This window comes from Arenibacter sp. F20364, assembly GCF_023015905.1.
Lineage (GTDB): Bacteria > Bacteroidota > Bacteroidia > Flavobacteriales > Flavobacteriaceae > Arenibacter.
Map to the genome: position 1 here is coordinate 1 of NZ_JALKBD010000006.1, position 57,671 is coordinate 57,671.

46 protein-coding genes (1 of these 46 running past the window's edge) are annotated in these 57,671 nt (G+C 40.4%); 12 read left to right on the forward strand and 34 right to left on the reverse strand.

Going from position 1 to position 57,671, the window contains the following annotated elements; translation table 11 throughout:
• Positions 1-520 precede the first annotated feature (520 nt).
• The 3 genes from MWU84_RS06240 to MWU84_RS24405 form a co-directional block, all read right to left on the reverse strand.
• Positions 521-1,891 (reverse strand): OmpA family protein, encoded by a 1,371-nt coding sequence (locus MWU84_RS06240; protein ID WP_246899542.1) that lies wholly within the window; start codon positions 1,889-1,891, stop codon positions 521-523.
• Between the two features lie 113 nt (positions 1,892-2,004).
• Complete coding sequence (locus MWU84_RS06245; RefSeq protein ID WP_246899544.1) at positions 2,005-2,178, reverse strand: hypothetical protein; 174 nt, start codon at positions 2,176-2,178, stop codon at positions 2,005-2,007.
• A 408-nt stretch (positions 2,179-2,586) separates the two neighbouring features.
• A complete protein-coding gene (locus MWU84_RS24405) occupies positions 2,587-5,706 on the reverse strand; it encodes a UvrD-helicase domain-containing protein (RefSeq protein ID WP_246899546.1) in 3,120 nt (1,039 codons plus the stop codon).
• Positions 5,707-5,825: 119 nt separating this feature from the next.
• Between MWU84_RS24405 and MWU84_RS06255 the strand changes: the two genes are divergently transcribed.
• Positions 5,826-6,434: a superoxide dismutase gene (locus MWU84_RS06255; RefSeq protein WP_246899548.1), complete on the forward strand. Its 609-nt coding sequence runs from the start codon at positions 5,826-5,828 to the stop codon at positions 6,432-6,434.
• 573 nt (positions 6,435-7,007) lie between these two features.
• Here the strand turns inward: MWU84_RS06255 and MWU84_RS06260 are convergent.
• The 3 genes from MWU84_RS06260 to MWU84_RS06270 form a co-directional block, all read right to left on the reverse strand.
• On the reverse strand, positions 7,008-7,583 hold the full coding sequence (locus MWU84_RS06260) for a uracil-DNA glycosylase family protein (protein WP_246899551.1): 576 nt from the start codon (positions 7,581-7,583) through the stop codon (positions 7,008-7,010).
• Entirely contained in the window at positions 7,583-8,254 is a 672-nt protein-coding gene (rsmI, locus tag MWU84_RS06265) for a 16S rRNA (cytidine(1402)-2'-O)-methyltransferase (RefSeq protein WP_246899553.1), read from the reverse strand. The genes MWU84_RS06260 and rsmI overlap by 1 nt, the downstream gene beginning before the upstream one ends.
• Positions 8,255-8,341: 87 nt before the next feature.
• Entirely contained in the window at positions 8,342-9,019 is a 678-nt protein-coding gene (locus MWU84_RS06270) for a hypothetical protein (RefSeq protein WP_246899555.1), read from the reverse strand.
• A 206-nt stretch (positions 9,020-9,225) separates the two neighbouring features.
• Here MWU84_RS06270 and MWU84_RS06275 point away from each other — a divergent pair, with 206 nt between their 5' ends.
• From MWU84_RS06275 to arfB, 7 genes are all read left to right on the forward strand, one after another.
• Positions 9,226-9,870 carry a thymidine kinase gene (locus MWU84_RS06275; RefSeq protein WP_246899557.1) on the forward strand — a complete coding sequence of 215 codons (645 nt, stop codon included), beginning with the start codon at positions 9,226-9,228 and terminating at the stop codon, positions 9,868-9,870.
• Positions 9,863-10,969: an alanine racemase gene (alr, locus tag MWU84_RS06280; RefSeq protein WP_246899559.1), complete on the forward strand. Its 1,107-nt coding sequence runs from the start codon at positions 9,863-9,865 to the stop codon at positions 10,967-10,969. Before MWU84_RS06275 ends, alr begins: the two co-directional genes overlap by 8 nt.
• Before the next feature lie 138 nt (positions 10,970-11,107).
• Complete coding sequence (gene mscL, locus MWU84_RS06285; protein ID WP_246899562.1) at positions 11,108-11,515, forward strand: large-conductance mechanosensitive channel protein MscL; 408 nt, start codon at positions 11,108-11,110, stop codon at positions 11,513-11,515.
• A 230-nt stretch (positions 11,516-11,745) separates the two neighbouring features.
• Positions 11,746-12,735 (forward strand): aspartate-semialdehyde dehydrogenase, encoded by a 990-nt coding sequence (locus tag MWU84_RS06290; RefSeq protein WP_246899565.1) that lies wholly within the window; start codon positions 11,746-11,748, stop codon positions 12,733-12,735.
• A 143-nt stretch (positions 12,736-12,878) separates the two neighbouring features.
• Positions 12,879-15,035, forward strand: coding sequence for a prolyl oligopeptidase family serine peptidase (locus MWU84_RS06295; RefSeq protein WP_246899567.1), 2,157 nt, complete (start codon positions 12,879-12,881; stop codon positions 15,033-15,035).
• A gap of 91 nt (positions 15,036-15,126) precedes the next feature.
• Positions 15,127-16,104 (forward strand): ABC transporter ATP-binding protein, encoded by a 978-nt coding sequence (locus tag MWU84_RS06300; RefSeq protein WP_246899570.1) that lies wholly within the window; start codon positions 15,127-15,129, stop codon positions 16,102-16,104.
• Between the two features lie 4 nt (positions 16,105-16,108).
• On the forward strand, positions 16,109-16,513 hold the full coding sequence (gene arfB, locus MWU84_RS06305; RefSeq protein ID WP_246899574.1) for an alternative ribosome rescue aminoacyl-tRNA hydrolase ArfB: 405 nt from the start codon (positions 16,109-16,111) through the stop codon (positions 16,511-16,513).
• Positions 16,514-16,528: 15 nt separating this feature from the next.
• Here arfB and MWU84_RS06310 read toward each other — a convergent pair whose 3' ends face one another.
• The 9 genes from MWU84_RS06310 to pdxA all read right to left on the reverse strand — a co-directional run bounded on the left by MWU84_RS06310 (position 16,529) and on the right by pdxA (position 24,194).
• Complete coding sequence (locus tag MWU84_RS06310; protein WP_246899577.1) at positions 16,529-17,233, reverse strand: cyclase family protein; 705 nt, start codon at positions 17,231-17,233, stop codon at positions 16,529-16,531.
• A 56-nt stretch (positions 17,234-17,289) separates the two neighbouring features.
• Positions 17,290-17,745 carry a 3-oxoacyl-ACP synthase gene (locus MWU84_RS06315; protein WP_246899580.1) on the reverse strand — a complete coding sequence of 152 codons (456 nt, stop codon included), beginning with the start codon at positions 17,743-17,745 and terminating at the stop codon, positions 17,290-17,292.
• Positions 17,746-17,798: 53 nt separating this feature from the next.
• Positions 17,799-18,920, reverse strand: a complete 1,122-nt coding sequence (locus tag MWU84_RS06320) for an FAD-dependent oxidoreductase (protein WP_246899583.1) — start codon at positions 18,918-18,920, stop codon at positions 17,799-17,801.
• Between the two features lie 188 nt (positions 18,921-19,108).
• A complete protein-coding gene (gene accC, locus MWU84_RS06325) occupies positions 19,109-20,461 on the reverse strand; it encodes an acetyl-CoA carboxylase biotin carboxylase subunit (RefSeq protein WP_246899585.1) in 1,353 nt (450 codons plus the stop codon).
• A gap of 91 nt (positions 20,462-20,552) precedes the next feature.
• Entirely contained in the window at positions 20,553-21,038 is a 486-nt protein-coding gene (gene accB, locus MWU84_RS06330) for an acetyl-CoA carboxylase biotin carboxyl carrier protein (RefSeq protein WP_246899587.1), read from the reverse strand.
• A gap of 33 nt (positions 21,039-21,071) precedes the next feature.
• A complete protein-coding gene (locus tag MWU84_RS06335; protein WP_246899589.1) occupies positions 21,072-22,067 on the reverse strand; it encodes a beta-ketoacyl-ACP synthase III in 996 nt (331 codons plus the stop codon).
• A 174-nt stretch (positions 22,068-22,241) separates the two neighbouring features.
• The gene (gene rpmF / locus MWU84_RS06340; RefSeq protein WP_031445940.1) at positions 22,242-22,439 is read right to left on the reverse strand and encodes a 50S ribosomal protein L32; all 198 of its coding nucleotides are present in this window, start codon (positions 22,437-22,439) and stop codon (positions 22,242-22,244) included.
• An 8-nt stretch (positions 22,440-22,447) separates the two neighbouring features.
• Complete coding sequence (locus MWU84_RS06345; RefSeq protein WP_246899591.1) at positions 22,448-22,981, reverse strand: DUF177 domain-containing protein; 534 nt, start codon at positions 22,979-22,981, stop codon at positions 22,448-22,450.
• Positions 22,982-23,147: 166 nt separating this feature from the next.
• Positions 23,148-24,194 (reverse strand): 4-hydroxythreonine-4-phosphate dehydrogenase PdxA, encoded by a 1,047-nt coding sequence (gene pdxA, locus MWU84_RS06350; RefSeq protein ID WP_246899594.1) that lies wholly within the window; start codon positions 24,192-24,194, stop codon positions 23,148-23,150.
• Between the two features lie 70 nt (positions 24,195-24,264).
• On the opposite strand from pdxA, the gene MWU84_RS06355 reads away from it, so the two are divergent.
• Together MWU84_RS06355 and MWU84_RS06360 are read left to right on the forward strand one after the other, a co-directional pair.
• A complete protein-coding gene (locus tag MWU84_RS06355) occupies positions 24,265-24,855 on the forward strand; it encodes a riboflavin synthase (RefSeq protein WP_246899597.1) in 591 nt (196 codons plus the stop codon).
• A gap of 99 nt (positions 24,856-24,954) precedes the next feature.
• Positions 24,955-25,686: a DUF3784 domain-containing protein gene (locus MWU84_RS06360; protein ID WP_246899600.1), complete on the forward strand. Its 732-nt coding sequence runs from the start codon at positions 24,955-24,957 to the stop codon at positions 25,684-25,686.
• Between the two features lie 264 nt (positions 25,687-25,950).
• On the opposite strand, the gene MWU84_RS06365 is transcribed toward MWU84_RS06360, so the two are convergent.
• Entirely contained in the window at positions 25,951-27,045 is a 1,095-nt protein-coding gene (locus tag MWU84_RS06365) for a heparan-alpha-glucosaminide N-acetyltransferase domain-containing protein (RefSeq protein ID WP_281502522.1), read from the reverse strand.
• Between the two features lie 39 nt (positions 27,046-27,084).
• Complete coding sequence (locus tag MWU84_RS06370; protein ID WP_246899607.1) at positions 27,085-28,896, reverse strand: sodium:solute symporter family protein; 1,812 nt, start codon at positions 28,894-28,896, stop codon at positions 27,085-27,087.
• 82 nt (positions 28,897-28,978) lie between these two features.
• Here MWU84_RS06370 and MWU84_RS06375 point away from each other — a divergent pair, with 82 nt between their 5' ends.
• Together MWU84_RS06375 and MWU84_RS06380 are read left to right on the forward strand one after the other, a co-directional pair.
• Entirely contained in the window at positions 28,979-29,734 is a 756-nt protein-coding gene (locus MWU84_RS06375; RefSeq protein ID WP_246899611.1) for a sulfite exporter TauE/SafE family protein, read from the forward strand.
• Positions 29,735-30,099: 365 nt separating this feature from the next.
• On the forward strand, positions 30,100-31,908 hold the full coding sequence (locus MWU84_RS06380; protein ID WP_246899614.1) for a hypothetical protein: 1,809 nt from the start codon (positions 30,100-30,102) through the stop codon (positions 31,906-31,908).
• Positions 31,909-32,086: 178 nt separating this feature from the next.
• Here MWU84_RS06380 and MWU84_RS06385 read toward each other — a convergent pair whose 3' ends face one another.
• The 17 genes from MWU84_RS06385 to MWU84_RS06465 all read right to left on the reverse strand — a co-directional run.
• Positions 32,087-33,682, reverse strand: a complete 1,596-nt coding sequence (locus MWU84_RS06385; protein ID WP_246899617.1) for a metallophosphoesterase family protein — start codon at positions 33,680-33,682, stop codon at positions 32,087-32,089.
• A 104-nt stretch (positions 33,683-33,786) separates the two neighbouring features.
• Complete coding sequence (locus MWU84_RS06390) at positions 33,787-35,151, reverse strand: aspartate aminotransferase family protein (protein WP_246899621.1); 1,365 nt, start codon at positions 35,149-35,151, stop codon at positions 33,787-33,789.
• Positions 35,138-36,394 (reverse strand): hypothetical protein, encoded by a 1,257-nt coding sequence (locus tag MWU84_RS06395; protein WP_246899623.1) that lies wholly within the window; start codon positions 36,392-36,394, stop codon positions 35,138-35,140. The genes MWU84_RS06390 and MWU84_RS06395 overlap by 14 nt, the downstream gene beginning before the upstream one ends.
• A 27-nt stretch (positions 36,395-36,421) precedes the next feature.
• Positions 36,422-38,137 (reverse strand): alkaline phosphatase family protein, encoded by a 1,716-nt coding sequence (locus MWU84_RS06400; RefSeq protein ID WP_246899625.1) that lies wholly within the window; start codon positions 38,135-38,137, stop codon positions 36,422-36,424.
• A gap of 302 nt (positions 38,138-38,439) precedes the next feature.
• Complete coding sequence (locus MWU84_RS06405; protein ID WP_246899627.1) at positions 38,440-39,921, reverse strand: SusD/RagB family nutrient-binding outer membrane lipoprotein; 1,482 nt, start codon at positions 39,919-39,921, stop codon at positions 38,440-38,442.
• A gap of 13 nt (positions 39,922-39,934) precedes the next feature.
• Positions 39,935-43,078 carry a SusC/RagA family TonB-linked outer membrane protein gene (locus tag MWU84_RS06410; RefSeq protein WP_246899629.1) on the reverse strand — a complete coding sequence of 1,048 codons (3,144 nt, stop codon included), beginning with the start codon at positions 43,076-43,078 and terminating at the stop codon, positions 39,935-39,937.
• A 235-nt stretch (positions 43,079-43,313) separates the two neighbouring features.
• Entirely contained in the window at positions 43,314-44,603 is a 1,290-nt protein-coding gene (locus MWU84_RS06415) for a DUF5690 family protein (RefSeq protein ID WP_246899631.1), read from the reverse strand.
• Positions 44,604-44,767: 164 nt separating this feature from the next.
• Positions 44,768-47,269, reverse strand: a complete 2,502-nt coding sequence (locus MWU84_RS06420; RefSeq protein ID WP_246899633.1) for a heavy metal translocating P-type ATPase — start codon at positions 47,267-47,269, stop codon at positions 44,768-44,770.
• Between the two features lie 74 nt (positions 47,270-47,343).
• A complete protein-coding gene (locus tag MWU84_RS06425) occupies positions 47,344-47,907 on the reverse strand; it encodes a helix-turn-helix transcriptional regulator (protein WP_246899635.1) in 564 nt (187 codons plus the stop codon).
• A 401-nt stretch (positions 47,908-48,308) separates the two neighbouring features.
• Positions 48,309-48,890, reverse strand: a complete 582-nt coding sequence (locus MWU84_RS06430) for a RidA family protein (RefSeq protein WP_246899637.1) — start codon at positions 48,888-48,890, stop codon at positions 48,309-48,311.
• Positions 48,891-48,919: 29 nt separating this feature from the next.
• Complete coding sequence (locus MWU84_RS06435; RefSeq protein WP_246899640.1) at positions 48,920-50,134, reverse strand: aminotransferase class V-fold PLP-dependent enzyme; 1,215 nt, start codon at positions 50,132-50,134, stop codon at positions 48,920-48,922.
• 73 nt (positions 50,135-50,207) lie between these two features.
• On the reverse strand, positions 50,208-51,461 hold the full coding sequence (locus tag MWU84_RS06440; RefSeq protein WP_246899642.1) for an amidohydrolase/deacetylase family metallohydrolase: 1,254 nt from the start codon (positions 51,459-51,461) through the stop codon (positions 50,208-50,210).
• A gap of 43 nt (positions 51,462-51,504) precedes the next feature.
• Positions 51,505-53,181, reverse strand: coding sequence for a c-type cytochrome (locus tag MWU84_RS06445; RefSeq protein WP_246899645.1), 1,677 nt, complete (start codon positions 53,179-53,181; stop codon positions 51,505-51,507).
• A 378-nt stretch (positions 53,182-53,559) separates the two neighbouring features.
• Positions 53,560-54,207 carry a carbohydrate-binding family 9-like protein gene (locus MWU84_RS06450; protein ID WP_246899648.1) on the reverse strand — a complete coding sequence of 216 codons (648 nt, stop codon included), beginning with the start codon at positions 54,205-54,207 and terminating at the stop codon, positions 53,560-53,562.
• A gap of 183 nt (positions 54,208-54,390) precedes the next feature.
• Positions 54,391-55,410 carry an LLM class flavin-dependent oxidoreductase gene (locus MWU84_RS06455; protein ID WP_246899652.1) on the reverse strand — a complete coding sequence of 340 codons (1,020 nt, stop codon included), beginning with the start codon at positions 55,408-55,410 and terminating at the stop codon, positions 54,391-54,393.
• A gap of 124 nt (positions 55,411-55,534) precedes the next feature.
• Positions 55,535-56,941, reverse strand: coding sequence for a c-type cytochrome domain-containing protein (locus MWU84_RS06460; RefSeq protein WP_246899656.1), 1,407 nt, complete (start codon positions 56,939-56,941; stop codon positions 55,535-55,537).
• Positions 56,942-56,946: 5 nt separating this feature from the next.
• Positions 56,947-57,671 carry the 3' portion of a hypothetical protein gene (locus MWU84_RS06465; protein WP_246899658.1) on the reverse strand. Its footprint extends 220 nt past the window's final position, so only the last 725 of its 945 coding nucleotides appear in the window; its start codon lies beyond the right edge, outside the window; it ends in the stop codon at positions 56,947-56,949.

Sequence of the window (57,671 nt, forward strand, 5' to 3'; positions counted from 1 at the left end):
AAAGCCTTTTGTTTGGTCGGTCTTCTTCCGTGGTGGAGATGGCATGGCCGTAAAGAATTATTGAAGCCTTGGAAATAATTTAGGCCATGGCATCGTTCCCTAAAATCTCAAGATTTTAGGGACCACATAGTGAAGAAAGGTCTTTTCTTTTGTTTCGTTTTATTCATTGCCTGTCTATTTTGGAATAAGGTATTCATGAACCTCCTGCGTCTGTTTCATTGGACAGCAAAGAAATCGGAGATTCACGAAAACCGATGAAAAACAATAGAAATCACTTGAGTAAAATGAAAGAAGAGGCTATACATGAATTTCTTTTGCTGGATTCATTATTCATAAGCTGATTCAATATTTTTTTCAAAAAAATATGAATTCTTCCCTCACAGAATAACTACAGCTATTGAATAAACCCAAAAATTGGTCTAGACCCGAATATATTTTAGAAATATATCCTGTTAATATTAAACAAAAAAAGCCCCGCAATTGCGGGGCTCTCCTTTATAATTTTAAAACTACTTGGAAATTACTTCACCAAGTTAATTTCAACTCTTCTGTTTTGAGTTCTACCAGCCCTTGTATTGTTGGTAGCGATTGGCTTATCCTCACCGTAACCTACAGCAGATAACCTAAACTCTTCAATACCTTTCTCTACTAAGAAAGATTTTACTGAAAGAGCTCTTGACTCAGATAATTTTTGGTTCAAAGAAGCACTACCTACACTATCAGTATGACCCTCTACAGTAAATTTAGCAGTAGGATACTCTTTAAGGATAGTGATAATATCAACCATTACAGAAGTAGATTCTGCTTTGATAGAAGATTTACCAGTATCGAACAAGATTGTTCTAGCGTATTCGTTCAATTGCTTCTGAACTTCTTCAGTAACTTCAGGACAACCTTCATTAGCTACAGTACCGGCAACATCTGGACATTTATCATCTTTATCCAATACACCGTCACCATCCTTATCTTGGTAAGGACATCCTTTGTTGGCAGCAGGACCAGCTTCGTTAGGACAAGCGTCATCTTTATCGGCAACTCCGTCTCCGTCAGCATCTGGACAACCAGCTAAAGCAGCAAGACCAGCTTCGCTTGGACAAGCATCATCCTTATCGGCAACACCGTCTCCGTCAGCATCTGGACATCCGTTCATTTCTTTAGAACCGGCCTCGTTAGGACAAGCATCCTTGCTATCCTCAATACCATCACCGTCAGCATCTGGACATCCGTTGAACATCTCTAAACCAGCAACTTCTGGACAGGCATCATCTTTGTCATATATTCCGTCACCATCTGTATCAGTACCACCAAATTTGATAGCAAGACCGGCCAAGTGTTGAAAATGCTTAACACCGTAATCTTCGAAAGCGTGCTTGTAAGCAGTTTGTAAGGTTAAACCGATGTTGTCAGTAAACCAAATGTTAAGTCCAACACCACCATTTACGGTTCCGGCACCAATTTCATCAACCCAAGTGTAACCTCCACCAATTTCGATGAATGGATCGATTGCTGTGTTTTTTAAGAAATTATATTTAATTGTACCATCAACTGCATAGTGCGACAAATCGTCTACACTTACATCTCCCAATTTGTCAATACGGTTCAAAGAACCTCTTGCTCCAATAGAGAAGCCACTACCTACATACTTAGATACTCCTACATAGGAAATAGATGGAAGGATGTTCCAATGGTCAGTTGCATTAAAGAACTCATCGCCAAATTCTCCGGCCATGAACCCGTGGTTCATAAGGGCGTCAGCATCACCTGTAGGATACACGTCGATTGCGTTAGCTCCGAAACTTACTTGCCAAGGGTTATTCTCGTCTTGCGCTTGTACGTTGTTAAAACCTACAAAAAGTAAGGCAACAACCAATAATTTGCTAAGATGTTTCATGTTCAAATTTTTAAGTTTAAGTGTTTATTAGCTGCAAATGTAAGTTGTTAAAAATTATTAACAAAATTGTTTTCTTAATTTTTTTAACGTATTTGACAGGGAAAAGGACGCATTTAATCGATATTTTGCGCATTGCCAACTACAGAAAAAGCGGCTATTCCTCCATGCAAGTGTGCCATGCCCTGGGCCACGGAAAGTTGTCCGCGAGCCCTTGCCCGGCCATTCAGTAGTACAATATTAAAAAATCCTATGTCGTAAATACCTCTTTTCATTGGTATACTGGCCATTTTTGGGGTTATTTTGGCATCCTATAACATTACAGGAACTAAGGCAAATTCCCCTTCAATAATATCAAAACCAGTTTTTTTTATACTTCCATGAAGTATCATGAAGTATTTTGTATTCCTCTCCAGTTTATCCCTCAGATCGGTATTCTCACATAACATCCCCAAAACCTTAATGGAGACCCCTACAATGGCGGGTGCCAAGGTATCCTCGGCGACCCGTTTCAGCTAGGTATAGGCGATAGTCCCAGATAGTTATTGTCACAAAAATTTATAACCTCCCCGTAGATGTTCAAATTACTGGGTCCTTGGTAAGTTAATAATCCGCTCCTCCTTAAAGAGTCCGGCTTCCTTTATATCCAATATTTCCTGCTGTAAATGTTCCTTGATCTTTCCATACCCAATAATCAATTAAATAAAGTGAAGCGTAATATCCTCATTAATGTATATAAGGATTTTATTTTCGATTATATACCCCATAGCCTCCAATGCATCTGCATAGGAATAGATTTGCTCATGGTATGCAGGATTTCTTTTCCCTGTCTTATAATCTATAATCGTAGCCTTAACATCACTAATTACCAGCCTATCAGGGCGAAGTACTTTTCCATTTTTGGTAAGGATGTCCTGTTCATTCCTTATCAGGTTTCCTTTAGTATAGTAGCCCATTAGCTGTGGGTGGTAAGCTATGGTCTTTACTCTTTCCTTCATTACTGGGCCATCATTATAGGAAAGGTCCCCATTTCTAATTAGCACATCAATGGCAGCATCTATATCATCAACCGTCTCTATCAACCCCATTACATAATGGAGCAAATTTCCTTTACTAATGGCCGTTCCCCTCTCGGTGTCCCATAGGGCCCCCGCCTTGGTCAAGATCCTAAACTCTGGTCGTTCCTTAAAAGTGTACAAATGGGCTATCTTATCCTGATGTTCCCCTTGGTTGAAAGGTTCCTCCTGAATTTCAAGATTTCCAAATCGATAAGAGGTCTTGGTCTCCTCCCACAGCCCCTTTTCCTTTAAGTAGTGAATAAATAAACCGGAATAGTAATTTGGTTTGTGCTCTCCCTTTAGTGTAATGTCCTTCTTGGAAATAACATATAGTCCCTTAACCGCCCTAGTCAATGCTACGTAAAGCAAATTAAAGGCATCCAATTCCAATTTATGCTGTTCCTCATTATAAAGGGATTCCGCTAGCGGACCGTAACTTATTACCTCCTGTTTCTTGTTGATCAAAATTTCTTCAAATCCCTTAAAGGAAATAGGATTTACGGGGAGCCATAATTTGGCATCCATTTCTTCATATATATAGGTATTGGCAAAAGGGAAGATTACAATTGGAAACTCCAATCCCTTGGATTTATGAACGGTCATTATCTGTACGGCATCCACATTTTCGGGAGCGGTAATGCTCAAACTCTCCTTTTTCTTATCCCAATAAGCCAAAAAGACCTGGGCATTTGCTCCTTCCTTTTGCTCTACCTCCAAAACAACATCCAAGAAATAGGTTATATAGGCATCCGAGGTATTGGCCAACCCAAATTTTTTAATGGCATATTCCAATCCGTCGTACACTGAGGATTGCCCAATAATCTCCACATTAAATCCGTAGTTTTCCGTAAGCAGCTGGGCTACCTTATTAATATTGCCATTTATAAATTGATGCCTATTTTCTATGTCCCTAGAAAGAAAGCTCAGTATTTCATAACACCTTTCCATTTCTTTGGGCTGCATACTAAAATGCAATAAATTGACCAGGAACCTTACCTTTGGGTTGCTATTTAATAATAAGGTCTCAGATGAAATAATGGGAATATTGCTTTGCATTAGAAAATCCGCCAAAAGAATACCATGTTTCTTTTTACGGGTAAGGATACACACATCCCTTAAGGAATATTTCTTTTGTAAAACCTCTTCTAAGATATTCAACACCAAATTACAATATTCCCCATCTTCCTCCTGGGATTCCTCCACATCTATAAAGGAAAGCTGCACCAAACCTCCTTTTTTACTATTGTAGTTTTGACTATTGCCTTCAATGAACAACTTATTATATATGGTATTCTTCAAGAAAGGACTAGTAACGGTAAAAAAATCGTTATTAAACTTTATTACCTCCTCATGACTCCTATAATTCGCAGGTAAATTTGCCGTGGATGGAGGAAATACAAACGGATTTTCCTTCAGATTGATAAGGTTTAGGAACTGCTCAGCCTTACCGCCTCTCCATCGGTATATGGCTTGTTTGGCATCGCCTACCAAAAGCAACGAACCTATTTTTCCTTGATGGTCCTCACTTTCCAAGGCGTTGCCTATTAAGGGTATTAAGTTGTTCCATTGCATTTCGGAAGTGTCCTGAAACTCATCTACAAAGTAATGACGGTACTTTTCACCTATCCGCTCATATATAAATGGTGCTGGCTGATTTTTTATTTCTTTGGAAATAATACTATTGAAGGAGGATATGGGCAAAAGATCGCGCTCTTGTTCCAAGGTTTTAATCTCATGTTGAATAGCGCTGAGAACCGTAAGGGGAACTATATTGTTGTAGCCGTTCCTCAATAAGGCTAGGGCAATGTAATTATCCTTTATTGCGTTAAACAAACCGATAAACCTGGGATGAAGACCGTCCAGAATATCTTTGAATTCCTGTGGGCAGGTCTTGGTGTATAAGGGCTCCGTTTCAAAATTTTGCTTCCAACCGGCGTTGAAATCCATATTTAGATCCCCAGAGGCGATTTTGGCGATAAATTTTGGGAAGTAGCCCGATTTGAAATTATTGAATTCCAAATTATTCTCCTCTATAATAGTAAGGATCTCTCTTGCCCGATCAAGGATTTTAACCTCATTGGCCCGTATTTGAAGTAGAAGTTCCTTTTTTAATTCCAAAAAATCATCGATGCCTTTGTCTTCAAGTTTTTTTAAATGGGGCGCTTGGTTTTCATTGAACAATAAAGTTCCTATCTTTTGCAGGTCGAAAGCTATATCCCAACTTTTATCATCGTCAATTTTTTCCAAGGCAAAGTCTATCAATACCTTGGTCAATTGTGCATTGGCACCGGCCTTGTTGATAAGTTTTGCAATAGCTTCATCCAACAGTAATTTTGTATCCAGTACCACTTCAAAATTTTGGGGCAGTTTTAAATCCTTCGCAAAAGTCCTCATTAGTCTATGGGTAAATTTATCAATAGTGGAAACATCGAAAAAAGCGTAATTATGAAGAATCTCCTTGAGCACCTTCTTGGATCTATTTCGTAGTGTATTTATATCCACTCCTAGTTCCTGAGAAATATCCACCAGCATAACAGGAGTTTCATGATTCCCCGCTGTTTTTCCAAAGGCAAATAGACTGCCCAAAATGCGCTGTTTCATTTCATTTACCGCCTTGTTGGTAAATGTAATGGCCAGGATACTACGATAGTTTCTATTAAAATCCGAAGAAAGTATAATTTTTAAATACTCTTTTGCAAGGGTATAGGTCTTGCCAGAGCCAGCAGAGGCATTATATATTTTGTAAGGAGCGTCCTGCACGTTATTTTAGTCGCAAAATAAGCAATATTAAACAGTTCTTAACAAATTATTAGTTGAATTTATATCATAAAACCGTAATTTTGGGAAACAACATTTTTTAACATAAAAACTAAAACATTATGGCTTTTGAATTACCTAAATTACCTTATGCGTATGACGCTTTGGAACCACATATCGATGCAAGAACAATGGAAATTCACCATACCAAGCATCACAACGGGTACACTAACAATTTAAATAACGCTATAGAAGGAACAGACCTGTCAAAAAAATCCATTATGGATATTTTGAGCAACTTGGACATGTCCAATGCAGCTGTGAGAAACAATGGAGGAGGTTTCTATAACCACTCTCTGTTTTGGGAAATTATGTCGCCGAATGGTGGCGGAGAACCTTCTGGTGATCTTGCTGATGCCATAAAATCTGCTTTTGGATCTTTCGAATCCTTTAAGGATGCTTTCTCCAAAGCAGCAGCTACAAGATTTGGCTCGGGTTGGGCTTGGTTGTGTGTTCATAAAGGAGGGAAACTGGAAATATGTTCAACTCCAAACCAGGATAATCCAATTATGCCGGGCACTGGCTGTGAAGGATTTCCTATTTTAGGATTGGACGTATGGGAGCATGCCTACTACCTAAATTATCAGAATAGAAGACCTGACTACATCAATGCCTTTTTTAATGTAGTTAATTGGGATAAGGTAGCCGCTTCCTACAATTCCAACAAATAAGGTTGCCCTTATCAAGGACTTCGAAAATTCCTGGTTATCTAGCTAAAGCTATGATTACTCAAAAGGATAATTTTTGTTTGCTTTTATAGAGCGGTCCTTAGCATAAATTAAAGTCCGCTCGTCAAAATTTTGACGAGCGGACTTTTTTACATCCAAAAAATAGAAAAGGGTGGAGAAGCCTCCACCCTTTTCGTCCCAAATCTTACCATAAACTTAACCTACTTATGCTATGGCAGTACTAAAATACTGGTATTGTGAGAAATAACAAAAAAATAATGAAATATTATCCATGGATTTTTTTTGAAGATGGGGCATATTAACAGGAAAAAGCCATCGATATAAGGTTAAAATACTGATATTCAGCAATAAAAAAGGCGAAGCACAGCTCCGCCTTTTTTCCCCAAATCTTACCATGAACTTAACCTACTTATGCTATGGTTCTTCAAAGGTAGCCTAAAGGAATTGCCGCATAAAAGGTTTTAGACAAACTTCCCAATTATAGGTTAAACTACTTTTGAGCTCGCATTCGGAAAAGAAAACCCAAGTATATTCTAAAAATTAAACTCATGGAAATCAATATTGTAGTATTCTGCCAACCCTTTTCTGTAATTCAGGTACCACCTCCAGACCAAACCACGGATTTTTAGATTGCCAAAACCTATTCCTGGGGGAAGGATGCGGTAAAGGAAAGTATTGCGGTAAAAATTCCCGATAGCTTTTTACGGTTTCCGTCAAGGTTCGTTTAGCGGTTTTACCAAGGTAATATTGTTGGGAATAGGTGCCAATAAGAATAATTAGTTCCAAATACGGCATCCTAGATAGTAAGGCGCTATGCCATAAGGGCGCACATTCCGGTCTGGGCGGCAGGTCGCCGCCTTTGCCTCGGCCGGGATAGCAAAAGCCCATGGGCATCAGTGCTATTTTGCTTTCATCATAAAAAACGGAATCCGATATATTGAGCCAATTTCTCAACTGCTTCCCACTGGGATCATCCCAAGGAATTCCAGTTTGGTGCACCTTAATGCCGGGTGCCTGACCAATAATAACAATCTTGGCGTCGGGATGTGCCGCAACAACCGGTCTTGGGCCCAAGGGCAAATGGGACTTACATACTTCGCAATTTCTTATTTCCGATAATAATAGTTCCATTATTTTTTACCTGCAACCACAATAACGATCTCCCCTTTGGGCGGGTTATCTGTATAGTATTGCAAGATTTCCTTTACCGTACCCCTTTTGGTTTCCTCATACATTTTTGACAACTCCCGCGATACAGAAACCAACCTATTCGATCCGAAATAGGCTTCTAAATGTGACAAGGTCTTGACCAATTTATGGGGCGATTCATAAAAAATGATTGTCCTAGGTTCCTCGGCGAGTAATGTTAGTCTGGTTTGTCTTCCTTTTTTCACGGGTAAGAAGCCCTCAAAAACAAATTTATCGTTTGGCAAACCACTATTCACCAAGGCAGGAACAAAAGCGGTAGCACCAGGTAGGCAATCCACCTCTATATTATTTTCTACACAGGCACGGGTAAGTAAAAAACCGGGATCTGAAATGGCCGGTGTCCCGGCATCCGATATTAGTGCCACATTCTCCCCAGCCTGCAATCGCCTTACAACACCATCTACCGTTTTATGCTCATTGTGCATATGGTGACTTTGCATGGGAGTATCAATATTGTAATGATGCAATAATTTTCCACTGGTACGGGTATCCTCCGCCAAAATAAGGTCCACTTCCTTTAGCACCCGGATAGCGCGCAATGTAATATCCTCTAAGTTACCTATAGGAGTAGGCACTATATATAATTTCCCCATTAATTCTATTAAACACCAGCTCTTGTACAATTGCAGGTGGGAAGTGACAAAATTAAATGATTTTTATTATCGCGTACTAAGACAGATTTACGCAAATTTGCGGGCAATTACGTTCAAAAATCTTTGCTCGTAATCTTCCTTTCCCTCCCAATTATTATAGTCTGGCTTTACCATATTTGCAATAAACGAAACAGATCGCTCTTCACTGTCAATAGTACTCAACTGGGACAACACTCTGTTGTAATCTTCCATATTATTGTTAAAGAGATGTTTTACAAATGCCAGACGATCGTTCAAATCTATTTTCAATACCCTTTTAGAACTATGCTCCACAGAATGGGAAGTACCCCCTGTTTTCACCTCCTTGGGCATAAATAGATCCTTATCGTTTTTAATAAGATCCGGCTTGTTGGTAAATTGGGACAGAACCTCGTCTATGGTCGTGGATCCTGGCATCTCGGACACCATATCCTTTATAGTATCGATTCCTGGAATAATAATATCTTCTTCGTGCGGGTTACTTTCCGGTACTGAAGAATTTGCACTTAAAACCGAGTTGGCCATTGTTTCAAATTTGGCAGCGATGGCATTCTTGGAAACATCGATCTCCACCTCATTCAATTTTTCTTCAATATATTTAAGAACTGCCAACTTTTCGTATAATTCCTTGGCAGTTTCGTATAAGGCCGAGTAATCATTTAGGTTTCTCGAGGTTATTATTTCTGTTGATAATTTTCTCAATTCCTCTTTTAGTTTCTTTTTCATCTGAATATGTTTTATAATTAGCAGGAGCCCAATTAGAACTCTAATATAGCAATTCCCATAAGGTAATAATTAGGTCCTTAAAAAACCAAGTAACCAAGATTACCAAGTTTTGCCAACATTAATACCAAAAGGATTATTTTTTTAATAATTTTATGCCTCCTAAATAAATAAACGGAAAACAAATTACTTTCGTCTAAAATTACAAAATGTTTCTCGAAAATACTGTTAACCCCAAAGAACAATTCGGATGGATTGAAGTAATCTGCGGTTCCATGTTCTCTGGCAAGACCGAGGAACTGATCCGAAGATTAAAGCGCGCCAAATTTGCCAAGCAAAAAGTGGAAATATTCAAGCCCATGGTAGACCAAAGATACCATGAGGAAATGGTGGTTTCCCATGATGCCAATGAAATTAGATCTACCCCTGTACCGGCCGCTGCCAATATTCGTCTTTTGGCGGATGGCTGCGATGTGGTAGGGATTGATGAGGCCCAATTCTTCGATGATGAAATTGTAACTGTATGCAACGATCTGGCCAACAAGGGTATCCGGGTTGTAGTGGCAGGATTGGATATGGATTTCAAAGGCAATCCTTTTGGGCCAATGCCAGCTTTGATGGCCACGGCCGAATACGTCACGAAAGTCCATGCCGTTTGCACTCGTACCGGTAATCTTGCCAACTACAGCTTTAGAAAAGCCAACAACAATAAATTAGTTTTTCTTGGAGAAACTGAAGAATATGAACCCCTGAGTAGGGCTGCATACTACAAAGCCATGTTAAAAGAAAAAGTAGGTGCCATAGAAGTTACTTCCGAGGAAGTAGTACCACCTCAAAAAAAATCGAATGGCTAAGGTCGGAGAAACTGTTCTGGAAATTGACCTTAGGGCACTGGAACACAATTATCGTTATTTAAGGTCTAAGATTGATCCCGGTACCAAATTTCTCGGAGTGGTGAAGGCTTTTGCCTATGGAAGCGATTCAATTGCCATTGCCAAAAAATTGGAATCCCTGGGCGCAGATTATCTTGCAGTTGCCTATACTGCAGAAGGAGTGGCTTTAAGAAATGCTGGAATTAAATTGCCCATATTGGTATTGCATCCCCAACAGGTAAGTTTTGCCACGATGATAGAAAAATGTTTGGAACCCAGTCTCTATTCCCAGGCGATTTTCTCCTCCTTTTTAATAATTGCCAAAGAACTGGGCCAAAAAAATTACCCGGTACATTTAAAATTTAACACCGGATTAAACAGATTGGGGTTTGGGGAAAAGGATGTCGACTTCATCTTAGACACTCTAGAAGGAGCAGATCAAGTAAAAATCAGCTCCCTTTTTTCCCATTTAGCGGCTTCAGAGGATTTGAGTGAAAAGGATTTTACTGTCTCGCAGATCCGGCAATTCGAAAAAATAAGCTCGACCATAATGTCGAAATTAGGATACAGACCCCATCGGCATATGTTGAACACCTCTGGAATTATTAATTACCCTGAGGCGCAGTACGATATGGTAAGGAGCGGGATCGGACTTTATGGCTATGGAAACGAAGCCGCCGAAGATAAAAAGTTGATTCCTGTCGGGACCCTTAAAACTATTATATCACAGATCCATCAAATAGAACCCAATGAAAGTGTCGGCTATAATAGGGCTTTTGTATCCAATACCCCCAAGGTCTCGGCAACACTTCCCGTGGGCCATGCCGACGGAATTGGCAGACAATACGGTAACCGTATTGGTCAGGTCTGGGTTAACGGAAAATTGGCCCCCATTATAGGCAATGTCTGTATGGATATGATTATGATCGATGTCACTGGAATTGAGTGCAGGGAAGGAGACGAGGTTATTGTTTTTGGCAAGGAGCACAGCGCCGAGCAATTGGCTACCTCTGCCAAAACCATTACTTATGAACTGCTTACTGGAATTTCGCAGCGGGTAAAACGAATATATATCGCGTAAAATTAAATAAGCTGGTATTATAATTGTTGAGCCTTGCTTAGCATCCACTGGTTAAATGACCGAATCTAGTAACAATTTATTTGGACTGCCATTTTTTTGTTAAATTGCATACACTATTAATCAATAAAAACACTAATTATGTTAAAAGAATTTAAGGCTTTTATTATGACTGGCAATGTCATTGATTTGGCCGTTGCAGTATTATTGGCAGGGGCCGTGGGCTTGGTCGTCAGCGGATTTGTCAACGATATTATGATGCCTATTGTAGGATATTTTACAGGAGGGGTGGATTTCTCCGATATGCAAATTGTGCTGTCAGAAGCAGTCATGGCCGCAGACGGAACGGTCGAAAAACCAGCAAGCGCCATCCGATATGGGGCTTGGATAAATTCTATTATCAACCTAATTATTGTAGGTTTTGTTTTATTCGTTATAGTTAAGGCTTACAACAAAACCAAAAAACCTAAAGAGGAAGCTCCTGCAGCTCCCAAGGGCCCAAGTCAAGAGGAGCTTTTGACCCAGATCAGGGATTTACTAAAAAAATAATATAAGAATTAAACATATTGGACCCTGGAGTTAATTCAGGGTCTAACCGCTACACTGCCAACTAACCAACAAAAACCGTCAACTTGGATAGCGTATCCCAGCTGACGGTTCTTTTTGTTTATTGTGTAATTTGTAACAAATTGTTATATTTTTAATATTTTAGAGATTTTGTATTGTTTAATAGCCCATAATCAGTACATTTGCCAACTGAAATTTTTAATTTGATCGTAATGAAAGTAGCTGTAGTTGGTGCAACAGGAATGGTAGGGGAAGTGATGCTAAAAGTATTGGCAGAACGTAATTTTCCTGTAACTGAATTATTGGTGGTAGCCTCCGAAAGATCCGTAGGCAAAAAATTAACCTTCCAAGGTAAGGAACATACACTAATCGGCCTAGAAACTGCGGTAGCTGCCAAACCGGACGTTGCCATTTTTTCGGCAGGCGGGGACACCTCTTTGGAATGGGCGCCCAAATTTGCGGCAGTTGGTACCACGGTAATCGACAATTCCTCTGCTTGGCGTATGGATCCTACCAAAAAATTGGTAGTTCCTGAAATAAACGCAGCGGAGCTTACCAAGGATGATAAAATTATAGCAAACCCAAACTGTTCTACCATTCAGATGGTATTGGCACTATCTTCCTTGCATAATAAATACAAGATGAAAAGAGTAGTTGTTTCTACTTACCAATCCGTTTCTGGAACAGGTGTTAAAGCCGTTCAGCAATTGGAAAACGAAATAGCCGGAATACAAGGCGAAATGGCATATCCATATCCCATTGGAAAAAATGCATTGCCCCATTGTGATGTATTCCTGGACAACGGATATACCAAAGAAGAAATGAAGTTGGCCAAAGAGCCACAAAAGATATTTAACGATAACTCATTCTCCGTTACTGCAACGGCTGTTCGTATCCCAACTGCCGGAGGTCATTCAGAGTCGGTCAACGTAGAATTTGAGAACGATTTTGAACTGTCTGAGGTAAGAAGGTTATTAAGTGAAACTCCAGGGATTGTTGTCCAGGACAATACGGATACCAATACCTACCCAATGCCCATATATGCACATGATAAGGATGATGTTTTTGTAGGGCGTCTTAGAAGGGATGAAACACAACCCAACACCCTGAACATGTGGATCGTTGCGGACAACCTAAGAAAGGGAGCCGCCACAAACGCCATACAGATTGCAGAATATTTAGTTGAGAACCACTTGGTATAGTAATATCCATACTATAATATTAATGAAAACACCCTTCCATTCCATTCGATGGAGGAAGCGTGAAGGCCAAGATGTTAAAACCTTTGTAAGCAGTATTTACAAAGGTTTTTTTTATGCTATTTTTGGGTCAATAACATCCATAAATGAAGACATTATTATTGATCCCACTAGCCTATTTACTGATGTTGGCCTGTGAGACCAAGGAAAAAAACACTATCGTTTTGAAATATCCCAACACAAAAAAAGTTGACTCCGTAGACACCTATTTTGGCACCAAAGTCATTGATCCCTTCCGTTGGTTGGAAGATGACAGAAGCCCTGAAACTGAGAATTGGGTAAAGCAACAAAATGTGACTACTTTTAACTATCTGGAAAAAATTCCGTTTAGAAAAGACATAAAAAAACGTTTGGAACAATTATGGAATTTTGAAAAGCTGGGGTCTCCGTTCAAAGAAGGCAATTACATCTATTTTTTTAAGAACGATGGACTACAAGATCAAAATGTATTGTACCGGAAAAAGGGAGAGGAAGGGGAAGCAACGGTATTTTTGGACCCCAATTCATTTTCCAAAGATGCCACGACCTCATTGGCGGGAATAAGTTTCTCCAAGGACGGTTCTATAGCCTCCTATTCCATATCCGAAGGTGGAAGCGATTGGCGAAAAGTAATCGTGATCAATGTAGAGAATAAATCCATAGTGGAAGATACCCTGGTAGACATTAAATTTAGTGGGGTTTCCTGGAAGGGAAACGACGGTTTCTTTTACTCAAGTTATGATAAGCCAAAAGGCAGTGAGTTATCTGCCAAAACCGACCAACACAAGCTTTACTACCACAAACTTGGTACCCAGCAAAGCGAAGACGAAGTTATTTTCGGTGGTATACCCACAGAAAAGCATAGGTATGTTGGCGGTTACGTAACTGAAGACGATAGGTACCTCATTATTTCGGCCGCTGTCTCAACCTCGGGAAATAAGTTGTTCATAAAAGATTTGACCCAGCCTGGAAGCCAATTAATCACCATAATGGACACTACGGACAGCGATAGCCAAATTATAGACAATGTGGGGTCCAAATTATTCATTTTGACCAATAGAAATGCCCCCAATAAGAAAGTCGTTACCGTAGAGGCTGAAAATCCCACACCGGAACATTGGACAGATCTAATTCCCGAAACACCTAATGTACTTTCTGTGGGCACAGGTGGAGGTTATTTCTTTGCGGAATACATGGTAGATGCCATTTCCAAAGTGTATCAATATGATAGCAAAGGTAAAATGATACGTGAACTAATACTTCCAGGGCTGGGAAGTGCCGGTGGTTTTGGTGGAAAAAAAAAGGAAACGGAACTTTATTTCACTTTTACCAATTACAACACTCCTGAATCCATTTATAAATTGGATATAAATTCAGGTGAGTACATAGTCTACTGGAAACCGGAAATAGATTTCAATGCGGAAGAGTACGAGTCCAAACAAGTTTTTTATTCTTCCAAGGACGGTACCAAAATACCCATGATCATCACTCATAAAAAGGGATTGGATTTAAATGGTAATAATCCTACCATTTTATACGGCTATGGGGGTTTTAACATAAGCCTTACTCCGACATTTAGTGTTATCAATGCAGTTTGGATGGAGCAAGGTGGCATATTTGCTGTACCTAACCTAAGAGGAGGAGGTGAATATGGTAAAAAATGGCATAATGCTGGTGTAAAAACCAAAAAACAAAATGTCTTTGACGATTTTATTGCAGCTGCAGAATATTTAATTGCCAAAAAGTATACCTCCAAGGACTATTTGGCCATTAAAGGAGGTTCCAATGGTGGACTGTTGGTGGGAGCTATCATGACCCAAAGACCGGATTTAGTAAGAGTAGCCTTGCCTGCTGTGGGCGTTCTGGACATGCTCCGATATCATACATTTACTGCCGGTGCGGGGTGGGCCTATGACTACGGAACCTCCGAGGATAACTTGGAAATGTTTAATTACCTTAAGGGATATTCTCCTGTACACAATGTTCGGGAAGGGATAGAATATCCTGCTACCCTAATCACCACAGGCGATCATGACGACAGAGTGGTGCCGGCGCATAGTTTTAAATTCGCCGCGGAATTGCAGGAAAAGCAGAAGGGGCACAACCCCACATTAATTCGGATAGAAGTCAATGCCGGCCATGGAGCAGGAACTCCAGTGAGCAAGACCATTGAGCAAAATGTTGATATATTTGGCTTCACTTTGTACAATATGGGCTTTAAGGAACTCCCCAACAAGGGAGTTTTAAAAGATTTTAAGGATTAGTTTAAAAAAAATCGATAATTTTGTTTCCAAGTCCGTTTCTTTTAGAAATGGACTTTTTTTATCCCTTCGAGGTACATTTTAGTTTTAGCCCATGTTACAAGTCAATTCCCTTTCGTTCTCCTATGATAAAATACCGGTACTAACCGATATCAATTTTAAGGTAGAAAAAGGAGAACATATTTCCATTGTAGGGGAAAGCGGATGTGGAAAAAGCACCCTGCTAAAAATTATTTACGGCCTATTGCAGCCTCAGCAAGGCGATATATTTTGGGGAGAAAAACAGGTGATGGGCCCAGATTATAATCTAGTGCCAGGGGAGTCTTACATGAAATACCTTTCCCAGGATTTTGATCTTATGCCCTTCACCACCGTGGCAGAAAATGTAAGTCAATTTCTATCTGTCTTTTATCCAGAGGAATTAAAGGCAAGGACAGAAGAATTACTGGAAATGATAGACATGGTTTCCTTCGCTAATGTTAAGGTTAAAAACCTTAGCGGTGGGCAACAGCAGAGGGTAGCATTGGCTAGGGTCTTGGCCCAAAAACCAGAATTGCTTTTGCTGGATGAGCCCTTTGGACACATAGACAATTTTAGAAAGAACCAACTGAGAAGAAATCTCTTTGGATATTTGAAAAAAGAGGGGATCACTTGTATCACTGCCACCCATGACCACCAGGACATTTTGCCCTATGCCAATAGGATCATAGTGCTCAAAAATCAAGGAATAATGGCCAATGCCAACACTAAAGATCTTTATAACAACCCGAAGAATATTTATACCGCCACCTTATTTGGGGAGGCCAACATTATTCCTATAAACATAATTAAATCTTATGGCGATTTGGAACGGGAAATTATTGTTTATGCACATGAATTTAGGGTTTCACAAAAAAAAGGAATCCCGGTAATCGTAGAAAAATGCTATTTTATGGGGAGTTATTTTTTGGTTGAAGCAACCTCCAGGGAGCATAGAATACGGTTCAATTCTGATGAATCCATTGCCATTAATAAAAAGGTATTCCTCAATATTGCCCTGGAAACCATAAGCCAACGTCTAAAACCACAGTAACCCATTGAACAAGGACGGTATCATACAGGAGTTAAAATTTAAAGCGGTCAGGAGCAGTGGGGCCGGGGGGCAAAATGTAAACAAGGTTTCCTCCAAAGTTGAAGTGGCTTTTGATCTGGAAAACTCCAATGCCTTGACAGAACAGGAAAAAAATAGACTTCTCAAAAAACTGTCTTCCAAACTGAGCAAAGAAAACATTCTTCTAATGCAATGCGAGGAAACCCGTAGTCAGCACAAAAACAAAGAATTGGTCATTCAAAAACTCCTAGCAACCCTGGAAGCCAATTTGGTGATCCCAAAAAGAAGAAAAAAGACCAAACCCACTAGATCGGCCATTGAAAAGCGGTTAAAGAGCAAAAAAAGGGCCGCCCTTAAAAAACTAAATCGAGGCAAGCCTAAATTGGATTAAACCGCGGGTAATCATCTATAGTTTCCCTTCCCCAAAAAGGGCTACTGCACGGACAGGAGATCCGGTACCTCCTCTAATTTTCAAAGGCAATCCTATAAATCTAAAGCGACCGCGACCAATAAGGAGTTGTAAATTAATCATGTTTTCATAGTGGGTAAAGCCCATCTCTCCACAAATATGATGCACTTCTTTATTGGATACCCCTGGAATACCTGGCGACATCATTTCCACCCCAAACGCAGAAATGCCTTGCTGTCCCAACCATTGTGTAGCCACTGCACTTAGTCCAGGTCCATGTGCCCAATCGGCACTTCCATATGTCTTTCTATAGTGATCTGTGTACAACAACACCGTATCCCCCTTTTTAATGCTCATCCCCGCCTCCTTACAAGCCGATATCAAATCCATAGGCTCAATTAATTCCTTTAGACCTTTGTGGGACAAGTCCAAACATATCCCCTCTGTATAAAACATAGAGAGCGGCATCGTATCTATGGACTGGCCCCTAAATTCCCGACCCATATGGCTCAGGGAATCCACATGGGTCCCTGTATGTTCGCTCATATCCAATTTGTAGACACTTGGAGATACCGTATTGCTTTCGGTAATCCCGCCCCATTCCTCATGGGAGGCGTACATTTCCATCTTTACTTCGGGAAGGCTCTTATACACTGGCATCCCAGAATATATTTCTTGGCTTAGATCAATAATTTCAACCATAATAAGACTTAATAATATTCTAAAACTAAATACTATGCTAAGCAGATATAAAAAATCTACTCAATTCTTTGTATTACAATTCTTCTTGAGTTAAAATCAACAATATCACCCACTTGTTTTCCCAAAAACAATTTCCCGATAGGCGTATTGGGTGCAATGGCAAAATAGGATACCCCATCTATCTTCAATTCTCCAGCACTGATCCCCATATAATAATTTTGTTGGTCGGTACGCACCACACTACCCAATCCCACTTGGGACAAACCAGACCGCAACGGTATCCTTTTGAACAACTCCTGAAGTAACTGTGCTTCAGCTAACTGATTGCCCAGTTTTTCCCGTTCCAGCTGAATCATGGCCCTACCGGTTTCATGCTTGTCGCCAGCACTACTTTTGGTCTCAGAGGTCAATGCCTCCTGGAGGGAATCAATATTCTTTTGGATACGTTCTAACCTATTCCCTATAAAGGCTTTACAAAACGAATATAGTTGTTGTTTTACAGGTTGGTCCATCTAAAATGCATTAATTTAAAAATTATATGATTTTTTGCCATGTAGGTATTACATTAATTTCGCTTCGCCAGCTCAGCCAATTCCTTGCCGACCAAACTACCAATGGCAATTCCCATACCCCCCATCCGTACCCCACAATACACATTATTGGCAAGTTGCTTTACAATAGGACTCTTCATATTTCCCACACCCATAATACCGCTCCATCTCAAGTCTATCTCAATTGGTGTATTGGGCAAGATAATGGTACTCAATATCTCCTCCAGCCTATCCTGGATCAAAGCGGTTTCCCCAAAAGCACTGGTTTCCTCCCCCTCAAAATCCAGATTTCTCCCTCCTCCAAGAAGAATTCGGTTATCAATGTTCCTAAAATAATAATAGCCTTCATCCAAATGAAAGGTTCCCTTTAAAGGCAAATTTTTTATTGGTTTGGTAATCAACACCTGTGCTCGGGCAGGTTTTACCATTTCCTTGATCAATTGGGAAGCAAAACCATTGGTAGCAATGAACAGTTTATTCGTCTTAAATTCGAATTGATCGGTTTTAACAGCAATGTGATCTATAATCGCTTCAAAGCCTTCGACCTCAATAGCATTCAAGATAATCACGCCACAACTTTGCACCTTGTCCAATAAGGCTTTCATCATTTTACCCGTATTGATCTGACCTTCGAACGGGTTTGTAATATAATTCTTCTGAACCCCTTTAAAATTAAAGCTATTGGAATTCACTAGGAAGGAGTCGGCCCTGAATATTGGATTCAACAAGGAATTTACCATATCCAAACTTCCCATACAATCTACATATAGCCGCTCCTGTCCCTTTAAAAAAACCTCATGCCCTCCATGGTTTTGATAGTCCATTTGTTTATCACCTAAATTCTCCCTCAGCAATTGTACCCCCTCCCAGCGCTTTTGCACCAATTGCCGGACATCTTCCTCGGAATGCTCCTTTAAGTCGGACAAAACCTCTGAAATACTGCCAAAACAAGCAAATCCTGCATTTTTTGTGCTGGCCCCTTGAGGTAGCAGGCCCCTTTCCAAGACCAATATCTTGGCCTGGGGATATTTTTTCTTTAATTGTAGCGCACAATTTAACCCAACGATCCCACTACCTACAATGGTAAAATCGGTATTGGATAACCAAGTTTTATATTCCCAATAACTTAGGTTCATGTGGGCTAGGACTTTAAAAATTATTTAAAAAAGCAATACAGGAATAAAGTTATTATTTATTTAGATATGTCTAACTAATGGTAAAGGGTTCCTTCAATAATCCTTTAAACCAAAAAAGCGGATTAAACTGTTGGTTGCCCAACCGTTTAATCCGCCTATATCCAATAATACTATTCTATTAAATCTGATTATTCCGCTGGCTGTGGTGCCATTACAAAGTCTTCCATAAACTTTGTGGTATAGTTCCCGGCCAAGTAATCTGGATGATCCATGAGCTGTCTATGAAAGGGAATGGTTGTCTTGATACCTTCAATAACAAACTCATCCAATGCCCGCTTCATTTTATTGATGGCCTCTTCCCTTGTTTGGGCTGTTGTAATAAGCTTTGCAATCATGGAATCATAATTCGGGGGAATGGTATAGCCGCTATACACATGGGTATCCAATCTAATTCCGTGTCCGCCCGGGGTATGCAAGGTGGTTATTTTTCCCGGAGAAGGCCTAAATCCGTTATAAGGGTCCTCTGCATTTATCCTACATTCTATAGAATGCAGCTTTGGAAGGTAATTTTTCCCTGAGATGGGCACCCCACCGGCAACTAGTATTTGCTCCCTGATAAGGTCATAATCTATAACTTGTTCTGTTATTGGATGTTCTACCTGAATCCTAGTATTCATTTCCATAAAATAGAAATTCCGGTGCTTATCCACCAAAAACTCTATCGTTCCAGCTCCTTCATATTTTATATATTCAGCAGCCTTTACAGCAGCTTTCCCCATATCGTCCCGTAGCTTGTCCGTCATGAACGGGGAAGGCGTCTCTTCTGTTAATTTTTGATGGCGACGTTGAATAGAGCAGTCCCTTTCCGACAGGTGACAGGCCTTACCGTATTGATCCCCAACGATCTGGATTTCTATATGGCGTGGTTCCTCGATCAACTTTTCCATGTACATACCACCATTGCCGAAAGCGGCAGTTGCCTCCTTAACAGCACTGGTAAAAAGTTCTTCCATCTTTTCCTCGGACATAACGGCACGCATTCCCTTACCTCCACCACCAGCGGTAGCTTTGATCATTACGGGATAGCCCATTTTTTTGGCCACCTTTTTAGCATCATCCACATCCTTCAATAGGCCTTCTGAGCCAGGCACGCAAGGTACACCAGCTTTTTTCATGGTTTCTTTGGCAGTGGCCTTATCCCCCATTCTATCTATATGTTCGCCAGTAGCCCCAATAAATTTTATATCGTGCTCAGCACATATTCTGGAAAATTTGGAATTTTCGGAAAGAAAACCATATCCTGGGTGTATGGCATCGGCATTGGTAATTTCGGCCGCTGCAATAATATTTGGTATTTTTAGATAGGATTCGCTACTTGGGGCAGGACCTATACAAACCGCTTCGTCCGCAAAACGCACATGTAGGCTTTCTTCATCCGCTTTGGAATACACCGCTACCGTTTTTATACCCATTTCCTTACAGGTCCTAATAATACGTAGCGCTATTTCCCCCCTATTTGCAATAAGTATTTTCTTAAACATCTTTTGAAATTTTAAATTTTGAATTCTAAATTTTAAATGATTCGGACCGACTATATAAAATCGTCATCCGACATTTAGCATTTAAAACTTCTTATGATGGATCTACCAAAAATAAAGGCTGATCAAATTCTACTGGAGAGCTATCATCTACCAGCACTTTAACAATAGTACCTGAAATTTCGGATTCAATATCGTTAAACAATTTCATTGCTTCTATGACACATAGCACGTCACCTTTACCTATAGTATCCCCAACCTCAACAAAAGATGGCTTGTCAGGAGAGGGTTTTCTATAGAAAGTTCCTATTATAGGCGATTTTATGGTAACGTATTTTGAATTTTCTTCCGCTTCCTTTTTTACCTCTACTTCAACGGAAGGAGTACTTGCAGGAGCTGTTGCCATCGGCTGTGGCATATGGCCACCCATAGGTATTTGCTGTACATAAGTTGGTTCTTGTGTATGCCCAGCTGCTCCGGTTCGGATGGTGATCTTTATATCCTCCATCTCCAATTTTACTTCACTAGCCCCAGATTTGGCCACAAATTTAATTAAGCTTTGAATTTCTTTAATATCCATAGAGTTCGTTTTAGTTTATAGGTTGCGTCAGATTTATGAATTGTATGCCCATTTTAAATATATGGAGCCCCAGGTGAAACCACCACCAAAGGCTGCAAAAACCAAATTATCGCCTTTTTTAAGTTGACTTTCATAGTCGCTCAATAAAAGGGGTAGAGTTGCGGAGGTGGTATTGCCGTACCTCTGTATATTCATCATGACCTTGGAATCGTCCAATCCCATTCTATTGGAAGTGGCATCTATAATTCTCTTATTGGCCTGATGGGGTATCAACCAGTCAACATCTTTATGCGACAAATTATTTCGCTCCATTATCTTGGCCGCGGAATCTGCCATATTGGTGACCGCAAATTTAAATACCGACTTACCGTCCTGGTAAATAAAATGTTGGCGATTCTTAACTGTTTCCTCAGACGCAGGAAGTAAGGAGCCTCCGGCATCCATTTTAAGGAAATTTCTTCCTACACCGTCAGATCTTAAATATTCGTCCTGGAGCCCAAGACCTTCGTTATTAGGTTCAAAAAGCGCAGCACCGGCACCATCCCCAAAAATAATACAGGTAGTCCTGTCGGTATAATCTATAATTGAGGACATTTTATCGGCCCCAATAAGCAATACTTTTTTATATCGCCCTGATTCTATATAGCTGGCCGCCGTAGACATGCCGTATAAAAAACTGGAACATGCCGCTTGCAAATCATAGGCAAAGGCATTGGTTGCCCCTATTTCCGAACCCACATAGGCAGCAGTGGCAGCAACCATCATATCCGGAGTTGCAGTGGCAACAATAATTAGATCGATCTCCTTAGGATCTAATTTTCGTTTTTCCAACAGTTGCTCTGCAGCTTTTATGGCAAGATAAGAAGTTCCTAGGCCCTTGCCCTTTAGGATTCTCCTTTCCTTGATACCTGTCCTGGTCGTAATCCATTCGTCATTGGTATCCACCAAAGTCTCCAAAATCTTATTTGTCATTACAAAGTCTGGCACATATGACCCTACAGCAGTAATTGCAGCTGTTAATTTGCTCATCTAAATTTGATTTTTATCAATAAACCTCCAAAAACAATTGAAAATTTGTGAAAATTAGTGATTTTATATGACTTTAAGTCCAAAAACACCCTGTTTTTGAATTTTACCTCGCCCTCATAAAAAAACTCCCACTCTTAAGAAGTGGGAGTCCAAATTATATTGTTCTAACGTAAACTATGCTACTGCTTCCTCAGTTTTGTCGATCAAAACTTCTCCTCGGTAGTATAATTTACCTTCATGCCAATGAGCTCTGTGAAACAAATGCATTTCTCCAGTGGTTGGATCTTGTGCTACAGTAGGAGCTACCGCCTTATAATGCGTTCTTCTCTTGTCTCTTCTGGTTTTGGAAATTTTTCTTTTAGGATGTGCCATTATGAAACTTATTTATCCGTTAATAATTTTTTTAATGCGTCCCAACGGGGATCGATATCTTCTTTATTTTCCTTTGTATCTTTTGGTTGGAGTTCTTCCAGCTTGTCCAACACTTCTGATTGCAAAGTGCCGTCCAAAACCCCGGGGTGAACCTTTTTAAGCGGTACCGACAATGCCAACATTTCATAAACGTATTGCGCAATATTGATCTGATATTCACTGTGCGGAATAATCAATATTTCATCATTGTCATTGTTGTACTCATCACCAAACTTGACAACCAATTCCAAATCGGCCTTGATTTTTTGATCATAAGGTTCGCTGGTGAGATCACAATTAACGTTTACCGTTCCCAATGCCTTCATCTCCAACTCCATCATCGTACTCATTTTATTCAAGGTAACGTTTAATTTAATATCCGCACCGTTAAACTCATCATACTCAAAAGACTCAAAGAACGTATTCTCTATTGTGTACTCAAACTCGTGTTTTCCCTGTTTCAGTCCCGAAAAAGGAATAATAAACTCCTTATGCTGCATCATGATCCACACCGATTTTAACGTACCCGCCGTAATAAAGGCGGGTGCAAAGATACTATTATTTTATAAAAAGCCAACAAATAGAACGAAATAAATATATTCCAATTAAAATACCTTAATTCCTTGACTTATTGCAGAGTAGCTTCCTAATATTAAGGAATGACTATCACTACCTTTTTAACTTCTGTTTTTTTAAGGGATTTACTGTTAAATCCTTATACTCCATACGATTCTTAAAAATGTGTAGGGCCGTAAAAATGGCCTCCTTAAAGGAGCTATTGTCCGCTTTTCCCTTTCCTGCAATTTCATAGGCTGTTCCATGGTCCGGGGAAGTCCGTACCTTGCTAAGGCCTGCGGTATAATTTACCCCTTTACCAAAAGACAAGGTTTTAAACGGTATAAGTCCCTGGTCATGATAGGCTGCCAAAATAGCATCGAAATTCTTGTAATTGTCAGATCCAAAAAAGCTATCAGCAGAATAAGGTCCGAATACCAAATGTCCTTTGTCCGACATCTCCTTGATAACTGGCTTTAAGACCTCATCATCCTCTTTGCCAATTACCCCATTATCCCCACTGTGGGGATTAATCCCCAAAAGCGCTATTTTTGGTTTCCTAATTCCAAAGTCCATCTTTAAGGAGTTGGAAATAGTGGTAATTTTAGAGCGAATCAACTGAGGTGTTATATTGGATGCAACATCCTTTACCGCCACATGATCGGTAAGCAACCCTACCCTTAATCCGTCGGCCACCATAAACATTAAGCTTTCCCCCTCCAATTCCTTGGCCAGATAATCTGTATGCCCCGGGAATTTAAAATCCTCTGCCTGTATGTTGTTCTTGTTAATTGGTGCCGTGACCAAAACGTCTATCTCGTTATTCTTTAAGGCCGCTACAGCCGCCTTAAGCGACTTAATGGCGTATTTTCCACTCTCAGGGGTGGGCTCTCCAAAATTGATCACAGGAGTTTCCCTCCAAACGTTCACTACATTTATCTTTCCGTCAATGGCCTTGGAGGCCTCATGGATACCGTTGTAATTTATTTCCAACCCTAACTCCGATTTTTGGTGGGAGATAGTTTTATTTGATGCAAAAATAACAGGCGTGCAGAAATCCAACATTCGGGAATCTTCAAATGTCTTAAGTACCACTTCGCACCCAATCCCATTTAAATCCCCGATGGATATCCCCAATTTTATCTTTCCAGTTCCCTGCATTTTGTCTTTTCGTTTAATATGAAATAAACTCCTAAATTTACACCACAAAACTACTTAATAAAAACGACACATGTTTACTGGGATTATTGAAACTTTGGGCGAAGTAAAAAAATTGGAAAAAGAGGGAGGCAATCTTCATATTACACTAGCATCCAAGATTACCAAAGAATTAAAAATAGACCAGAGCGTGGCCCACAACGGAGTTTGCTTAACGGTCGTGAAAATTGCAGATGACAGCTATACGGTAACCGCTATTGAAGAGACCTTGGAAAAGACCAACCTGAACGACCTTCTTGAAGGAGATCTTGTAAACTTGGAACGCGCCATGGTGCTGGGTGCCAGGTTGGACGGACATATTGTACAGGGACATGTGGACCAAACCGGGGAGTGTATTAATATAGAAGAGAGGGATGGTAGCTGGTTTTTTACCTTCAGTTACGATCCTACGCAAAATAACGTTACCATAGAAAAAGGATCCATAACCATAGATGGAACAAGTTTAACGGTAGTGGATTCCCAAAAAAACAGTTTTAGTGTTGCCATAATCCCCTACACTTATGAGCATACCCGATTTGGAAGTTATATTTTAGGGACCAGGGTTAACCTTGAGTTTGATGTAATAGGCAAATACGTTTCCAGATTATTGGAGCTCAGAGATTAAATTTATTGTAGGCAGCGTAAAATTCCCAAATTATTTGTAGCGAATTTTGGAATAATTGTGCTAATTTAAACACCAGAATCACCACAAGAAATAATTCTTATGCTTTATGTATTAATTGGAACGGGCCTTCTTTTTATTGCCATGGCATTTCTTGTAACCATCAACAATGCAAAATATTTACTTTCCGGCTACAACAGTATGAGCGAGGAAGAAAGAAAAAATGTAGATATAAAATTATACATCCCATATTTTAAAAAATTTCACCTGATTTTAGGAGTTAGCTTTATTACTATTGGCCTATTACTGTACTATGCCATTGGCGAAGCCGCCAGTGGAATATTTATAGGTGTTTATCCCATTTTGGCGTATATCTACTTCATGAGGGAAAGCAATAAATTCTGGAAAGGATCTAGCAATAAGTGGAATAAAATAGGAATTTATGTACTTGTAGGAGCCCTCATCCTAATAGTTGGGCTTCTTGCCATGGGTTTTAAGGAAAACCTTGTAATCATATCAGCGGAAAATATTCAGTTTCAAGGCAATTATGGAGAAACGCTTAATGCGTCGGAAATAAAATCCGTAACTCTCGTGGACCATTTGCCTAAAATTACCTCAAAAACGCACGGATTTGCCCTTGGAAGCGTGAGGAAAGGTTATTTTGAAACTAATGATGGGGAGAAAGTAAAATTGATACTGAACTCAGATAGTAAGGCATACCTCCTTTTTATAAAAGTAAATGGAGATAAGATTTACTACTCGGCAAAGGAAAAACCCAGTGTTGACTTATACAACGAGATTAAACGTTTTTACCCAAAGGAAATTGAAAAGTAGTGGACTTTTATACCTTAAATTATACCCTTATCTCTTATCAAAGTGATTAAATTCCCATATTAAACAAATTATTATTTTCAAGAATCGTTATACCTGCAAGATTTGAAGGATAGAAGCAGGATTACCTTGGATATGATCAAAAATTCAAAGCGTCAGGCTCCTTTGCAGTACTTTTTTCAATGCGGCACCGAGGAAGGCACGATTTGCCCAGTTGGGGATCTGTGCTGCCACATTTTGTAAAATGGGCTTTCCAAAAGGACTAAATTAGACCTTAATGAATATTTTTTTTCTGTAGAGAATATATCCCAGTAACACATAAAAGGAGACAAGGGTGAGAGAATATAATAATGAAGAAGTCTTCATTGTCATAAAATCTTGGACATACAAGGTATTGAATAACCAGCCTTTTAAGGAAGTATCCCCATCCACTTTTATCAAGCCCATCATTTTACCCATAAAACTAGAAAGAAAATAAAGGACAATGGCGTTAGCCCCGGCATATTTAAATATACTCCCGAACTTAATTCCCTTTACATCGGACACGTAATATATTAAGGCCAAAATTATATTGGCCCAACCTGCGGTTACCATTACAAAACTACTACTCCATAGCGCCTTGTTGATGGGGAAAAATATATCCCATACATTACCTACAACCAACATTATAATTCCGATACCAAAAAGAAGCACTTCCTTTTTTGCTCTTTTAGAGCGCAGCACAACTCCAGTAAAAATTCCCATCAATGCTGTAGCAATGGAAGGCAAGGTACTTAATAAGCCCTCAGGATCATAATCCGCCTTATAGCTGTGGGTTCCAAAAACAACCACATCCAGATAATTGGCCAAATTGTTCGGGGCGCGTTCAAAGGTAGGTGCCATTCCGTTGACCGGCACATAGCCCATCAGCAACCAATATCCTATCAATAGAAAAGCACAAATTGCAACCAAGGTTTTCCATTTAAAATTGATAAACAAAATTGAAGCAAAAAAGAATACCACCCCAATACGTTGTAGCACCCCTGGAAAACGGATTTTTTCAAAATCCTTAAAGAATGGGAAATGAATGGTAAACGCTCCCAAGAATAAACCAAGTCCAATTAATTTTAGGGCCCTAACGGTGATTTTTTTATAAGTACTTGAATCTGTGGGCTTGTTCTGATATGCAAAGACTATGGAACATCCAACGATAAACAAAAAGAAAGGAAAAACCAGATCCGTTGGTGTATATCCGTGCCACGGGGCATGCAGGAAAGGCGCGTACACATGGGACCAGGTCCCAGGGTTATTGACTAATATCATAAGGACAATAGTAAGGCCCCTAAAGATATCAACTGAAATAATCCTGTTCCGTAAATCCATTCCCGGTATGTATCTGTTTTTTGTTAATACTCCATTATACTACAGAATATGATCCTTCATTTTATTCCAAGCCCTCGCCAGCAAAAATCCTGACACTATGGCCACAACAGTCAAAATAAGGGCGTTGGTGGTTTTTCCATATATCCAATACCCTGTAGCGAACATACAGGAATAAATCAACACACAACCCAATAGCATGGCCGTGATTCCGGAAGGTACGCTCCATTTTTCCTTGGTGTTCACAATCTCCACATTTTCATCCTTTGCATCCTTGATCACTTTGGACCAACCTGGACCTCCTGGTTGTATTTTTTTATAAAAATCCTGTAATACCTGTTTGGATTCCGGTTGTGTCATGTAGGTTGCCCCCAACCAAATAATAGTAGTAACCACAACCACAAAAGGATACTCGGCCCAATCCGGGAAAACACCCGTTTCAGCATCAAACAAGAAGGGACCCACAGCTGTCAACTTTAAAACTATGGAAATAATTCCTGAGGCAAACATTGCCGTAATCTCACTCCAAGCGTTGATTCTCCACCAGAACCATCTTAAAATAAAGATAAGTCCGGTTCCTGCACCAAATACCAATAGCACCTCAAATAACTGCAATGCATTCTGCAAAAGCAAGGCCAATGCAGCACTGAAGACCATTAATACAACCGTTGATAATCTACCAACGGCAACCAATCTTTTCTCAGAGGCATTTGGGTTTATTTGTTGTTTGTAAAAGTCATAAACGATATAGGAAGAACCCCAGTTTAATTGGGTAGAAATGGTACTCATATAAGCCGCGATCAACGAGGCCAAAACCAATCCCAATAGTCCACTGGGCAATTTGGTCAACATGGCAGAATAAGCCAAATCATGACCAAGTTTGTCTGCTGCAACATTAGGGAAGGCCTCATGAATACTGGCAATGTCCGGGTATACCACCAAGGATGCCAAGGCCACCAAAATCCATGGCCATGGGCGTAAGGCATAATGCATAATATTGAAGAAAAAAGTAGCACCTATGGCATGATTTTCATTTTTGGCCGCCAACATACGTTGGGCTATGTAACCCCCACCGCCAGGTTCCGCACCTGGATACCAGGAACTCCACCACTGTACTGCCAGCGGTATTATGAATAGGGTAATCAATGCATTGGTATTGCTAAAATCGGGCACAATAGCAAGTTTATCTGCTACATGTTCGTTGGCCATTAGGGAGGCAATTCCTCCAACTTCCGGAAGATTCACCAAATAGTAGGCAGCTCCAATAGCCCCGCCCATAGCCACAAAGAACAGTAAGAAATCTGTATAAACTACTCCCTTAAATCCACCCAAGGCGCTAAAAGTAACAGTTATCAAACCTGCACTCACTACGGTTACCCATGGCTCCAAGCCCAGCATAATACCGCCTATCTTAATAGCTGCCAAGGTAACGGCAGACATGGTTATTACATTAAAAATCACCCCTAAATAAACAGCTCTAAATTTTCTTAAAAAGCTCGCCGGTTTGCCGCCATAGCGCAGTTCATAAAATTCCAAATCTGTACTTACATTGGATTTTCTCCAGAGCTTGGCATAGACAAATACCGTTAATAAGCCTGTCAATAGAAAAGCCCACCAAACCCAGTTTCCGGAAACCCCGTTGGTACGAACAATATCGGTCACCAAATTGGGTGTATCCGTAGAAAAGGTTGTGGCCACCATAGAGAGACCCAACAACCACCATGGCATGGTTCTACCTGACAGAAAATATTCCGAAGAACTGGCCCCTGATTTCTTTGAGACGTATATTCCGATAAATAAAACAATTGAGAAAAAGACGACAATAAAACTGTAATCAAGAGTACTTAATTCCATCAGTTTGGTTTTGGTTTGAGAATAGGAACTAAAGATAAATTTTTTTGGGATACTTTTGCCCTTTGTTCGCTAAATGTCACATATGATTCTCTCAACAACACCAGATATCACCATAACGGCTTGGACACTTGCCTTAACTGCCGCATTTGTTATAGGAATTTCCAAAGCAGGGATCAAGGGTATCGCCATTATAAATGTTACTCTAATGGCCCTGGCCTTCGGAGCCAAAGAATCAACTGGATTGATCGTGCCCTTACTTGTGGTGGGAGATGCCTTTGCCGTTATATACTACAACAGACATGCACAATGGAAGTATATAGCCGCCTTTTTGCCCTGGATGATCCTAGGCATACTCTTGGGCACGGCCATAGGAAAGGATTTGCCCGAAACCACCTTTAAGATCAGCATGTCCGTCATTATATTGGGCACGGTTATAATGATGTATTGGTGGGACAGAAAAAAATCGAAAAATGTGCCCACCCATTGGGCATTTGCCGGTTTTATTGGGACCATGGCGGGTATTACTACCATGATCGGCAATTTGGCCGGAGCTTTTTCCAATATTTACTTTTTGGCCATGAGACTGCCGAAGAACGAATTTATTGGAACGGCAGCCTGGCTATTTTTTATTGTGAACATCTTTAAACTGCCCTTTCATATTTTCATCTGGAAGACCATTACCCCAGAAACCCTGATCATTAATTTAAAGTTGGTTCCTGGAATTATTCTGGGAATTATTGTTGGGGTGCGATTGGTCAAAATCATAAAAGAGCAATTCTATCGCAAAATGATTTTGATCCTGACCGCTATAGGGGCCTTTCTTATCCTTTTCAGATAAACCAAAAAAAGGCCGATGCTGTGCACCGGCCTTTCAACTAGACTAACTCAAACTAATACTAACTCAAACTTTTCGAGACAAAAATCGCATTAAAAAGCCGTCCTGAAGTTAACTAAACTTCAAGCTAACATTACTAAAAAATAAAAGCTTCGCTCTCTTGAGGAAAGCAGTATCTCCCAACTCCTTGATCACCAGATTTATATTTTATCCATTTCCTGATAATTATCATATTCTAAGAACTCATTTCGACTAAAATTTGTCGATTCATATTTGGACTACTCCATGACAAGTAGTTATCATACCAATGAATACCTCTTGTTTGATTTAATGTGGCGACACAATAGGGGTCCAACAAAAAAATAAAAATGAATAAACATAGCTTTCATATACCGGTTATGGGAATTGGGTTTACCATAGACACCCCGCTAAAAGTTGCCCACCTTGGTATAGATTCTGTAATTTCTTTGGTCGATGACATTCTAATTGAAAAATTAAGGAAGATGTACTGTGAAAAATTTGAACTTCCATATCAGGAAATTTCAGATAAATTGGAAGATTTTAGGGCCAAAAGAATTACCAGTTATCTCAACTTGATCAATGATGTAGCACACAAAAAATTTGCTGACCTAATTAATTCTGCCCATGAAACAGGTAAAGAAATAAGGGATTATTTAAGTCTCCTGCCCAATGCTTCCCATTTAAAGGAAGAATTTGAAAATCTGACTTCCGGTGATTTTAGCGTCGCGGAAATTAAAAAATGGTTAAAGGAAAACTTGTCCATAGGCAGCATCGATGTCAATATTATGACCAAGGTGGACAAGGACAATTACAACAAAAACGACAAACTGCCTACCGAATTTAATGACGCCCATGCAGCCTTGCGTGGATATGCCAACAGCGAACTTATTTCCTCCGTCATCCTTTCTGCCGGAATGAACCCTCGACTTTATAGTTATATGGAAAATTTCGATGATTTTTTTCCAGATGAAAATGGCAACATTAAAAAGAAAATAGTCCTAAAAGTAAGCGATTATAGGTCCGCCCTGATACAAGGTAAGTTCTTGGCCAAAAAAGGAATTTGGGTATCGGAGTATAGAATAGAATCCGGTCTCAATTGCGGTGGACATGCCTTTGCTACCGATGGATATTTAATGGGGCCGATCTTGGCCGAGTTCAGGAACAACAAAGAGGTCTACATTGAAGAAATACACGATATCTTAATTCCAGCTCTTGCCAACAAAGACCGTGTAGTACCCAAACAAAACCTATCCCTAAAAATAACGGCTCAAGGAGGTGTGGGTACCGCAGAGGAACACCAATTTTTAATGGATCATTACAAAGTGGATTCTGTTGGTTGGGGAACCCCATTTCTATTGGTTCCTGAGGCTACCACCGTGGATAAGGCCACACTGGAAAAATTGGTCGCTGCAAAAGAAGAAGACTTGTACCTGAGTGACATTTCACCCTTGGGAGTACCCTTCCATAACCTTCGTGGAAACACCAAGGATTTGGAAAAGTTTAAAAACATAGACAAGGATCGCCCGGGAAGTTCCTGTCCAAAGAAATTTGTGGCCTTGAACAAGACCTATTCGGACAAAGGGCTTTGTACTGCCTCACGGCAATACCAACATTTGAAAATTAAGGAACTGGATGCACTAGGTTTGCCAGAAAAGGAATATACCGGAAAATTCAATAAAATAACAGAGAAATCATGTACCTGTGTAGGTCTTGGCACCTCAGCCTTATTGGCCTACGGCCTGGATACCAAAACCGAAGGATCGGGAGTTTCAATTTGTCCCGGACCCAATATGGCCTACTACTCCAAAATAATGCCCCTGAATGAAATGGTAGATCATATTTACGGGCGTGGCAATGTAATTTCGAGAACCGATAGACCCCATATGTTTATAAAAGAACTCGGAATCTACCTAGATTACCTTAAGAATAGAATTGAGGAATCCAGGGAATCCATGAATAAGAAACAAGAGAAATACCTATTGACCTTTACCCATAATTTAAATGAAGGCATTGCCTATTACCAACAATTATTTGGAAATTTAAAAGGGCCATTTGAAGACGTAAAGCTTGCTGTTCTAGAGGAATTGACACAAGGGCTAAAAACATTGGAAGGCTTTAAACAGGACATAGAGGCACTTTCTTTGTCAAAGGTGTAATAAAAAATAGCTCCTTCCCTTGGTTAAGGGAAGGTGGATTCGCCAACGGTAGGAGGCGGAGACGGAAGGGATTGAAAGCACAAGCCTTGGGGTGCCAACCCAACAGGTAGTTACCTTCCGTACCGGAACGATCGGACTAGCGGGTTTCGCCAGATTCATTTTGGCCCAGATTTAAACTTTAATTATTCGTCATAAATGTAGCGGTAGTTGACCAATCGCTCCAATTTAAATTTTGGTCGCGGTATCGGACCCTCCAGTAATAGGTAGTGTTGGATTTTAACCTATTGGTTTCTTCATCGGTAAGGTCATCCCCCTTTTGCCTATTTTCCTTGTAATACCAATTTTCATATTGTTTCCAGCTGTCAAAAATTGGCTTTTCAAAGTCATTGCTCTCGGCAACCTGCCAGTGTGAGGCCGCATGGAAGGCATTGCTAAAACTGCTGTTGAAATCCCCTGCCTTTAGGATAGTTCCGGTAAAATCGACCGTTTCGTTATTAGGTGAGATAACACTGGGAACCCCAGGTTTTCTTTCGTTTTTAAATATTACAAGGCTGTCCCTGAGTTCGTTTTTTCGTTCCAATTCTTCGTTGCCCTGACTAATTCTCTTGATGGTAAACTTTGGATCTTGCTGATTGGCATCTACTTCCACCATCACAAAACCATATTCGTCCTGGGTTACCGTAAATTCATCGTAATCCCTGCCTTCAAATTCCCCCCAATTATCAATGGCCCCTCCTGCCGAGGCCACATTTATCCAAAGGTGCTTATGGTCCTTGGACTGTCCTCTGGAATAGCCGTGGGTATGCCCAAAAAAGTGAATACTGGGCTTCCCTGTCTTGGTGGTAAATGCCTCCAAAAGGGCCACCACTTTTCCAGTAAAATCCTCTTCCCCCGGAATCCAAAGTTCGGATTTATGGGGGTGGTGTAATTGAGCAAACACAAAATCCACCTCCTCGTTCTTGGCGGTTTCATCCAAAAGCTTTTGCAACCATTCGTACTGATCCCTACTGTTGTTATAACCATCGTTGGAATTGAGCCCAATAATCCTAGTATTCCCGTAATCCTTAAACCACCAATGCTCAGCATAGGCAGGAGTACCGTTTTCGGGAAGACTAAAGTATTTAAAATAGAATACCGAATTTTTTTCGTGATTCCCCAAAACTGGATATACGGGCACTTCTGAAAACAATTTTTCCGCAGGATTAAAAAAATGTTCCTTCCATTGAAAATATTTGGTGCCATTCTCTACCAAATCCCCAGGTATCATTACCATGGCCAAATTGCTGGGAAGATTCCCGCCGAACTCCTTTTCCAAATATTGCAATATGCCATCATTTACGACCTCTGAAAATTTATTGGGGTTGTTATGGTCTATTTGCATATCGCTCATCGCCACAATTTTGAAGGACTCGTGGTCACTGGCGAAGGGAGGGGTTTTAAACTGAAATACATCCGAAACCACCTTGCCCGTTTTAACGCGGTAATAATATTCGGTAAAACGCTTTAGTCCTTCCAATTTAACCTCGTGGATACGGGATTCACTGAAATTGATGTCATATGCAATGCCCTTGGTCTTTTTTCCTAGTTTTGGTGTTAATCCCCATTCCACTATGCTTTCTTCCCCCACTGAAGTTTCCCACATAATTTTAATGGAATTAGGCTCCGCATCCTGAAGATAGGGTTGAATTAAAAACTCTCCCTCTACATTTTGGGCACTGCCCACTAAATGGAATGCCATAGTAATAAACAATACTACTTTAATCTTAATTTTCATTTTTTGATCTAAATATTTATGGTGATTAAATCCTAAATTTATTTTAATAAGTATCATATCGATTTATCCTGATAGGCAGGCTCTACCACACTAACTCTTTTTGATTACGAATGCACTATGGCCAAACTTTCATCTAGCATATTTAAGGCCATATCCAATTCTTTTCTGCTTATAGTAAGGGCTGGTGACAATTGCAGTACATTGCCAGCAGAAACCTTAAAACTGAGACCTCGCTTTAAACATTCGTACATGACCACTTCAGCTTCATCTATGGCCTTTTCCTTGGTCTTTTTGTCCTTCACCAATTCTACGCCCCATAATAATCCCATGCCCCTTACATCCCCTATTAAAGGATATTTTAATTGCAGAGCTGCCAAGGACGATTTCAGGTATTTCTCATCTGCCCTGACCTTGTCGAACATTTTTTCATTTTCCAAAAACGCAATGGTACCAAGACCTGCCACTGCACCCAACGGACTTTTTTCATGGGTATAATGCCCAAGGGAGATATCCCCAAATTTGTTGTATTCGTCCCTAGTAATTATTGCGGCCTGTGGAAAAATACCGCCTCCCAATCCTTTGCCGATACACAAAATATCGGGTTCAATATCATAATGTTCGAATACGAACATTTTACCGGTTCTTCCCAAGGCAATAGGAATTTCGTCCAGTATCAGCAAGACTCCATATTTGGTACAAAGTTCCCTCGCCTTTTTCCAAAATGATTTGGAGGGCAATTGCACATCCGTATTCCGGATCGTTTCGGCAATAAAAGCCCCAATATCACCCTCCTTGGAAAACACATATTCCAAATATTCCAAACACTTATCCTCATTGTCCTCAAAAATTCCGCGATAGGCAATGGGTGGTGGAATGCGTTCTACTCCAGGCATCAATGGCCCCATAGACTCCCTAAATACGGCTTCCCCACCCACACTGATGGCATCCAAGGAGGCCCCGTGAAACGAATCCCAAAAAGAAACCACCTTAAACCTTCCAGTTACTGCCCGCGCCAATTTTAAGGCAATTCCTATGGAGGAACTTCCATTGGGCGTTAAAAGCACCCTATTAAGGTCTGATGGCGCCAGGGACGCCAATTTCTCGGCAAAATCAATAGCTGGAACATTGGTATACCGTCTTGGGGAGAAAGGCAACACTTTTAATTGCTCTACAATTTGTTCTATGAGTTGGGGATTGGCATAGCCCACCTGATGAACGTTATTACCATGAAAATCCAAATATTTTTTACCTGATATATTTTCGATATAGGGCCCCTCGCAACTTTGTAGAACATCCAAACATGGGGTAGACATGGATTGATGCAAAAAATATCGAGCATCCCTATCCAAAATCTTTTTGGTTTCATCACTTATCTGGGAATCCATCCACGCAGCACGTGCCGGGGTAAAATTAATATCTCCTTCCGTTTTTTTGTTCTGGGCAACTTTGCCATGACTATCTTGCTTCATAAGGTCCGTATTTTGCTATTATTTCTCTTTCTTCCGAATCATCGTTAAGGATGTAAATCCCATATTGTCTTCCTTTGTCATATACCCTAACCACAATATGCCCGTTCTGACTTTTATATTGATCCAACCTATTACCAATTACATCTTTAGTGGGTTGTAGCATAACCGTGGAGAATATATCGCGTTCCCCAGGATAAAGCTCTTTTGAGGTGATTCTCCTTAATACTTCCTCCCCAGGATGGTCCGATGACCAATTTTGTTGGATCCAGACCCTGGGCTTAAGTGTTCTTACAAAGAATATATTTTGGGAATCCCTGTTCCCATAATGGTTTAAAGTAGCTATATCCACGGGGCCAATTACCGGTGCCACGTGGGATTCCAAACCATTAAAATTTGTTTGTCCAAAAGCATCCACTCCACTAATATCACCTCCTGCAAAATAATCGAACTCGCCAAAGGTTATTTTAATACATGTACTTAAAGGGTTTTCCCCAGGATATACCCCATTGGAAAATAATGAAAAATAGTCTTCATTTTCCCCAGTCCACACATTGCCGTTAACGGCAATATTACGGACTGAAAAGTTCGGGAAATTATCGGGTGAATTTTTTAGTTTGATTTGATTGATTGCCCCAGGTTTTAAGGTTTCGTATGTCATGCCATCCACCTTGGTGTGATAATCCATGTACTTCCAGTATTCCTGCAGGGTCTCAATCATACTATAGGAATCGTTTGCCTTAATTTCCTTTTGTACTTGCGGATTCTTTAAATCGATGGGGTAATCACATCCGCGGTCCAAATGGGATTTGATAGGCAATAGACTCCCCACCTCCATTATTCCGGTTAAGGCATAGTTTCCCTTTGGGTGTCTTTTCCTATTACCATCCATCTCTCCAAAATGGTCGTCATGAAAATGAGTAATTAGGCCATAATCCAGTTGAATCGATCTATTTTTTGGAAAAAATTGATGTATGTAATCCACGATCCACTCCGGTGCGGTCCTGGAATTATCGGGTTTCTGTACCGCATTTCTGGCAGATAAAGTTCTAGGATGGGTTTCGGACATGTCGCCTGCATCCACCAAGAGCGTGGTCGCATCCGGAAAAACAAAAAAAGCGGCATCCCCCCTACCTGTATTGATATGATGAATATCCAACATCCCCTCTTCCCACGCAGCTAATTGCCCTCCTTTGTCTTGGGCCCTTACTAGCATCATGGATAAAAGAAAGAATATGAACTTCATTGATAAACCTTTTACCGCTATTTCCAATTACTTTAGTATTGATGTAGATAGCACTTGTTTAGGAATGGTCTTGGTTTGATAATCCACGTTCAACCATCCACTACCGCCTCCGTTAAACCATACCACTTTTAAAGGATAAGTTCCGGGCGTTAACGCTATTCTTCCATTCTTTTCCATTACTCCGTGATCCCCATCATTGTCCACGATCAATTGATTGTTTACCCATAGTTTACTACCATCATCAGAATTGGTATAAAATGTATAGGTACCTTCCTCATCGATCTGAATTTTGGTAGTGAATCTCACTACAGTGTTGTCGCGGATTTCCTCCTCTACTTCATCCGAGGTAATTTCAAAAGAAGTTCCCTTAGCATCCGGTCTTTTATTTTCCAGGCTTGGAATGCTGGTCAAGTTTTCCAAATAAAATACCTCATAAGATATGGGCGGCGCCATTGTCTTATTTTTTATTCTAAAAAAGGCCTCCGAAACCATACTGGCAATTTTCCCATTTATAAAAATAGCACTTTTAACCGCCACATTTTCAGTAGTCTTGACAGCTTCGGTATATAAGGCGGAATTACGGTTGGGCATAGAACCATCCAAAGTATACCTTATCTCTCCTATGGCATTGGGGTTTTTCATAATAATACTTGCGGAATCATCAAACAAACCCCCAGCCCGTTTATAGAAATCGGCTGGTGGTAGTATCGTTGGTTTCATGATCCTTTCCGTAATTGGATAATCATCTCTAAGATCATAACCCTCAAAAGCATTCTTTACGGGTTTGCCTATCCAGGCCATTGGCCTATTTATCCCCATAGCAAAGGCAACCGTTGCAGCATTGTCGTATTGGTATACTGGGTATTTAAGTACATGGTTCTTCTTGATCGATTTCCCCCAAAGGATAAAAGGAATTTCTACTTCCCCCAAAGATTCCCCTCCATGGCCTTTCCCCAATCCACCGTGATCTGCACTTATGATAACCAAGGTTTCATCTGCCATTCCAGATGCCTTTATAGCTTCCATTACTTCAGCAAGCAATTCATCCGCTTTTTCCACGGATTTGTAATATTCAGGACTTCCATGGCCATATTCGTGCCCACCGTGATCTACATGATCAAAGTGAATAAATGTGAAGGTTGGTTTTTTATCCTTAATATAGGCACTGGCCAAGGCCGCTGTTTCATCCTCGGAATCAGGACTTATGTCATAATCCACAGCCCCTTTCTCGAACAACCGTCCAAATCCCGTCCAATGATAAATAGCTCCAATTTCTGCATCTTCCCAATTGTCGTTGATCAATTGAAAAATAGTAGGAAAAAGGAAGTCTTCACTTTGCGTAATTGCCGGCAATATAAAATTGTTTTTCTCCCAGCTATTGGAAGTAATCCCATGTTGCTCTGGCCCGGCACCCATAATCATGGAAGCCCAGTTGGTACTGGAACTGGTTGGTAGAACCGCCCTGGCATGCATGGTTGAAGCCCCTTCACTTATAATCCCATCAAAGGTTGGAGTAGTTGCTTTATTCAATCCATCGGGACTTAATCCGTCAAAACCAATAACTACAACATGCTTTACTATGGGGGAATTTTCACGCTCTTTTTTGGCACAGGACCAAAATGAACCCGATATGATCACAAATACAATTGTTTTAAGCAATAATTCCTTCGTGAAAACTTTATGCAAGTTGCCCGAAATAGCCGAAAACAAGACGGTTTTTAGTACAATATTGGCTTTGCTCATTTTGATTGGTTTTAGTTTTTGATTAATGAATAAGTGTAAATATCATGTGACTAAGTTAAGTCAAAAAGTTAATAATATTAAATTTTTGTAACTATAACTAAAATTTTTGGGAATCTGCCATATTCCCGATACTGTACCCATCCCAATTATTTTTTAAATCAAATTGAGTTACGTAGTTCAATTAAAAGGCAAGGCCATAGTAGAAATCCACTATGGCCCTGGATACATAAAATATTGGCTATGGTTTTGTATTCTCAATCATTTAGGGCAATATGCCAACAAAGACCATTTGTTAACGAAAATTATTCCAACCACCAGGTAATTTCACGAATCTTGTCATTTCCTGCTCCAAATTGACTTTCTATAGCAGCTGCTACATTAACAGAATTATTATTATACTCAGAATTTGGGTATATCCATCGAGTTGGAGGAGTAGCATCAGGCAACTGGGCAAAGGCAGGGAATCCTGTCCTTAAATGATCAAAATAAGACCTCCATCCTGATTGCAAAAAGGAAGTAAAATACTTCTGGGTCAAAATAAGATCCAACTTTTCATCAGAGGAAAGTCCATTATCAAATGCCACCGCTGCGCCCAAAAGATAGGTGTCGGCATCTGAAGCGTCAACATAGGCCTCGAAATTCTTGGCATAATCGTTATAAAAACTAAAAGAAGCTTTTACGGCATTTTCATAATGATCTTTTGCATCGGTACCGATCCAACCACGTACGGAAGCCTCGGACAAAATGAACTCCAATTCCCAATACCCCATAAGGTTATGCGGCTCTGTGGTAGGGTCTGTCGTGTACCTCAAGTTTACTTTGGAGACATCACCAGCTGCTGCCTTATCATTTACTTCTGCATATGGCGCTAAGGGATCTCCTCCTTCATAAGCCGAAAAATCATCTATTGCCAATCCCGCTTCCTTGGCGTTTTTGGTCTGACCGCAATAAATAAACAATCTAGGATCCTGTCTGTCCTGAAGCCTTTCTATAAAGGTAGAAGACATATACATTCCCGATCCATAACCACTGGAGTTGAATTCTGTATACCTACTTCCTTCCTCATCCAGAAATACCAACTGACCATTGTCCTCATTAGAAACCATTATAGGCTCATTATTGTATATACTGGCAAATGAGCTTATTACGTTCAAGTCTGCATCTCCTTCCTTTTTGGAAAGGGTCATAAGGACTTTTAATCTAAAGGAATTGACCAATTTTTGCCATTTAGTAGTATTCCCGCCGTATATAATATCTCCGGCAATGATGTTGGTATTCCCCTCCAAAAGATCATTAGCTTCTGACAATTCCTTCAAAATTCCGACAAATACTTCTTTTTGGGTATCATACTTAGGCAGATACTTTTCCTCTGTTTCCCCTTGAAGAGCTTCGCTATAGGGGATATCACCAAATGTAAGGGTAAGGTTGTAGAAGTAATACGCCCTAAAAAATTTGGATAGGGCAATATATTCATCGCTCTCAATACGCTCTGCCTCCTGCATCATCTTGGTGACCTCCCCAAGCATATTGTAGTCATCAAAACTAGCACGGTCCCAATTATAGTATTGATTGTTGTTCTCCCCATCTGTTTGTACCAAAATACGGGAAGCATATAAGGCTCCTGTACCTTGCACCCGAAAAGCGCTACTGGCAATATTGGTCAATAGCAATTGTGGGTGTGTTTCACTAACATTATTCGGGTTGTCATTTAATTCCGTAAGGTCCTGACATCCGGTAAGGACCAACAATACGGTTAGGCTAAATAAAATTCCTATTTTTTTCATTTTGTGTCTTTTTCTAAAATTTAACATTAACGCCTATACCAATGTACCTAGTGGAAGGATCCTGTAAATTGTTATCGTTCCCAAAATCTGGATCAATGATATCAGCTTTCTTCCATACCAATAGATTGTATCCGCTAAGGGTTACATCTAGATTTTTAACACCGTTGATATTTGCCAATTCGGTGAAGTCATATTTAAAGGAAAGGGTTCTTAATTTAAAAAAGCTACGATCGAAAATATTAGCGAATTTTTCGCTTTCCTTATAGGTCACGGCAGCCCTATACGGATAGTTCTGCGACCAAGTCTGCCAGCTCACCGCTGTAGTATTCTGAGTGTATGTCCTAGTATCGGAAATAACATCGCCATTAACATCCTGTACCAATTCCCCGCCTGTTACCTGTACCCCATCAGGGACATAAACCGGAACTCCTGCGGCGTATTCAGCATCCCTGTACTCGGTAGAATTTGGATGCTTACCGCCCCACCACATTTTTTCAACAGTTAATGAACGGATTAGTCCGCCCCATCCACCGTCTATACCTACATTAACGGTTAGGTTTTTGTACTTAAAACTGTTCTGAAGACCAAGGGTCCAATCTTGATCGTTATGTCCCAAAAGTTGTGGATAATTATCCCTAATAGGTAATCCGTTAGCACCTAAGATCAATTCTCCATCTGCAGACTTTTGCCATACAGTTGCATAGTAACTATCCGCCCTATCATTTAGTCTTAGATTATTATAGGTAGTATTGTTCCCATATATTTCGGTGATTTTCTGAACCTTTCTACTCCAATTTGCTGTAAGGTTCCAATTAAAGTCATCCGTAAGAATTGGTTTGGCATTAAGTACCACTTCCAGACCATTGGTTGTATATTCATTCCCATTTACCTTTCTATTTTCAAATCCTGAAGTGTTGGAAATTGGCAGATCTATAATCTGGTTGGTATCCACCACATTGTAATAGGTAAGGTCCAAACCAATCCTATTCTTTAAAAAAGCAGAACTTAGACCTAGCTCGAATGAATTTGAACTTTCGGGCTCTATATTGGCATTTACAAGACCATTAGGGTACTGCAATTTAATATTGCCTCCAAAAACCCCGCTATTGGTATAATAAGACTCTGTGCTATAAGGGCTCAAATCACTGGAAACCTGTGCCCATGAGCCGTAAAGCTTTAGGTAATCCACGGCTTCCGGCATGGTTACGAAATTGGAAACAACTGTACTTAAAGAAACTGATGGATAAAAGTAAGAACGATTTTCCTTAGGTAGTGTAGAAGACCAATCGTTCCTTGCGGCCGCTGTTAAAAACACTGCATTGTACAGATCCAATCCCAAAGTGGCATAAACACTATTGGTCGCCCTTTCCTGTACATAAGTACTTGCTGCTACATTACCGCTGGTATTGTTTAGGCTATACACAAACGGTACCACAAGACCATCTGTAGAATTGTATTCCTGCTGGTATTTTCTATAAAAGGTAGAAGCACCGGCGTTGACATCGAAGGAAATATCCTCGGTCAAAGATTTAGTATAAGATGCCAAAATATCGTAGTCTACGGTCAATCTTTTGGAATTCCAAGTTTTATAATCCCCTTCCCTGGCATCGCCATAATTTAAATAGGTCTTGGGACTTTGCCTGTCCTCAAAAACATCCTGTATAACAGCAGAACCTCTTCCCTGTAAGTTTAAGCCCTCGGCAATGTTATACTTTAGGACCATCTGTGCATTGATAAGATCCGCATCGTATTTTTGATTCAATTCGTTGGCGGCAAAATATACGTTGTTATACCAGGCATAGTTAAAGTTGGCCTGTCTGTATCCTTCCTGTCCGGGAACATACATATGTTCTTTAAGATCCTGACCATCAACGTCATCACCCATCCATATTAAAATGGTATACATGTGGTTCTTTGGTCCGTAGCCGTGTCTTGGATAGTTGGGCGAATACACCTTATTATAGGACAATTTACTGTCCAACGTAAGCGATTTGGACAAGTTGGTGGTAGACTTAAAAGTTAAACCTCCTGTTTTAAGACCGGAATTGGGAACCCTGTCTTTTTGGTCGGAATAATTTCCAGACAAACGGAAAGACCCTTTTTCTGACTTGCTTGATATTGCAAAATCAGTACTGGAAATATATCCAGTACCCATGAAATCCTTTAGGTTATCGTGATATTCCCATGGTGTTGGCACTCTGGAATAACGGGATTTATCATCGTATTGCGTTCCATAGACATCTCCCCACCAAGGAATGGTTTCACCTGTAACACTATCTAAAATAGGACTGTTCCATTGGGAGACCATAACTCCAGGTTCAAATTTAGGACCCCAGATCATATCTCCATCGGAAATACCCCCATCTTTACCATCCCAGAATTCATATTTACCGTTAGATCCGTTACCATATTCGGTCTGGGTTTCAGGAAAAACGGTGAATCCGGCAGATACCATAGTATTATGGGAAACAGTAATCTCCAATCCGTCAACCTTAGCGTTTTTAGTAGTAATCAATATAGCACCATTTCTACCTCTAGATCCATAAAGTGCAGATGCCGTTGTACCTTTTAACACGTTTACATTGGCAATATTATTCGCAGATACATCGTAGAAATCGGTTTCAACAGGTATCCCATCAATTACGATCAAGGGCGATTTGCCCCTTAGGGAAAATGAAGGCTTTTGAAATAGCCCGGTAGGATTGCTAACACTTAGGCCTGCCACCTGACCAGTAAATAAATTTCCCACATTGGGAGCATTTATTTCCTCTATAATCTCCACATCCATTTTTTGGGTGGCATAACCAATCTTTTTCTCTGCTCTGGTAATCCCCAAAGCCGTTACTACCACTTCATTCAATTTTTCCGAATCGGGAAGAAGTACTATTTCCGCTGATGTTTTGCCCGAAGTGGCAAATTCAGTAGGAATATATCCTATATAGGAAACGAGGAGGATATCGCTTGCCGAATTTAATTCAATTTGAAAATTTCCGTCAAAATCGGTAGCCACACCCTTGGCACTACCTTTAATGACCACCGATGCCCCTGGTAAAGGCGCATTGTTTTCATCCAAAACCGTTCCGGTAAATACTCCCTGGGAATAGCCCATGATAAATGCAAAAAAGGCAAATATCATAACAATACTTGTTTTGTTCATTCTTTTTAGTTTGTGATTTTTTAATTATTTAGTGAGCGCAAATATCCCTGGCACAGGTTAACTAAACCCTCAATTAATATTAAAAGATTGCAATGAAATGTGCTTAATTGTTAAAACAACGTTAAGGTCACAAATGAGACAAGAAAAGAACAAAATAGTACTTAAGAAGTTCTAAGAAAAGTGCATCCCTAAAAGAAATTTAAGGAGTGATAACGGGGAATAAACAGTAGAAAATTTAAACCTCTACCAAGTGTATTTCCGACTTTTCCACCAATAAATTCTTCTTGTATTTCCTTTTAAAGTAGAAAAGTGAAACTAAAGTAATAATAGACCCCAAAACGGCGATTAAATAAGTGCTGGCCATAAAGAAATTTAGCCAAGAAAGGGAGCTCTGACCAAAATTCTTATAAAGCAGTACTCCCATACTGCCCAAATAACCGAAAGCATCCGCAATATATATTAGGTATCCTGCATTGCCCTTTATACGGAAAGTGGCTATCATGCGATCGAAAAAAATACAGTTAAAAGGAACATAGCATATATAGAGTCCAAAACCAACACTGATCATCCAAAGAATAGGCGAAATTAAATCCATTTGAAACAACAAGGTAGAAAGACCAATGGCAATAGTGCCAAAAAGCAATAGGTAATGATAGGAGACAAAAGCCTTATAATTATTTTTGATCACTCCCAAAAAACCTATGATAACCAGTACCAATATGGCGATAGGCAGTTCCGATAAGGTATATATGGCGGCATCCCCCTCAAAACCTAAGGCATCCCAGATCTCCCTGGAAAAATTATCCCTGAAATCGCGCAATGCCGTTAAAAAAGTGTAGAAAAAAACCAAAATTATAATCGGGAACAAGAACGCAAGAAAAACCCTTTTCCTATCCTTTCCTGTCATAGGTTGCCGTTCTGTTCTAAGTTCCTTATCCTCCTCTGTAGGTTGGGGCATTCTATTCAATAACCAGGCAAAAAACACAAAAGGAGCCAAAAAAACAGCTCCAGTAACAGATGGCATCCAAAATTGGGACACCTGCAAGTTTTCCATAACCAAAAGACCAACAGATTTTACCGCACCACTGGATACAATAAAGCTGGAACACAAAGCCACACCCAAAAATTCGGTAAACTTTCTACCTTCCAAATATGAAAATACAATTCCCCAGACCATCCCCAACGGAAGTCCATTTATAAACATAAATATAAAATTATAGGGGGCAGGAGTTATGGCGAACAAAAGTAGACTTACCTCAGCTGCAAGAATTAAGCCCAAAAGATAATATATTCTCTTGTTGGGCTGAAGCTCGGAAATTACTTTGATACCTATAAATTTAGAAAGCATATAGCCCATAACCTGGGCTATAATCAAGATTATCTTGTAATCGACCCCAGCAAAAGAAAGATCCTCAAACGTGGCTACTGTAAAAGGCTTACGAAAGGCATACATGCAAAAATAAGTGCCAAAGGAGGCAAATGCCCCATACAGCAAAAACGAAATATCTTTTTTTACTAGCTTCAAAAATGATGGCAGTTTGGTGTAAAAGTTCTCAAAAGATAAATATTAAAAGACAATATTCCCCCCTTTTTAAGTTTAAATGAATTTTTTAAAGTTATTAGATCGTTATGTAAAGATTAAAATAATAAACCATGGTATATTTTGTCAATTTTCAGGAAGGTGCCGAATCAAGAAATATCCGCATTTCGCAATCTCAGGGCATTCGCAATTACGGAAACCGAACTAAAGCTCATGGCCAAAGCGGCTATCATGGGTGATAATAGTAGTCCAAAAAATGGATATAGAACACCAGCTGCAATGGGGACACCAAGCGTATTATATACCAGTGCAAAAAATAGGTTTTGTTTAATATTTCCCATCACCTTTACACTTAGGTTCCTAGCTTTTACAATTCCCTGTAAATCTCCCTTTACCAAAGTAATGGAGGCACTTTCAATAGCGACATCGGTGCCTGTTCCCATGGCAATCCCAACCTCGCTCTTTGCCAAGGCCGGTGCGTCGTTTATACCATCGCCTGCCACCGCCACTTTTTTGCCCTGTTCCTGTAAGCTTTCCATTTCATTCAGCTTGTCCTGAGGAAGCATCCCAGCTTTGAACTTGATAAGATCTAGTTCCCCGGCCACAGCCTTTGCCGTATCATAGTTGTCACCTGTCAACATGATTACGGATATTCCCAAAGATTGCAGTTCTGAAATGGCCTTTTTGCTTGTTTCTTTTATTTTGTCTGTAATCACAACAAATCCAACCGCAGTACCATCCACTGAAATCATGGAAACCGTTTTGCCAAGCTGCTGCTGTGATTTAACCTTATTGATAAGCACCTCCGACATTGTGGCCTTGAATTCCTCCATCATTCTTTCATTGCCCAATGCCAGCTTTTTCCCTTCGATAATTCCGGTTACGCCCTTCCCGGTGACCGAATGAAATTCCGACACCTTCAATATTTCCGCTCTTTGTTCCTTCCCGTATGCAACCGTTGCCTCCGCCAAGGGATGTTTGCTCATTTGATTGAGTGATACAATGTATTGCAACACTTCTTTCCCGGAGTATTCGTCCGAGGTGACCACGACTTTTTCCACGGATGGCTTTCCTGCTGTAATTGTTCCTGTCTTATCAATAATTAGAGTATCAATTTTGTTCATTTTCTCCAAAGCCTCCGCATTTTTCACGAGCACCCCAGATTGGGCCCCTTTACCTATTCCTACCATAACAGACATTGGTGTGGCCAAGCCCAAGGCACAGGGACAGGCTATGATCAATACCGCAATAGCATTTACCAGGGCATAGACATATTTGGGTTCGGGACCAAAAACAGCCCAAACAATAAAAGTAATTAAGGAAACCAATACCACCACAGGAACAAAATAACCTGAAATCCTATCCGCCAATTTCTGAATGGGGGCCTGACTACGACTAGCCTTATTGACCATATCAATTATTTGGGCCAGCAAAGTGTCCGAGCCCACTTTTTCCGCTTTCATCACAAAGGATTGGTTTCCATTGATAGTTCCGGAACTAACTTGGTCCCCTTTATTCTTATCCACCGGTATGGGTTCTCCCGTAATCATGGATTCGTCCACTGAGCTCATTCCCTCATGAATGACCCCATCCACAGGAATCTTGTCTCCGGGTTTGACCCGCAGCATATCCCCAATTTCAATTTTATCGATGGCAATAACTTCTTCCTTTCCATCCACCACTTTAATGGCTTTATTGGGCGCCAGTTTCAACAGCTCTTTTACAGCATTGTTGGTCTTACTATGGGCCCGGGCCTCCAAAAGCTGCCCCAACAAAACTAGGGTCAATATTACTGTAGCGGCCTCAAAATAAACATGTACGGTACCGTGATGGGTTTTGAACTGGGAAGGGAAAATATCCGGAAAAAGCATCCCGAACACACTAAATAACCAGGCCACCCCAGATCCAATCCCAATAAGGGTAAACATATTTAAATTCCATGTCATTATGGAGCGATAAGCCCTCTCAAAAAACATCCAAGTTGCATAAAATACCACGGGAATGGACAATCCAAATTGGATCCAATTCCAATATTTCATATCCAAAATAGCATACAATGGGTTATTGGGAACCATCTCCGACATGGCAATAAGAAAAATTGGCAACGTAAAGGCAAGGGCTAGCCAAAACTTCTTCAATAATTTTTTATAGTTTTTCTCCTCTGCGGAAATATCTGCCTTTAGTGGCACAAGATCCATTCCACAGATGGAACAGGACCCTGGTTCATCCTCAATAATCTCAGGGTGCATGGGACAGGTGTATGGCGTCCCGTCATTGACATTCATTTTTACCTCTTCCACCAAATCCATTCCACAAACCGGACAATCCCCCCATTGATCATAGGTCTTATCTCCCTCACAATGCATGGGACAATAAAACGTTCCTGTACCGGACCCACTAGACTTTTGTTTTTTAGGGGAATGATCCTCGTGTTCTTCCCTTGGCATAGAAATACCATAGGCACCGCCATCATCTTCCAAGGCCTTTTTAAATGTGGATAGAGGTATATGCCCGTCCATTTCAATGATAGCTTCGGCCTTTTCCAGATCTACCGTTGCGTGGGTAACGCCTTCCACCGCATTTAAGGTATTCTCTACATGCGCCCTGCAACCGTTACAGGTCATTCCGTGTATCTTATAGGTGTGTCTCATCTCCAAGCATTTTTAATTCGTAAGTAAAAATAGTCATATCGACACGGAACACTTTTTAGAATTATGGAGTTTCTTTACATAATTTTGTCCAGCGGTTTTCTATCCCATTGTTGTAATTTTTTGTACTCTCCCATAGACATGCCGGTGACCGACTTAAACTGCGAGGCCAAATGACTGCTACTTTTGTAATTTAAGGTATAAGCTATTTCAGAAAAATTGAGCTCGTTCATTTGGATGAGCTCCTTGGCCTTTTCGATCTTTAGATCGATATAGTATTTTTCTATGGTCATCCCTTTCGCCTTACTGAACGTTTTACTTAAAATGGAATACTCTTTATTTAGTTTTTTGGAGAGGTACATAGACATGTTTTGGGAGAGATCCTTTTCCGAAGTATTGATAGATTTAATTAATTCGATTTTTATATTTTCAATAATCATTTCGGTAGTATCCTTCACTAGTTCGAAGCCATTGCTCTTAAGGATACCCTCTATATCGTCAATATTAATATCCTTGTGCTCCTTATAAACGATTTCTCCCAATTCTATGGACACCATGGTTATCCCCGCTTTTTCAAACTCTTGTTGCAGAAGAGTTTTACATCGGTCACAAACCATATTTTTGATTAGGAGTTTTTTCATCTGTTAAAGATTTGAAATTAGGGTATAGCCCAGCCTTAGTTGCGGACTTTTCCAAAAACTATCATAAAAGGTATTAAACCTCAGGGCAAGCCCTGAACCCAATAATAGGAAGCGACCCAAGGATCGAGGTATTGAACCTAGATCCCGCCGAAAAAGGCGGGATTAGTTCAACTTACAATTTTCAGTGCGTCTTACTGACTTCTCAAAATTGAGTTTAACTAATAAATATAACAATATTCCTCTTCAAAAACTGGGAAGGGGAATTCATTAATACTCATAGTTCGTTGGTTACATAAAAATCGCCCCCGACTCATTAATAGAATTACAACAGCTGTAAGCCGGCGCCCATAGCAGATTACATTGTGACAGTATAAAAGAAAAAAAACAGATTTATTTCAAATTTAATCCGGCATTACCTCTACGATCATTTCAATCTCCACGGCTATATTTCCGGGAAGGGACCCCATACCTACTGCAGCACGGGCATGTTTACCCCTATCTCCAAATACGGCCACCATTAAATCTGAATATCCATTGATCACCTTGGGATGATCGGGAAAATCCGGTCCTGCATTTACCATTCCCAAGACTTTAACCACCCGAACTACCTTATTTAGGTTTCCCAATTCCGATTTTAAGACGGATAACTGATTGATCCCCGTAATTCGGGCAGCCTCATAACCCTCCTCTATGGTTAGATCTGTCCCGACCTTACCCTCTATATTTTCCCCATTGGCTTGCAAAGGGCCTTTTCCGGAGAGAAAGATGAGATTTCCAGAGCGAACGGCATTTACATAATTCGCTACTGGAGCACTGGCCTCCATTAAGGTTATGCCCATTTCCTTAAGTTTTTCCTCCGGATCATAATCGGCCGGGATCACAGGAGTTTCAATATTAACTGGCGCCTCCACATCTTCTTTTTTTGTATTGCAGGAAATGGTCATGAAGGCTATTAAAAGGACTAAAAAATACTTAAAATTCATACGCTTATTTTTAAAATATACTCTATTAACTATACATTCTCCAATACTTCCCTAATTCGTTTGGCGACTATTCTTTCCTGCCCGGGATCCATCATCCAGGTGGTCATGCCTATTGTTTCCTTGTCGCCCACTGTAGCTATCGCGGGGTGGCCTTCCATTAACTTTTTCCTGGCTTCTTCTGGGGTTATCTTAACTAAATTGCTATCCCATTTAATTCGCAGGGAAGGGACGTGGTTGGCATAAGGGGGCACATGTATTTCTGTCTGCACTCCTTTTACGGATAGGGCACTGTCGCTAATTAATTTGATTTGATTTTCCCATAGCTCCCATTCCTTTTCATGATCTTTGGCCAAATACATTTCCAGGGCCACCAACATCCCCAAAACCTCTTCCTTGTTTACTTTCATCCCCCTACCAATAGTGCTTCCACGTGGTGGAGTATGTATCCTAGCCGCTTTAATAAGGTCCTTTTTGCCTAACAATAATCCAGCACTCTGCGGCCCCCTAATTCCTTTTCCTCCTGAAAAGGCCACTAAATCGAACCCCATCTTGGTAAATTTAAATAAGTTCTCCACTGGGGGTACGTCAGCGGCACAATCTATAAAAGTCGGAATATTGTGTTTTTTTCCAATAGCTAAAAATTCATCATATTTAATCTCACCATTGTCCGTATTGGCATTTAAAAACCAGAGCATTGCCGTGTTTTTATTAATGGCCTTCTCCATCTCCTTGGCTGTTTTTACCACCACTAGTTTGGCACCAACATTTAAAAGGGCATGGGTATAACCAATATTATGGCCTTCCTGAATTATTACTTCGTGCTTTAGTCCGTTAGTATCAGGAAGTTGGGCGGCTATTTTGGAATCCATTCCAGAAATGACCCCCGCTAGACCTATGGACATGGCCCCGAATGCCCCTGAAGATACCGTAGCATATTCACACTCTAACAATTCGGCTATTCTTTCGCCAACCTTGTCCTGAAGCTCATCCAAATCTACATATTCGGTAGCACCAAATACAATAGCCGAGGTCACCTCGTCGGCCATTAATGAACCGGTCATAGAAGTATAGGTTCCAGCAGCATTAATAAATGTGCGTATCCCAAGCTCCTTGAAAAAATTCCGTTTTGCCGGTTCGGTTACTGCCGCACTAAGCAGTTGTGGTGTTAATAGTCCCGTACCTACCAGTCCGCCCACCACTGGTACACTGGATAAGGTTTTTAATAATTTTCTCCTACTAAGCATAATTCATTTTTTATAGATTAATCCAAGTCAACAATACAATGTATTTACTACAGTTAGTTCCAAGTAAGCGAGCTTATTTGGAATTCCACATGGGTCGGGAAATACCATTCAGGTCCCATACCACTGCACCCTCCCTTAGGGTTAGTTCACATTCCAATTTTTGGTCGCCCATCATTCTCTTTCCCTGTGTATCAATAAAACCGAAGTTCCCCTTTCTTAGGTTTAGAATTGTTAGGTCCGCCACAGCTCCGACCGTTAAGTGTCCCAAATCCGTACGTTTAATATATTGGGAAGGATTCCAAGTCGCACACTCGATGACCTGTTTTGGGGTCAACCCCATATTGATGAACTTCGACATAATATTGAGCATATCCTTCATTCCCCCGTTCATACTTCCCGTATGCAGATCCGTGCTTATGGAATTAGGTAAAAAACCCTGTTTTATGGCCGGAATGGCTTGCTCAAATACAAAGCTGCCACCGCCATGGCCAACATCAAAAACAATCCCACGTTTTTGGGCGTCGAAGACATACTTCCTTACCTTGCCATTTTCATCCACTACAGGAGTTCTTCCTTTTACATGGGCATAGGCATGGGTAAAGATGTCCCCAGGACGAAGTTTTTCAATGAGCAATGTTTCCAAGGACAACTCGGGTTCACTGCCCCCAAAATCGATCATAACCGGTATATCTGCCAAGTTACCCGCTTCAACCACCTTATTTACAGGCTCCCAGTCAAAGCCACTGTAATGGGCCAATTTTACCCCTACTATAGTACCCTTGTTCTGCAAGGCCACGTAAGCGGTCATCTTAGGGTTCATATCCTCTATATTCTGTTCAATGGCTCCCCCCTTCATGCCCGATCCTATGATGTTTAAGAAGGACAATACCCTTGTTTTGGATTTATCTATCGTCTGTGCCTTGAACGTCTTAAAATTCTTCCATCCGGCACCTCCTACATCAACTATAGTGGTAACGCCACTTCTAAAGGTAAACCCATCAGGGGGCAAGGCACTATAACTATTACTTAGGTACGCATCTTCCTCGGTCCCAAAAAAATTGTGCCCATGAATATCAAGGAGTCCGGGAGCCACTATTAACCCCTTTGCATCTATCACCGTTTTGGCCAGGTTTTCTGGAATTTTGGAATCGACTTTCGCTATTTTACCATCTTTTATGGCCACATCCGCTACTTGGTCCAGATTATTTTTCGCGTCTATTACATGCCCCCCCTTGACCAAGATGTCGTAGTCCTGTGCGGTCAAGGAAGAAGTTGTAGCTAGTAATAAAACAATAATCCAAATCCGATTTTTTAGTGTATTTTTCATTTTTTAAAAGTATTAGTTGATATAAACACCTAGCCTATAATTTCTATAAACTGATTCTTGCCTTTTTTACGTCTTCCTTACTTATCTCTCCTGCATCATTCCCAAAATTGGTCCTAATATAGGTCAGTACATCGGCCACCTCTTCATCGCTCAAAAAACTGTGCTGTGGCATTACCCCATTGTAGACCTCCCCATTCACCTCGATGGAGCCTTCCATTCCTTTTAAAATTACGTTTATCAACCTCTCCTTGTCCCCTACTACCCAGTCCGTCCCGTTCAAAGGCGGAAACCTACCAGTGGCTCCTTGGCCATCCTTTTGATGACAGGTACTACAATAGGTGTAATAAACTTTTTCACCGCCTGTAAATTCACCAGCCAAAAGATTATCCTTGTTTACATCCGGTGTTCTTATGTGCGACAACAATTTTCTTTTTTCCATTTCAGCCAATTGTTCTTGGCCAAATTTACCCTTGTTGCCCTCGAATATAATCTTCCATATTGTCCCTTTGACCGAATCCGAAATATACATACTGTCGTCTGGACCAAAAGCAATACCCATGGGCCTGTAATGGGCATCTTTAACACTTACAATAGGATCTACCACCGCAAAACCATCCGCAAAAATTTCCCAATCACCGCTAGGCTTACCATCCTTAAAAGGAACAAATCCCACAAAATACCCGGATTGGGGGTAAGGTGCTCTATTGGTTGAGCCATGAAAGGCAATAAAAGCCCCATTTTTATATCGTTCTGGCAACTTGTCACCATCATAAAAAACCAAATCGTTTGGTGCCCAGTGTCCAGGAAAGCCCATTATAGGGTCATCAAATTCCTGACATCTCCCAATTATGTTTCCGTCGCCCCCATATTCAGGAGCAAGCACCTTTTTCTCCTGCATTTGGTCATAATAACAATAGGGCCATCCAAAATTTGAACCTTCAGTAACCCTTATAAATTCTTCAGAAGGGAGCAAGGCACTTTCCCAACCGGAATAGATATTTGGAAATAATCTCAGCAAATCATCCCGTCCGTGCATTACAATATACAGATTTTCGTCCTCAGAATTCCAATCCATGGCCACAACACTCCGTATGCCTGAGGCATATTTGTAACCGTCTTTTTGGGTCTGTCCCAGTTTGTTGGCATCAAAACGCCAAACACCGGCATGGTCCTCCAATTGTGGACATGGATCTATCCCAGGTGCCCCAGAGGTCCGTTTAGGGTTTTGACACGCATTGGAAGGGGCACCAAAGGGAACATACATATAGCCCTTATTATCAAAAGCAATTGGCTTTCCAATGTGTTCATGCTTACCATGCTCATGGTCATCGGTCATGACTATTTCCATTTCCCCTTCGGGAATTAATGTTCCTGGTTTTAACTTATAGCGATAAACTACCAACTCAGAACTAAAATATAAATAACCGTTGTAGATCCTCATGGCGGTGGAATAACTCCATTTCTGAAGCTTACGGTAAGCCCCGAATTTTTCCATGACATCTGCCCTGCCATCATTATTTTTATCCTGCAGGACTACTATTCCCCCCTTTTCACTTGAATTTCTAAGTTTGCCATATAATATGCCATCATCGGTCACTGCTATGTGTCGCACCTTTTCCTCCACACTGTCCACAACCACGACCGCCTTGAATCCATCGGGTAAAAAAAGACCTGCGTTAGGTGGCTGCTCCACACATTCGACCAAAGTAAATACAGGCACAATACAAAAAATTAGTTTTTTGAAATGAGGGGAAATGGGCATTGATTGTATATTTAATAAACCTGTGATTGACTCTCCATCATGGGCAATTTTCACCAAAACCAATTATTCCCCAAATATGATTTGGACTGGAATTGTTGTATTACCCGATAATAATATATTCAGCCTGCATGTAATTCCTGCCTTAAACTTTATAAGATGTGTACGAACACATCTTAAATTTAATAATACTTTGGAAAATCTACCTATTTTATTTCCAATATTTAACAATTAAATTGTCCAATTGAAATAAAAGTGCGATTTCTATTGAAGGATTACAAAAAATACCCCTTTAAAATATCTTGCTCCTGAAGTGACTTGGAATTACCCTGTTATTCTTTATTGAAAAATTAGTTTGCCAAAAAATTCGGGTCTGTGATAATCGGGCTTTTCGGTTCCAACCGGATTCCAGGTCAGATAATGGCGTTGTGAAGTAGCGTCGCCACACTTATAAAAATTTGCTCCGCCCTGTAAACCCTTTAATTTAATCTCGGGATTATAGGTTAGGATTTCAGCAGGTATGAGTATGGTCATTTCCCATGTAAAATCGCCTGTCCTTTCCGTGAAAGTTTGAGCTCCCAGGGAGCTTTGTACCTCAATCAAATTGCGTATAGTATTTGGGTCAACAAATTGACGCTGACCTCTTCCCGGACCATAAGCCAAATGCACAGTGCCAATACAATTGAATTCAAAATTATAATAATTCCCGTCGCCCGAGGGATCAAAAAAGAATTCCACACAACTGTCCCGGGCCACTGGACCATTAGTCTCTCCAACGCTGGCAAGTATGTGATTTTCCTTGACATAATATTTTAGCCAAATGGCATTATTGCTGTGCGCTATCCTGAAAGCCACATCGGGCCGGTAAGAAAATTGATCCCAATTTATTAAGTCGATCGTCTGCAGTTCAGCATGCTCTTCCAAGAGTTGGGATACCTGTTCCAAACCAGCTTGTCCTTTAAATTCTATTTCTTTGACCTTTAGCATTTTCTCCTGACTTTGTATTTCAGATTTGCAAGACATCATTATCCCGCATAGGCACAAAATAAAAAATTTCCTTTTACACATATGGCAAATCTTATAATAGTACAAATTAGCTAAAATTTGTCATCCACACTTCATGAAGCCAAAATTATGAACATAGGAATAAATAAACCTTATAAAGGAACATTACTCCCCACTTAGTAGACTACTCAAAATTTCATAGGACTTTAAACGGTCCTGATGATCAAAAATGTGGGATACCGCCATTATTTCATTGACCCGGGTTGCTTCAATAAAATCGGTAAGCTGTGCCTTTATAGTTTCTCTTGATCCTACAAAACTATAGTGCATCATTTGTTGTATTTGGGCTTTTTCCATCCCCTGCCAAATACCATCCATACTCTCTACTGGCGGTGGCAAAGGCCTTCTTGTATTCCTTATAATTCCTAGGGCCAATTGTTGAAGGCTGGTCTCCAAGTATCTGGCCTTTTCGTCCGTTTCAGCAGCAATCACATTTACACAGGCAATAGTATAGGGAGCCTTACATTGTAGTGAAGCCTCAAAATTTTGATGGTAAAGCCTAAGGGCCTCGTGCAAATGGGTTGGTGCAAAATGACTCGCAAAAGCATATGGCAATCCCTTTGCACCCGCCAATTGTGCACTAAAGGTGCTTGAACCCAGTAAATATATTGGAATCTCCAGGCCTTCTCCAGGAATGGCCCGCACCGCTGCATGACTGTTTTCTTTAGAAAAATAGGTCTGTAAGGCTACTATATCCCTTGGAAAATCATGAACAGTTTCCGTTCGATCCCTTCTTAAGGCTTTTGCCGTTAGTTGATCGGTTCCCGGAGCTCTTCCCAAACCCAGGTCCACCCTCCCTGGATAAAGTGTCTCCAAGGTGCCAAATTGTTCCGCCACAATTAAAGGGGCGTGATTGGGCAACATAACTCCACCCGAGCCTACCCTAATTGTCTTGGTACCCTGGGCAATATGTCCTATTAAAATCGGTGTGGCCGAACTCACCAAGCTTTCCATATTGTGATGCTCGGAAATCCAAAACCGCTCATAGCCCAAATTTTCCACATGTTGAGCCAATTCCAAGCTTTTCTGAATGGATTGCAGTGCTGTTGATCCCTCGGCTACAGGCACCAAATCCAAAACAGAGAGTTTTGTGTTCCCTAAATTTTTATTGTTCTTACGCTCCATTTTTCCTGTATTTTCAAGTGGTGTTAGAAAGTCTTAGTCGAACAGGGTTATCATTTCTTATACGAAACAAATTTATGAAGTTTACCATCCAAAAAAATGTACAAATTACCCTTGAAAAGCAAAATTACTCCCGCTCATAAATAATGGTAAGGCCTGGATTTTCCTTTTCTAATTGGATTATGGTTTCCTTTTTTACTTCGGTTTGCCAGAGATAGATTTTCTTTAACTTAGTTAGTTGGGGCACCAGCTCCAAAATACCTTTTGAAACTTTAGTGCCATATAGATTAAGCGATTCCAAATTCTCCAACTGCGACAAGCTTTTTAATCCCGCATCGGTAATTTCATTTCCTTTGAGGTCAAGCTTTACCAAATTATGTAATAACCCGATTTTTTCGAGATACGCGTCCTTCACCTTGGAATTACCCAGGTTTAACCAAACCAAATGCTCCTTTAGACCTAATAGAACGTCTATATCGGATGCCTTAAGAGTGTATTCACTCAAACTGTAATTGGCGTCCAGAAAATAATTATCCTTCATCAAAGGATTGATTACAAATCCACGACTTATTAAGGAATCGACCACAGCCCGATCGGGAGGAGGAATTTTATTATTAAAAAGATTGTTCTTATCCAATCCAAGATAGTTACTTACCAAAGAGGAGAGTGATTTTTCTGTATCCAATTGGGTAACAAAACCGCTGGACGGTGCTCCCATTTTGATCCACCATTTGATCAACACTACTTCTTGGTCCGTCAACGGCAGTTTTCCCTCTGATGGCATAAAATCGTCATGCTCCATAGGTAGGGTAATCCTTCGTACCAATTCACTCTTCAGGGCATCGCCCGGTACAATGGTGTTATCACTTTCACCTCCAAGCATCATCATCTCATAGGAAGTAAGCATAAGGCCTCCTTTCTTTTTCCCTTCGTTATGACAACTAACACATTTGGATTGCATCATGGGCAATACCAAATCCAGAAACACATCAGCAGAATCCAAAACGGCAACTTTTTTACGTGGCTCCATCTTGGAGGGCAATCCGGCCATATTCCTAACGGGATTGGGGGCATATTGCCATAAATAGGTGGAACCATGGGTTAAGTTGCCTCCCAAATGCCCTGTATACATTAGTAAAAAACCGATTAAAAAAACTAAGATCCATTTAGGAACAGATAGGGAGTTGTTCCATTTTTTATTGATAAAGTAACACCCAAAGGACAAAAACATTACTGCAATACCAGCCCATTGGTGATAAAACAAGGTATCCTCATCATAATCGCCACTAAGGGATAGGAAATAACCAAAAATTACAGCCACAACTGCACTTACCGCTCCCATAAACCATGCTAATGGGGTGTAAATCGCCAAAGGCTTGTATTTGGGCCAGCGGGAAGCCATTTGTATCAAAATGGCCATAATAAGGAAACCTATGGGAAGATGTACCACTACTGGGTGAAATCTTCCTAAAAACAGCAGGATATCTGGCGGATTATCCAAAATACCCCCAATCATTAACAAAACAAAACCCATTTATGCTATTTAAGAGGAGTACCCTTCAAAGGTTTTCCATTGGTAGTCAAAATCTGAAAGTGATGCACTCTATGTCCGTCGTAACTCCAGACCAAGGATTTATCGGGAGACACCTCAAACAGTTTTATTCCCTTTTGTGCCCCGTAACTGGCAATTACCGTATTTCCGTTGGGTAATCTTTGAGCTCCGCAAGGGTCAACAAATGGAGACTCCTTTACATGGGCATTGTTTATTTCCCAAACCACTTTGCCATTGGCATCAAACTCTACCACCTTGTTTCCATGGGTTAAAGTAACTAAGGTATTGCCATTATCCAAGCGAATAGCCGTAAAGGGCCAATTTTCTGCTTCCCTACCTCCCAAATCTGCCAAATCCGTTCTAAAAACATTTACCACATTACCGTCCGGTTGGTATTCCTTAACGGCAAAGGCCAATAAATGGGGTGCCAAGTAATTTCCATTGGGCAATTTCCTGGCCATTCGTGTCTGCATATGAATATTATCGGTATCTGGTTTTAGAGGAACACTTTTAACCACCTCCCCTTTTTTATTAACTTCAACTATTCTTGGATTTGATCCTGATTCGGTAATCATAGTATTGCCATTGGACAAACGCACCGCAGTTCCCAATTCCATAGTTTTCTCTGCTCGGGAATAGGTGAAAACCACCTTCTTTTTCTTATTGTATTCCCGCACTTCGTCTGCCCAACAAATAAGGATATTGCCATTTT

What these genes read in the sequence shown, in the direction of transcription:
- MWU84_RS06240 (WP_246899542.1), bottom strand. Translation starts at nt 1,891, where the DNA reads ATGAAACATCTTAGCAAATTATTGGTTGTTGCCTTACTTTTTGTAGGT.
- MWU84_RS06245 (WP_246899544.1), bottom strand. Translation starts at nt 2,178, where the DNA reads ATGGCCAGTATACCAATGAAAAGAGGTATTTACGACATAGGATTTTTT.
- MWU84_RS06255 (WP_246899548.1), top strand. Translation starts at nt 5,826, where the DNA reads ATGGCTTTTGAATTACCTAAATTACCTTATGCGTATGACGCTTTGGAA.
- MWU84_RS06260 (WP_246899551.1), bottom strand. Translation starts at nt 7,583, where the DNA reads ATGGAACTATTATTATCGGAAATAAGAAATTGCGAAGTATGTAAGTCC.
- rsmI (WP_246899553.1), bottom strand. Translation starts at nt 8,254, where the DNA reads ATGGGGAAATTATATATAGTGCCTACTCCTATAGGTAACTTAGAGGAT.
- MWU84_RS06270 (WP_246899555.1), bottom strand. Translation starts at nt 9,019, where the DNA reads ATGAAAAAGAAACTAAAAGAGGAATTGAGAAAATTATCAACAGAAATA.
- MWU84_RS06275 (WP_246899557.1), top strand. Translation starts at nt 9,226, where the DNA reads ATGTTTCTCGAAAATACTGTTAACCCCAAAGAACAATTCGGATGGATT.
- alr (WP_246899559.1), top strand. Translation starts at nt 9,863, where the DNA reads ATGGCTAAGGTCGGAGAAACTGTTCTGGAAATTGACCTTAGGGCACTG.
- mscL (WP_246899562.1), top strand. Translation starts at nt 11,108, where the DNA reads ATGTTAAAAGAATTTAAGGCTTTTATTATGACTGGCAATGTCATTGAT.
- MWU84_RS06290 (WP_246899565.1), top strand. Translation starts at nt 11,746, where the DNA reads ATGAAAGTAGCTGTAGTTGGTGCAACAGGAATGGTAGGGGAAGTGATG.
- MWU84_RS06295 (WP_246899567.1), top strand. Translation starts at nt 12,879, where the DNA reads ATGAAGACATTATTATTGATCCCACTAGCCTATTTACTGATGTTGGCC.
- MWU84_RS06300 (WP_246899570.1), top strand. Translation starts at nt 15,127, where the DNA reads ATGTTACAAGTCAATTCCCTTTCGTTCTCCTATGATAAAATACCGGTA.
- MWU84_RS06310 (WP_246899577.1), bottom strand. Translation starts at nt 17,233, where the DNA reads ATGGTTGAAATTATTGATCTAAGCCAAGAAATATATTCTGGGATGCCA.
- MWU84_RS06315 (WP_246899580.1), bottom strand. Translation starts at nt 17,745, where the DNA reads ATGGACCAACCTGTAAAACAACAACTATATTCGTTTTGTAAAGCCTTT.
- MWU84_RS06320 (WP_246899583.1), bottom strand. Translation starts at nt 18,920, where the DNA reads ATGAACCTAAGTTATTGGGAATATAAAACTTGGTTATCCAATACCGAT.
- accC (WP_246899585.1), bottom strand. Translation starts at nt 20,461, where the DNA reads ATGTTTAAGAAAATACTTATTGCAAATAGGGGGGAAATAGCGCTACGT.
- accB (WP_246899587.1), bottom strand. Translation starts at nt 21,038, where the DNA reads ATGGATATTAAAGAAATTCAAAGCTTAATTAAATTTGTGGCCAAATCT.
- MWU84_RS06335 (WP_246899589.1), bottom strand. Translation starts at nt 22,067, where the DNA reads ATGAGCAAATTAACAGCTGCAATTACTGCTGTAGGGTCATATGTGCCA.
- rpmF (WP_031445940.1), bottom strand. Translation starts at nt 22,439, where the DNA reads ATGGCACATCCTAAAAGAAAAATTTCCAAAACCAGAAGAGACAAGAGA.
- MWU84_RS06345 (WP_246899591.1), bottom strand. Translation starts at nt 22,981, where the DNA reads ATGATGCAGCATAAGGAGTTTATTATTCCTTTTTCGGGACTGAAACAG.
- pdxA (WP_246899594.1), bottom strand. Translation starts at nt 24,194, where the DNA reads ATGCAGGGAACTGGAAAGATAAAATTGGGGATATCCATCGGGGATTTA.
- MWU84_RS06355 (WP_246899597.1), top strand. Translation starts at nt 24,265, where the DNA reads ATGTTTACTGGGATTATTGAAACTTTGGGCGAAGTAAAAAAATTGGAA.
- MWU84_RS06360 (WP_246899600.1), top strand. Translation starts at nt 24,955, where the DNA reads ATGCTTTATGTATTAATTGGAACGGGCCTTCTTTTTATTGCCATGGCA.
- MWU84_RS06365 (WP_281502522.1), bottom strand. Translation starts at nt 27,045, where the DNA reads ATGGATTTACGGAACAGGATTATTTCAGTTGATATCTTTAGGGGCCTT.
- MWU84_RS06370 (WP_246899607.1), bottom strand. Translation starts at nt 28,896, where the DNA reads ATGGAATTAAGTACTCTTGATTACAGTTTTATTGTCGTCTTTTTCTCA.
- MWU84_RS06375 (WP_246899611.1), top strand. Translation starts at nt 28,979, where the DNA reads ATGATTCTCTCAACAACACCAGATATCACCATAACGGCTTGGACACTT.
- MWU84_RS06380 (WP_246899614.1), top strand. Translation starts at nt 30,100, where the DNA reads ATGAATAAACATAGCTTTCATATACCGGTTATGGGAATTGGGTTTACC.
- MWU84_RS06385 (WP_246899617.1), bottom strand. Translation starts at nt 33,682, where the DNA reads ATGAAAATTAAGATTAAAGTAGTATTGTTTATTACTATGGCATTCCAT.
- MWU84_RS06390 (WP_246899621.1), bottom strand. Translation starts at nt 35,151, where the DNA reads ATGAAGCAAGATAGTCATGGCAAAGTTGCCCAGAACAAAAAAACGGAA.
- MWU84_RS06395 (WP_246899623.1), bottom strand. Translation starts at nt 36,394, where the DNA reads ATGAAGTTCATATTCTTTCTTTTATCCATGATGCTAGTAAGGGCCCAA.
- MWU84_RS06400 (WP_246899625.1), bottom strand. Translation starts at nt 38,137, where the DNA reads ATGAGCAAAGCCAATATTGTACTAAAAACCGTCTTGTTTTCGGCTATT.
- MWU84_RS06405 (WP_246899627.1), bottom strand. Translation starts at nt 39,921, where the DNA reads ATGAAAAAAATAGGAATTTTATTTAGCCTAACCGTATTGTTGGTCCTT.
- MWU84_RS06410 (WP_246899629.1), bottom strand. Translation starts at nt 43,078, where the DNA reads ATGAACAAAACAAGTATTGTTATGATATTTGCCTTTTTTGCATTTATC.
- MWU84_RS06420 (WP_246899633.1), bottom strand. Translation starts at nt 47,269, where the DNA reads ATGAGACACACCTATAAGATACACGGAATGACCTGTAACGGTTGCAGG.
- MWU84_RS06425 (WP_246899635.1), bottom strand. Translation starts at nt 47,907, where the DNA reads ATGAAAAAACTCCTAATCAAAAATATGGTTTGTGACCGATGTAAAACT.
- MWU84_RS06430 (WP_246899637.1), bottom strand. Translation starts at nt 48,890, where the DNA reads ATGAATTTTAAGTATTTTTTAGTCCTTTTAATAGCCTTCATGACCATT.
- MWU84_RS06435 (WP_246899640.1), bottom strand. Translation starts at nt 50,134, where the DNA reads ATGCTTAGTAGGAGAAAATTATTAAAAACCTTATCCAGTGTACCAGTG.
- MWU84_RS06440 (WP_246899642.1), bottom strand. Translation starts at nt 51,461, where the DNA reads ATGAAAAATACACTAAAAAATCGGATTTGGATTATTGTTTTATTACTA.
- MWU84_RS06450 (WP_246899648.1), bottom strand. Translation starts at nt 54,207, where the DNA reads ATGCTAAAGGTCAAAGAAATAGAATTTAAAGGACAAGCTGGTTTGGAA.
- MWU84_RS06455 (WP_246899652.1), bottom strand. Translation starts at nt 55,410, where the DNA reads ATGGAGCGTAAGAACAATAAAAATTTAGGGAACACAAAACTCTCTGTT.
- MWU84_RS06460 (WP_246899656.1), bottom strand. Translation starts at nt 56,941, where the DNA reads ATGGGTTTTGTTTTGTTAATGATTGGGGGTATTTTGGATAATCCGCCA.